Origin of the sequence: Paracoccus sp. (in: a-proteobacteria) (assembly GCF_047973135.1) — a bacterium.
Taxonomy (GTDB): domain Bacteria; phylum Pseudomonadota; class Alphaproteobacteria; order Rhodobacterales; family Rhodobacteraceae; genus Paracoccus.
In genome coordinates this window covers 1-56918 of record NZ_JBKEBL010000034.1, presented here as the reverse complement: position 1 = coordinate 56918, position 56918 = coordinate 1, and the positions used below count along the sequence as shown (strand labels likewise).

50 protein-coding genes and 2 pseudogenes (1 of these 52 running past the window's edge) are annotated in these 56918 nt (G+C 65.3%); 24 read left to right on the top strand and 28 right to left on the bottom strand.

Annotated features, from left to right (window positions below):
* On the bottom strand, positions 1-829 hold the 5' portion of the coding sequence (locus ACK5L9_RS03340; protein ID WP_416910031.1) for a D-amino-acid transaminase. The gene continues 32 nt to the left of window position 1, outside the view; 829 of the gene's 861 nt are visible here — the first part of the coding sequence; it begins with the start codon at positions 827-829; its stop codon lies beyond the left edge, outside the window.
* Positions 830-998: 169 nt separating this feature from the next.
* Between ACK5L9_RS03340 and ACK5L9_RS03335 the strand changes: the two genes are divergently transcribed.
* Positions 999-1958, top strand: coding sequence for an L-malyl-CoA/beta-methylmalyl-CoA lyase (locus ACK5L9_RS03335; RefSeq protein WP_416910030.1), 960 nt, complete (start codon positions 999-1001; stop codon positions 1956-1958).
* Between the two features lie 137 nt (positions 1959-2095).
* Here ACK5L9_RS03335 and ACK5L9_RS03330 read toward each other — a convergent pair whose 3' ends face one another.
* The 3 genes from ACK5L9_RS03330 to ACK5L9_RS03320 are packed head-to-tail and all read right to left on the bottom strand — an operon-like array spanning position 2096 to position 6829.
* A complete protein-coding gene (locus tag ACK5L9_RS03330) occupies positions 2096-2866 on the bottom strand; it encodes a glycerophosphodiester phosphodiesterase family protein (RefSeq protein ID WP_416910029.1) in 771 nt (256 codons plus the stop codon).
* Positions 2866-3321: a RidA family protein gene (locus tag ACK5L9_RS03325; RefSeq protein ID WP_416910028.1), complete on the bottom strand. Its 456-nt coding sequence runs from the start codon at positions 3319-3321 to the stop codon at positions 2866-2868. The genes ACK5L9_RS03330 and ACK5L9_RS03325 overlap by 1 nt, the downstream gene beginning before the upstream one ends.
* A gap of 55 nt (positions 3322-3376) precedes the next feature.
* On the bottom strand, positions 3377-6829 hold the full coding sequence (locus ACK5L9_RS03320) for an AAA family ATPase (protein WP_416910027.1): 3453 nt from the start codon (positions 6827-6829) through the stop codon (positions 3377-3379).
* Between the two features lie 237 nt (positions 6830-7066).
* Here ACK5L9_RS03320 and ACK5L9_RS03315 point away from each other — a divergent pair, with 237 nt between their 5' ends.
* Positions 7067-7903, top strand: coding sequence for an MBL fold metallo-hydrolase (locus tag ACK5L9_RS03315; protein WP_416910026.1), 837 nt, complete (start codon positions 7067-7069; stop codon positions 7901-7903).
* A gap of 83 nt (positions 7904-7986) precedes the next feature.
* Here the strand turns inward: ACK5L9_RS03315 and ACK5L9_RS03310 are convergent, their stop codons facing one another.
* The 6 genes from ACK5L9_RS03310 to ACK5L9_RS03285 all read right to left on the bottom strand — a co-directional run bounded on the left by ACK5L9_RS03310 (position 7987) and on the right by ACK5L9_RS03285 (position 13191).
* A complete protein-coding gene (locus ACK5L9_RS03310; RefSeq protein WP_416910025.1) occupies positions 7987-9564 on the bottom strand; it encodes a CopD family protein in 1578 nt (525 codons plus the stop codon).
* An 81-nt stretch (positions 9565-9645) separates the two neighbouring features.
* On the bottom strand, positions 9646-10176 hold the full coding sequence (locus ACK5L9_RS03305) for a YcnI family protein (protein ID WP_416910024.1): 531 nt from the start codon (positions 10174-10176) through the stop codon (positions 9646-9648).
* Positions 10177-10188: 12 nt separating this feature from the next.
* Positions 10189-11400, bottom strand: coding sequence for an MbnH family di-heme enzyme (locus tag ACK5L9_RS03300; protein WP_416910023.1), 1212 nt, complete (start codon positions 11398-11400; stop codon positions 10189-10191).
* Positions 11401-11409: 9 nt separating this feature from the next.
* Complete coding sequence (locus tag ACK5L9_RS03295; protein ID WP_416910022.1) at positions 11410-12249, bottom strand: MbnP family copper-binding protein; 840 nt, start codon at positions 12247-12249, stop codon at positions 11410-11412.
* Positions 12250-12321: 72 nt separating this feature from the next.
* A complete protein-coding gene (locus tag ACK5L9_RS03290; RefSeq protein WP_416910021.1) occupies positions 12322-12738 on the bottom strand; it encodes a hypothetical protein in 417 nt (138 codons plus the stop codon).
* Between the two features lie 99 nt (positions 12739-12837).
* The gene (locus ACK5L9_RS03285; RefSeq protein ID WP_416910020.1) at positions 12838-13191 is read right to left on the bottom strand and encodes a hypothetical protein; all 354 of its coding nucleotides are present in this window, start codon (positions 13189-13191) and stop codon (positions 12838-12840) included.
* A gap of 122 nt (positions 13192-13313) precedes the next feature.
* On the opposite strand from ACK5L9_RS03285, the gene ACK5L9_RS03280 reads away from it, so the two are divergent.
* On the top strand, positions 13314-13697 hold the full coding sequence (locus tag ACK5L9_RS03280) for a DUF6173 family protein (protein WP_416910019.1): 384 nt from the start codon (positions 13314-13316) through the stop codon (positions 13695-13697).
* Between the two features lie 2 nt (positions 13698-13699).
* Here ACK5L9_RS03280 and ACK5L9_RS03275 read toward each other — a convergent pair whose 3' ends face one another.
* The gene (locus tag ACK5L9_RS03275) at positions 13700-14020 is read right to left on the bottom strand and encodes a TM2 domain-containing protein (RefSeq protein WP_416910018.1); all 321 of its coding nucleotides are present in this window, start codon (positions 14018-14020) and stop codon (positions 13700-13702) included.
* 1117 nt (positions 14021-15137) lie between these two features.
* Here ACK5L9_RS03275 and pheT point away from each other — a divergent pair.
* From pheT to lexA, 6 genes and pseudogenes are all read left to right on the top strand, one after another.
* Positions 15138-17525 carry a phenylalanine--tRNA ligase subunit beta gene (gene pheT, locus ACK5L9_RS03270; RefSeq protein ID WP_416910017.1) on the top strand — a complete coding sequence of 796 codons (2388 nt, stop codon included), beginning with the start codon at positions 15138-15140 and terminating at the stop codon, positions 17523-17525.
* Positions 17526-17649: 124 nt separating this feature from the next.
* Complete coding sequence (locus ACK5L9_RS03265; protein WP_416910016.1) at positions 17650-18939, top strand: homoserine dehydrogenase; 1290 nt, start codon at positions 17650-17652, stop codon at positions 18937-18939.
* A gap of 35 nt (positions 18940-18974) precedes the next feature.
* The gene (gene trpC / locus ACK5L9_RS03260; RefSeq protein WP_416910015.1) at positions 18975-19772 is read left to right on the top strand and encodes an indole-3-glycerol phosphate synthase TrpC; all 798 of its coding nucleotides are present in this window, start codon (positions 18975-18977) and stop codon (positions 19770-19772) included.
* Positions 19769-20242, top strand: a complete 474-nt coding sequence (gene moaC / locus ACK5L9_RS03255; protein ID WP_416910014.1) for a cyclic pyranopterin monophosphate synthase MoaC — start codon at positions 19769-19771, stop codon at positions 20240-20242. The genes trpC and moaC overlap by 4 nt, the downstream gene beginning before the upstream one ends.
* Positions 20239-21459 carry a gephyrin-like molybdotransferase Glp gene (gene glp, locus ACK5L9_RS03250; protein WP_416910013.1) on the top strand — a complete coding sequence of 407 codons (1221 nt, stop codon included), beginning with the start codon at positions 20239-20241 and terminating at the stop codon, positions 21457-21459. The genes moaC and glp overlap by 4 nt, the downstream gene beginning before the upstream one ends.
* Before the next feature lie 60 nt (positions 21460-21519).
* Positions 21520-22227, top strand: a pseudogene (lexA, locus tag ACK5L9_RS03245) (transcriptional repressor LexA).
* A gap of 6 nt (positions 22228-22233) precedes the next feature.
* Here the strand turns inward: lexA and hemC are convergent.
* The gene (gene hemC / locus ACK5L9_RS03240; RefSeq protein ID WP_416910012.1) at positions 22234-23175 is read right to left on the bottom strand and encodes a hydroxymethylbilane synthase; all 942 of its coding nucleotides are present in this window, start codon (positions 23173-23175) and stop codon (positions 22234-22236) included.
* A 74-nt stretch (positions 23176-23249) separates the two neighbouring features.
* On the opposite strand from hemC, the gene hemE reads away from it, so the two are divergent.
* Positions 23250-24278 (top strand): uroporphyrinogen decarboxylase, encoded by a 1029-nt coding sequence (hemE, locus tag ACK5L9_RS03235; protein ID WP_416910011.1) that lies wholly within the window; start codon positions 23250-23252, stop codon positions 24276-24278.
* Entirely contained in the window at positions 24275-25150 is an 876-nt protein-coding gene (locus ACK5L9_RS03230; protein WP_416910010.1) for an EamA/RhaT family transporter, read from the top strand. Before hemE ends, ACK5L9_RS03230 begins: the two co-directional genes overlap by 4 nt.
* A 15-nt stretch (positions 25151-25165) precedes the next feature.
* Here the strand turns inward: ACK5L9_RS03230 and hemF are convergent, their stop codons facing one another.
* Positions 25166-26020: an oxygen-dependent coproporphyrinogen oxidase gene (gene hemF / locus ACK5L9_RS03225; protein WP_416910009.1), complete on the bottom strand. Its 855-nt coding sequence runs from the start codon at positions 26018-26020 to the stop codon at positions 25166-25168.
* Positions 26021-26096: 76 nt separating this feature from the next.
* Here hemF and ACK5L9_RS03220 point away from each other — a divergent pair, with 76 nt between their 5' ends.
* The gene (locus ACK5L9_RS03220; protein ID WP_416910008.1) at positions 26097-26528 is read left to right on the top strand and encodes a hypothetical protein; all 432 of its coding nucleotides are present in this window, start codon (positions 26097-26099) and stop codon (positions 26526-26528) included.
* Here ACK5L9_RS03220 and ACK5L9_RS03215 read toward each other — a convergent pair.
* From ACK5L9_RS03215 to clpS, 3 genes are read right to left on the bottom strand one after another with little or no spacing between them, the layout of a single operon-like run.
* Entirely contained in the window at positions 26525-27331 is an 807-nt protein-coding gene (locus ACK5L9_RS03215; RefSeq protein WP_416910007.1) for an SDR family NAD(P)-dependent oxidoreductase, read from the bottom strand. The two genes, ACK5L9_RS03220 and ACK5L9_RS03215, sit on opposite strands and share 4 nt — an antisense overlap.
* Positions 27328-28335, bottom strand: coding sequence for a methyltransferase (locus ACK5L9_RS03210; protein ID WP_416910006.1), 1008 nt, complete (start codon positions 28333-28335; stop codon positions 27328-27330). The genes ACK5L9_RS03215 and ACK5L9_RS03210 overlap by 4 nt, the downstream gene beginning before the upstream one ends.
* A 3-nt stretch (positions 28336-28338) precedes the next feature.
* A complete protein-coding gene (gene clpS / locus ACK5L9_RS03205; RefSeq protein WP_416910005.1) occupies positions 28339-28656 on the bottom strand; it encodes an ATP-dependent Clp protease adapter ClpS in 318 nt (105 codons plus the stop codon).
* 274 nt (positions 28657-28930) lie between these two features.
* Between clpS and ACK5L9_RS03200 the strand changes: the two genes are divergently transcribed.
* From ACK5L9_RS03200 to ACK5L9_RS03175, 6 genes are all read left to right on the top strand, one after another.
* A complete protein-coding gene (locus ACK5L9_RS03200; RefSeq protein ID WP_416910004.1) occupies positions 28931-30562 on the top strand; it encodes a D-alanyl-D-alanine carboxypeptidase family protein in 1632 nt (543 codons plus the stop codon).
* 147 nt (positions 30563-30709) lie between these two features.
* Positions 30710-32422, top strand: a complete 1713-nt coding sequence (locus ACK5L9_RS03195) for a sulfatase-like hydrolase/transferase (RefSeq protein ID WP_416910003.1) — start codon at positions 30710-30712, stop codon at positions 32420-32422.
* Positions 32419-32877, top strand: coding sequence for a cupin domain-containing protein (locus ACK5L9_RS03190; protein ID WP_416910002.1), 459 nt, complete (start codon positions 32419-32421; stop codon positions 32875-32877). Before ACK5L9_RS03195 ends, ACK5L9_RS03190 begins: the two co-directional genes overlap by 4 nt.
* A gap of 29 nt (positions 32878-32906) precedes the next feature.
* The gene (gene dctP / locus ACK5L9_RS03185; RefSeq protein ID WP_416910001.1) at positions 32907-33938 is read left to right on the top strand and encodes a TRAP transporter substrate-binding protein DctP; all 1032 of its coding nucleotides are present in this window, start codon (positions 32907-32909) and stop codon (positions 33936-33938) included.
* A complete protein-coding gene (locus tag ACK5L9_RS03180; RefSeq protein ID WP_416910000.1) occupies positions 33938-34411 on the top strand; it encodes a TRAP transporter small permease in 474 nt (157 codons plus the stop codon). Before dctP ends, ACK5L9_RS03180 begins: the two co-directional genes overlap by 1 nt.
* The gene (locus ACK5L9_RS03175) at positions 34408-35706 is read left to right on the top strand and encodes a TRAP transporter large permease (RefSeq protein WP_416909999.1); all 1299 of its coding nucleotides are present in this window, start codon (positions 34408-34410) and stop codon (positions 35704-35706) included. Before ACK5L9_RS03180 ends, ACK5L9_RS03175 begins: the two co-directional genes overlap by 4 nt.
* Before the next feature lie 39 nt (positions 35707-35745).
* Here the strand turns inward: ACK5L9_RS03175 and ACK5L9_RS03170 are convergent, their stop codons facing one another.
* The 6 genes from ACK5L9_RS03170 to ACK5L9_RS03145 all read right to left on the bottom strand — a co-directional run bounded on the left by ACK5L9_RS03170 (position 35746) and on the right by ACK5L9_RS03145 (position 40956).
* Positions 35746-36960: an ABC transporter substrate-binding protein gene (locus ACK5L9_RS03170; protein ID WP_416909998.1), complete on the bottom strand. Its 1215-nt coding sequence runs from the start codon at positions 36958-36960 to the stop codon at positions 35746-35748.
* A 34-nt stretch (positions 36961-36994) separates the two neighbouring features.
* A complete protein-coding gene (locus ACK5L9_RS03165; protein WP_416909997.1) occupies positions 36995-37702 on the bottom strand; it encodes an ABC transporter ATP-binding protein in 708 nt (235 codons plus the stop codon).
* The gene (locus ACK5L9_RS03160; protein WP_416909996.1) at positions 37692-38465 is read right to left on the bottom strand and encodes an ABC transporter ATP-binding protein; all 774 of its coding nucleotides are present in this window, start codon (positions 38463-38465) and stop codon (positions 37692-37694) included. The genes ACK5L9_RS03165 and ACK5L9_RS03160 overlap by 11 nt, the downstream gene beginning before the upstream one ends.
* Positions 38462-39388: a branched-chain amino acid ABC transporter permease gene (locus tag ACK5L9_RS03155; RefSeq protein WP_416909995.1), complete on the bottom strand. Its 927-nt coding sequence runs from the start codon at positions 39386-39388 to the stop codon at positions 38462-38464. Before ACK5L9_RS03155 ends, ACK5L9_RS03160 begins: the two co-directional genes overlap by 4 nt.
* Entirely contained in the window at positions 39385-40245 is an 861-nt protein-coding gene (locus tag ACK5L9_RS03150) for a branched-chain amino acid ABC transporter permease (RefSeq protein WP_416909994.1), read from the bottom strand. Before ACK5L9_RS03150 ends, ACK5L9_RS03155 begins: the two co-directional genes overlap by 4 nt.
* Positions 40246-40440: 195 nt before the next feature.
* Positions 40441-40956: a MarR family winged helix-turn-helix transcriptional regulator gene (locus tag ACK5L9_RS03145; RefSeq protein ID WP_416909993.1), complete on the bottom strand. Its 516-nt coding sequence runs from the start codon at positions 40954-40956 to the stop codon at positions 40441-40443.
* A gap of 223 nt (positions 40957-41179) precedes the next feature.
* Here ACK5L9_RS03145 and ACK5L9_RS03140 point away from each other — a divergent pair, with 223 nt between their 5' ends.
* Genes ACK5L9_RS03140 through ACK5L9_RS03130 form a run of 3 tightly spaced genes read left to right on the top strand, consistent with a single transcriptional unit; the run spans position 41180 to position 45442 of the window.
* Positions 41180-43522, top strand: coding sequence for a xanthine dehydrogenase family protein molybdopterin-binding subunit (locus ACK5L9_RS03140; RefSeq protein WP_416909992.1), 2343 nt, complete (start codon positions 41180-41182; stop codon positions 43520-43522).
* Positions 43519-44334: an FAD binding domain-containing protein gene (locus ACK5L9_RS03135; RefSeq protein WP_416909991.1), complete on the top strand. Its 816-nt coding sequence runs from the start codon at positions 43519-43521 to the stop codon at positions 44332-44334. Before ACK5L9_RS03140 ends, ACK5L9_RS03135 begins: the two co-directional genes overlap by 4 nt.
* Positions 44327-45442, top strand: coding sequence for a xanthine dehydrogenase family Fe-S subunit (locus ACK5L9_RS03130; protein WP_416909990.1), 1116 nt, complete (start codon positions 44327-44329; stop codon positions 45440-45442). The genes ACK5L9_RS03135 and ACK5L9_RS03130 overlap by 8 nt, the downstream gene beginning before the upstream one ends.
* Positions 45443-45519: 77 nt before the next feature.
* On the opposite strand, the gene der is transcribed toward ACK5L9_RS03130, so the two are convergent.
* The 5 genes from der to ACK5L9_RS03105 all read right to left on the bottom strand — a co-directional run bounded on the left by der (position 45520) and on the right by ACK5L9_RS03105 (position 50608).
* Positions 45520-47004: a ribosome biogenesis GTPase Der gene (der, locus tag ACK5L9_RS03125; protein ID WP_416909989.1), complete on the bottom strand. Its 1485-nt coding sequence runs from the start codon at positions 47002-47004 to the stop codon at positions 45520-45522.
* Entirely contained in the window at positions 47001-48350 is a 1350-nt protein-coding gene (locus tag ACK5L9_RS03120) for a PQQ-binding-like beta-propeller repeat protein (RefSeq protein ID WP_416909988.1), read from the bottom strand. The genes der and ACK5L9_RS03120 overlap by 4 nt, the downstream gene beginning before the upstream one ends.
* Positions 48351-48363: 13 nt before the next feature.
* A complete protein-coding gene (locus ACK5L9_RS03115) occupies positions 48364-49035 on the bottom strand; it encodes a hypothetical protein (RefSeq protein ID WP_416909987.1) in 672 nt (223 codons plus the stop codon).
* 85 nt (positions 49036-49120) lie between these two features.
* Complete coding sequence (locus ACK5L9_RS03110) at positions 49121-50008, bottom strand: metallophosphoesterase (RefSeq protein WP_416909986.1); 888 nt, start codon at positions 50006-50008, stop codon at positions 49121-49123.
* Positions 50009-50608, bottom strand: a complete 600-nt coding sequence (locus tag ACK5L9_RS03105) for a superoxide dismutase (protein WP_416909985.1) — start codon at positions 50606-50608, stop codon at positions 50009-50011.
* Positions 50609-50861: 253 nt separating this feature from the next.
* Between ACK5L9_RS03105 and ACK5L9_RS03100 the strand changes: the two genes are divergently transcribed.
* Positions 50862-53156, top strand: a complete 2295-nt coding sequence (locus tag ACK5L9_RS03100; RefSeq protein ID WP_416909984.1) for a glycosyl hydrolase family 28-related protein — start codon at positions 50862-50864, stop codon at positions 53154-53156.
* A gap of 14 nt (positions 53157-53170) precedes the next feature.
* On the opposite strand, the gene ACK5L9_RS03095 is transcribed toward ACK5L9_RS03100, so the two are convergent.
* Positions 53171-53683: a pyridoxamine 5-phosphate oxidase gene (locus ACK5L9_RS03095; RefSeq protein WP_416909983.1), complete on the bottom strand. Its 513-nt coding sequence runs from the start codon at positions 53681-53683 to the stop codon at positions 53171-53173.
* A gap of 72 nt (positions 53684-53755) precedes the next feature.
* On the opposite strand from ACK5L9_RS03095, the gene ACK5L9_RS03090 reads away from it, so the two are divergent.
* Both ACK5L9_RS03090 and ACK5L9_RS03085 read left to right on the top strand, forming a co-directional pair.
* Positions 53756-55309 carry a SulP family inorganic anion transporter gene (locus tag ACK5L9_RS03090; RefSeq protein ID WP_416909982.1) on the top strand — a complete coding sequence of 518 codons (1554 nt, stop codon included), beginning with the start codon at positions 53756-53758 and terminating at the stop codon, positions 55307-55309.
* Positions 55310-55488: 179 nt separating this feature from the next.
* Positions 55489-56918 (top strand): annotated as a pseudogene (locus tag ACK5L9_RS03085) (acetate--CoA ligase); the annotation flags it as partial.

Genomic DNA, 56918 nt, shown 5'->3' with positions numbered 1-56918 from the left:
AGATTTCGCGCAGCCGTGCCGCCACTTCGCCGACCTCGCCGGTGCCCACTGGCCTGCCATCAATCTCGACCACCGGCATGACAAAAGCCGAGGCCGAGGTGATGAACGCCTCGTCCGCCGCCTGCGCCTCTTCGATGCTGAAGGGGCGTTCCTCGACCGTCATCTGTGCCTCGCGGGCAAAGCGCAGCACTGCTGCGCGGGTAATGCCGTGCAGGATGTCATGGCTCAGGTCGCGGGTGATGATCACGCCGTTTCGCACGATATAGGCGTTGTTGGAACTGCCTTCCGTGACCATTCCTTCCTCGACCAGCCAGGCATCGTCGGCCCCGCGCGCCTTGGCCTCCATCTTGGCCATCGACGGATACAGCAACTGCACCGTCTTGATGTCGCGCCGCGCCCAACGCAGATCCTCGACGCTGGCGACCTTCCAGCCGGTTTTCGCCGCCGGCGCATCGGCCAGACCCGGCTTGGACTGCGTGAACATCACCACTGTCGGGCGCGTACCCTCGGGCGGATAGGCGAAATCACGGTCGCCCGGATTGCCGCGCGTGACCTGAAGGTAAATCAGCCCGTCGGTGATGCCGTTGCGCGCAACAAGCTGACGGAATGCCTCAAGATATTCGTCATCGGTCAGGGGGTTTTCCATGGCCAGCGCATCCAGCGACCGGGCCAGCCGGGCCAGATGGCCAGGGAAGTCCAGCAGCTTGCCATCCAGCACGCTTACCACCTCATAGACGGCATCGGCCATCAGAAAACCACGGTCGAAAACCGATACAGTTGCCTGATCCTCGGGCAGATAGTCACCGTTCACATAGACCGTCCGGGTCATCGCTTCGCCTCCGTTTGCGTCCTCAAGCCACGGTCCTGCGACGAAAGCGGGACTGCGTCAAGGCGAACAAGGCAGGTTGATGCCGCGCCGCAGAACAAACGCTTGAAGCCCGGCTGACCCTGCGCTAATTGAAACGCAATTAAATTTCGTCTGTGACCAAGGATACGCAATGAGCTTTCGCCTCCAGCCCCTGCCGCCTGCCCGACTGAACCGTTGCCAGTTGTTCGGGCCGGGTTCCCGCGCCGCCCTGTTCGAGAAGATGGCAAAATCGGATTCCGATGTCATCAATATCGACCTTGAGGATTCGGTCGCCCCCGATGACAAGGATCTGGCGCGGCGTCAGACCATTCAGGCGATCGGCGATGTCGATTGGGGCGACAAGACCCTGTCGGTGCGCATCAACGGGCTGGACACGCCGTTCTGGTATCGCGATGTGGTCGATCTGCTGGAACAGGCCTCGGAACGGCTGGATCTGATCATGATCCCAAAGGTGGGCAATGCCGCCGATATTTACGCCGTCGATGCGCTGGTCACGGCTGTCGAACGCGCAAAGGGACGCCAGAAAAGGCTGGGCTTCGAGGTGATCATCGAAAGCGCGGCGGGCATCACCCATGTCGAGGACATCGCCGCCGCCTCGCCCCGCCTTCAGGCCATGAGCCTTGGTGCCGCCGATTTTGCCGCCTCGATGGGCATGGCCACGACCGGAATCGGCGGAACGCAGGAAAATTACTACATGATCCGCGAGGGGCAGAAATACTGGCCCGATCCGTGGCACTGGGCGCAGACCGCCATCGTCGCCGCCTGCCGCACCCATGGCGTGCTGCCGGTTGATGGCCCGTTCGGCGATTTCAGCGACAAGGAAGGGTTCATGGCGCAGGCGCGGCGTTCTGCGACCTTGGGCATGGTCGGCAAATGGGCGATCCACCCCAGTCAGGTCGCACTGTCGAACGAGGTATTCTCGCCCTCGGATGCCGCCGTCACCGAGGCCCGCGAAATCCTTGCCGCCATGGAAGAGGCCAAGCGTTCCGGGGCCGGTGCGACGGTCTATAAGGGCCGTCTGGTCGATATTGCCTCAATCAAGCAAGCAGAAGTTATTGTGCGACAGGCCGAAATGATCAACAATAAGTGACCGCACACAAGCAGCCGCGGGCCAGTGGAGGGGGCCGCCGCTGCGATGTGGGAGGGGCAGGCCCCGTGGACCGCCGCGGGGCCTGTGATATTTTCAGGCCCTTGCGTCATGCGACCAGCATCAACGGCCTCAACCGCTTAGGCGATTTTCCTTGAATGCGCCGCCGCATATCCCTCGAAGGTGATATTGTCGGCAATGCGGCGTGCCTCGGCCTCTTGTTCCGGGCTTCGGACGGTCCAGCAGAGAATCGGAACCCCCTGCGATTTCAGCGCCGCGACACGGGGATTCGCCAGATCCGCCCGGTCATGCGAGATGAAACACGCCCCCGCCGCCTCGAAATCCGCGATACCGGCCATGCGGAGGCGGGTTTCCGCTTCCAGCCCCGGCCAGTCCCCGGCATCGAACCCGCAAGTGGTGATCCCCGCCGGAATCCGTGGCATCGCGCGATGAAACCCCCCAACCATATGCGGGTTGAAGGACATGACCGCCACCGGCCCGGCATAATGCGCCAAAGCCGTCGCGACCTTTTGGTGCAAATCGCCGATATTGCGGCCCAGACGGCCATCCTGATCCTTCAGTTCGATCAGCAGCGGCACCTTGCCGGCGACAAGGCGCAGCATCTCTGCCAGCGTCGGGATGCGCTGATCGCCGCCTGCAAGGCGCAGCTCTGCCAGATCGTCCCGGTCCAGATCGGCGATATACCCCTCGTCCCCGGTCATCCGCATCAGGTCGTAATCGTGAAACACCATCGGCACCCCGCCTGCTGCGGGCTGGATGTCGATCTCGATCCCGTAACCCGCATCAATCGCCGCCTGTGCGGCGGCAAGGCTGTTTTCGGGCACCACGCCGCCATGCAGCCCGCGATGTGCCAGCGGGATCCGGACAAAGCCGTCGGCCAGCGCGGCCATCACGCCACCTCGAAAACCGCCTCGATCTCGACCGCGACGCCAAGCGGCAGGGCCGGGGTCGAGACGGCGGCACGCGCATGCCGGCCTGCCTCGCCAAAGACCTGCACCATCAGGTCCGAGCAGCCGTTGATGACCTTGGGTTGATCGGTGAAATCAGGGGTCGAGGTTACAAAGCCGGTCAGCTTGACCACGCGCCGGACCCGGTCCAGCGATCCGGTCGCGGCGCGCAATTGTGCGATCAGGGCCAGCCCGCAGCGCCGCGCGGCGGCGGCGCCCTGTTCGACAGACATGTCTTCGCCCAGCCTGCCCCTGATCAGTCCGTTCTCATCGGCGCTGATCTGGCCCGAGACAAAGATCAGATTGCCACTTTGGACAAAGGGCACGTAATTCGCGGCGGGCGCGGGGGCGTCGGGAAGGGTGATGCCAAGTTCGGCAAGGGTCGCTTCGATGCTCATCTGGTCCTCGTGGCTGTCAGGCGGGGATTCGCCCGTCAGCCTAGCGCGGAGCGTGTCAGGCGACCAGCGCCTCGGCGCGTTTCAGATCGACGCTGACCAACTGGCTGACCCCCTGTTCCACCATGGTCACACCAAACAGCCGGTCCATCCGCGCCATCGTCACCGCGTGGTGAGTGATGATCAGAAAGCGCGTGTCGGTGCGGTTGGTCATCTCGTCCAGCAGATCGCAGAAACGGCTGACATTGGCATCGTCCAGCGGGGCGTCCACCTCGTCCAGAACGCAGATCGGCGCGGGATTGGCCAGAAACACCGCAAAGATCAGCGCCAGCGCCGTCAGCGTCTGTTCGCCCCCCGACAAAAGGCTGAGAGTGGACAGCTTCTTGCCCGGCGGCTGGCACATGATTTCCAGCCCCGCCTCCAGCGGATCATCGGATTCGACCAGCACCAGACGCGCCTCGCCGCCGCCGAACAGGCTGGTGAACAGGGTGGTGAAATTGGCGTTCACCGTGTCGAACGCGGCCAGCAACCTTTCGCGCCCCTCGCGGTTCAGGCTGTTGATCCCGGCGCGCAATTTGCGGATCGCCTCTTCCAGATCGGTCTTTTCGGCCTGAAGCCGGTCGCGTTCTTCCTCCAGTTCACGCTTGTCCTCGTCGGCGCGCAGGTTCACCGCCCCCAGCCCGTCGCGTTGGGTCCGCAGGCGGGCGATCTTGTCCTCCAGCGCGGCGGCGGGCGTGTCGGTGTCGGTGTCGCCCAGACTGTCCAGCAATGCCTCGGGCGAGCCTTCGGTTTCCTCGTGGATGCGGGCGCGGGCGACGGCTTCGCTGTCGCGGGCGGCCTCGGCGCGGGCCTCGCGGGCGGCGCGGGTCTCGCGCGCTTCGGATGCGGCGCGCTCGGCGTCGCGTTCGGCGTGGGCGGCGGCGCGGGCGGCATCGTCGGCGGCAGTCAGGGCGGCGCGGGCATCGGCCAGCCGGTCGCCCGCCTGCGCCTGGCGCCCGGCCAGATCGTCGCGCCGTTCCACCAGAAGCGCGGGCTGCGCCTCGGCCTGTTCCAGCTCATCCGCCGCCGCATCGCGCCGCGCCGCCAGCTCCGAGGCCCGCGCCCCGGCCTGCTGCAAGCGCAGTTTCCAGCCCGATTCCTCTTTGGTGATTTCCTGCAATCGCCTGACGCGGGCATTCCCCTCGCGGCGCAATTCGTCCAGCGCGGCACGGCGGGTCATGGTGGCGATACGTGCCGCCTCGACACCGGTGCGGGCATGTTCCACCGCCGCCGCCGCATCGCCGCGATCGGGCAGATCGGCCAGCGCGCGCGCGGCCTGCGTCAGCCTGCCCCGCGCATCGGCGGCATCGGCCTGATGGCGCGACAATTCGCTGCGGGCCGATTCGACGCGGCTGTTCGCCATCGCCAGATCGGATTCCGCCCGTGTTGCCGCCCGCGCCGCATCCGACAGCAGCCGTTCGGCCTCGCGCCGGGCATCGCGGGCAGATTTTTCCTGCCCCGAGGCATCTGCCAGCCGCGCCCGCGCCGCATCATGGCTGTCGATGGCGGCGGCGGCGCGGTCCTGCGCCTCGTGGGCCTGACCGGCAATCTCGTTCAACTGGTTGACCTTTTGCAGATGCAGCGCCGCCGATGACGACGCCTCGCCGGCCATGACCCGCATCCCGTCCCACCGGAACAGATCGCCCTCTGCCGTGACCAGCCGCTGACCGGGCTGCAGACCGGGCTGCATCGCCGCCCCCGCCGCCGCATCCGCCACCAGCCCGACCTGAGACAGCCGCCGCGACAGCGCATCGGGTGCCGTCACATGCGCCGCCAGCGGCGCGGCACCCGCAGGCAGCGGTTGCGGCGCGTCCCAGCCGGGCAGGTTGTGCCAGCCGCTTTCGCCATCCCCGGCCAGCCCGGCACGCAGATCGTCGCCAAGTGCCGCACCAAATGCGACCTCGAAACCCTTCGCGACCCGGACCTTGTCCAGGATCGCCCGGCCATCCGACTGGCCGCGTTCCACCAGCCGGCGCAGCGCCGCCATTTCGGCGGCCAAAGCCCCGGCCTCGCCCTCGGCCTCGGCGCGGGCGGCACGGGCGGCGGCTTCGGTGGTTTCGGCCTCGGCGCGCATGGCCTCGGTTCCGGCCAGAGCCTCCTCGGCGGCCTCTGCACGGTCGCGCGCGGCGTCCTGACCTGCTTCGGCGGCACGCAGCGCCGCCTCGGCGGCAGCGCCCGCGTCAGCCGCACGGGTGGCGTTGTCCTCTGCCTCGTGGCCTGCGCGTTCGGCCCGTTCCAGCATCGCACGCAGATCGCCGACCAGACGTTCCGCCGACTGGTGCCGTGCCGCCAGACGCGCCGATTCGTCGGTCAGTTCGGCCAGACGCGCCTCGACTTCGCGCAGCGCCTCGGCCGCCTCATGCGCGGTGTTTTCGGCAGTATCGACGCGGGCGTCATGACCCTTGCCCGCCTTTTCCAGTTCGGTCCTTTCCCAGTCCAGCCGCCCGACCACCTCGCCCGCGTCGCGGTTCAGCGCCTCTTCGCGTTCGATATCGCGGTCAAGCTGGGCGATCCGGGCGGCCAGCGCGCGCACCTGTTCCGCCGCCCGCGCCTCGGCTTCGTCCAGCGCCTCGCGCTCGACGACCAGCCGTGACAGGATCGCGGCGGCAACCTGTTCTTCCTCGCGCAGGGGCGGCAGGGCGGCATCTGCTGCCTCGCGCCGGTCGCTGGCCTGATGCGAGGCCGCACCAGCCTCGCCCGCCGCCTTCACCGCCTGCGCCAGCGCCCCGGCCGCCGCCAGCCGCGCCGCCTCGGCCTCGGACCAGCGGCGATACAGCAGCAACCCCTCGGCCAGCCGCAGGGCCGCGCCGATCTCGCGGTATTTCGCGGCTGCGCGGGCCTGACGGGCCAGACTGGCGGCCTGAGTAGACAACTGGTCCAGCGTGTCATCCACGCGGGTCAGGTTGCTTTCGGCCCCGTTCAGCTTCAGTTCGGCCTCGTGCCGCCGCTGATAGAGGCCCGAGATCCCCGCCGCCTCTTCCAGAATACGGCGGCGGCTTTTGGGTCTGGCATTGATCAGCTCGCTGATCTGTCCCTGCCGGACCAGCGCGGGCGAATGCGCCCCGGTCGAGGCGTCGGCGAACAACATCTGCACATCGCGCGCGCGCACATCCTTGGTGGCGATCTTGTAGGCGGACCCGGCGTCGCGGGTGATCCGGCGGACGATGTCGAAATGGTCGTCATCGTTGAACCCCGCAGGTGCCAGACGGTCGCGGTTATCGACGGTCAGCGTCACCTCGGCGTGGCCGCGCGCGGATCTGCGCGAGGTGCCTGCAAAGATAACATCCTCCATCCCGTCGCCGCGCATGGCGGTAGGGCGGTTTTCGCCCATGACCCAGCGCAGCGCCTCAAGCAGGTTGGACTTTCCGCAGCCATTCGGGCCGACCACACCGGTCAACCCCTCGCGGATTACCAGATCGGTGGGATCCACAAAGCTTTTAAAGCCATTCAGGCGAAGTCGGTCAAAACGCACAGGGGCCGTCCGTCATTGGGGCAATCTGCCCAAGTTTCAGCGCTGACGCCCCCCGAGTCAACCATAACCGCAACATCTGGGATGTTAAGGGCGGTTATCCACAAGATAAACGGGGCCACCACAAGGCTTTTGGTTGGAAAACGCCCGGCACCCTGCCCGCTTCACAGGGAAGTGACCAGCCCGGCGGCCCGCCATCGCGGTTTCACGCTATCATGGCCCAAAGCCGGAGACATGCCGATGAATATCAGGACCGCGCTCGCCGCCCTACTTCTCGCCTGCCTGCCGCTGCTGATCCCCGCCCCGTCCGAGGCGCAGGGCCGCAGGCTCAGCCATTGCATCGCCATCGCCGATGCCGGGCCGGGAATCGAATATCTGCACCGCGCTGCCTGGACCGACCCGGTTCCGGCCCGGTCGGTCAGGCTGCACTACATCGGGCATTCGATGTTCCTGATCCGCACCGAAAGCGACCTGACCATCGTGACCGATTACAACGGCAATCTGGGCGCGACGGCCTTCCGGCCCGATGTGGTGACGATGAATCACGCGCATTCAAGCCACTGGAGCGATGATGTCGAGGGAATCGACCATGTGCTGCGCGGCTGGTCCGCCGACCAGTTCGGTGTCGCCGCCGATCACCATGTGGAAATCGGCGATCTGCTGATCCGCAATGTTCCCACGATGATCCGCAGCTTTGGCGCGGTCGAGGAAAACGGAAACTCGATCTTCGTCTTCGAAACCGCCAATCTGTGTATCGCCCATCTGGGCCATCTGCATCACGAGCCAACAGATGCGCAATATGCCGCCCTTGGCCGGGTGGACGTGCTGATGGTTCCGGTGGATGGCCGCATGACCATGGATCTGGCCAGCATGGTCCGGGTGGTTGACCGGCTGAAAAGCTCGGTCGTGATCCCGATGCACTGGTTCTCGGCCCCTCGCCTCGACAGCTTTCTGTCCGCCATGTCCGACCATTTCCAGATCGCCCGGCCGGGCAGCAGCGAGGTTACGCTGACCCTGAACGACCTGCCCGACCGCCCCACCGTTCTGGTTCTTGACCCGCAGCCGCTGGTCGATTGAACCGGCCCCTGACGGGGAACGACCTGCCCGCCCCGAAAGCCGTTTGGCAGTTCCCGCCCGCGGTCGCTGCGCGCGCCCGGCGTTCATTTGCCGATGGTGACGGTGCCCTCCAGCAGGGCGCTTTCGAAATCGGTGATCAGCACCCGCAGCGCCAGGTTCCATTCTCCGGCCACGGGCAGCGTGACCGCTTCGACGTGCCACAGCCCGTCATCGCCGGGGCTTGCGGTCTTGCGGATCGGTTGCAGCAGGCCATCGGCGGGGGTCAGGGCGATCTCGACCGCGCGGGGGGTCAGCGTGCCGAAATCGCCATCCTGTATCGCGACGGAAATCGTCACCGGTCCGCTGCGCGCCGGGGTCACGGTGACATCGGCCATCGCCTTGCCGCTGTGGATATGCAGATGCGCGGGGGCGGCCATGGCGGTCAGCGCGCGGGGTGGCGGGGTCAGGCGGAAGGACGCGGCCAGCCCGAGGATCAACGCGGCCAAAACCATTTCAGCCATGATCGAGCGGGCAAGCGCGCCTCGGGCACCTGTCCGTCCGGCGGCAAGCACGGGGGTCAGCCACAGCCGGTTCAGCGCGGCCAGCATCAGCAGCCCCGCCACCAGCAGCAGTTTCGCCCCCAGAACCTTGCCGTAATCCGACGCGATCAGCGCCGCCGCATCGCCCGCCTGAAGCCAGACCAGCGCCGCCCCGCTGAGGATCAGCGCCGCGACCATGCCGATTGCCATGGCCGAGAACCGCCGCAACAGCAGCACGGCATCCGTGCGGCGCAGCGACAGCAGCAGCGGCGGCAGCGCGCCGGTCCAGAAGATCATCGCGGCGGCATGCAGCAGAACCGCCGCACCCGACAGCCAGCGCGGCGGGGCGGTAACGGCATGGCCCGAAGCGGCATAGGACAGCGCTGCCAGCAGCCATGCCAGCAGCGCCAGCCCGACATATGCGGGCGACCGCAGCGCCGTGAACGCCGCGATGGCCGCAAGCGCCGACAGCCCGGCGGTCCGCGCCGGGGGTGACACAGCCGCCGCCTGCCATGGCTGCGCCGTCAGTAACCCCGTCACCGGCAGACCTGTCAGGTCAAGCCCGTGGCATGCCAGAAACAGCGCGGAAAGCGGCAGGGCCGCAAGCGCGGCGGTCAGGCCCGCGCGGCGCATCTCGGGGGCGGGCCGTGTCCGGGCGATCAGCGCGGCATGAATCGCCACACCCACCGCCAGAACCAGCGACAGCGACAGCAGGAACCGGCTGGCCGCTGTCGCAAGGGCCGCCCCTGTTCCTGCCCCGGCCCCCGCCCCGACCGCCTGCGCCGAGGCCGCGCCCAGATGAAAGCCCTGCACGCCGCCGACCGGATGACCATCGCCCGAGACCACCCGCCATGACAACAGATAGGTTCCCTGTTCCACGCCGGCTGGCGGCTGAACGGTCAGCGTTTTGCCGCTGGCCTCGCCGACCGCATCCGCCGCACTGCCATCCGGGGCTATCCAGCGCAGGACCAGGGGCGAGATTTCCTCGGTGAAGGTCAGCACCACCGCCTTGGGCATGGTATCGACCACGGCTCCGTCGGCGGGATCGGCGGATTGCAATTGCGCATGGGCCAGCGCCTGAACCGGCAGCAGGGCAAGCAACAGAAGAGCAGCGATCAGGGCAAGGGGGCGCGAATGCGTCATGCTGGTTTCCCGGTTCGGCATATGGGACCGTGGCCCCGGTCAGGAACGGGCCGCCCCGGATCGCGGGGCGGCCCGGCGACGTCAGTTCCCTGCCGGTGCGGGGGCGACGACGGTGATCGAGGGCGCGGGCGATTCCAGGTCGCTGCGGGTCTGCCCCTCGGCCGGGATTTCGATCCAGCGCGCCGCGCCATTGGCGCATTCCTGAACCACGGGGATATAGACCGGTTCCCCCGCCGGAAGCTGGTCCGAAAAGACCGCGCGGAAGATGAATTCATCATACAGCCCGCTTGGCAACTCGCCCTCCCAGACGATTTCGCGGATGCCCTCGGTCAGGGTGGCGCCGCGATCCTCGTAGCTGTTTTCATAGGGGCCGGTGATTCCCTCGACCGTCCAGCCCGGATGCACGCCCGGCTGGACGCGGATCACGCCCTCGGGGATGGCGACGCGCAGGCGCAGCGTCGCCTCGTCTCCGCAGCCATGGCCGATGCGTACGGTCAGCTTGGTGCGCTGGCCCTGCACCGCCTCTTTCTGTTCGAATGTGGCATGGGCACTGGCCTGCGTGGCAAGCCCCAGACCAAGGGCGACTGCGGCAATCGTAACTGATTTCTTCATCTTCATGTCCTTTCAGGGATCGGGCATCATGCGTTGCGCCACAGCCGGGTGCCCGTCCGGCCATGGGTCTGCGAAAGCCGGATCGGCCAGAATGGCCTCATCCGTCAGGCTTTCGAGAAAGGCGATCAGATCGGCCCGCTGGTCGGGCGTGATCGTGAAACCGATGATCAGCGGATCACGATAGGGATTTCCGGACCCCTTGCCCGCATGGGGGCCATGGACGATCTCGCGCCCGCCAGCAGCGTAATGGTCAATGACCTCTGCCAGAGTCGCAATGGAACCGTCATGCATATAGGGCGCGGTCAGCGCCACGTTCCGCAGGCTGGGGGTGCGGAAACGGCCCATGTCGGCGGGCCTGCCCGAAAATTCGGCCAGCCCCTCGCCGCGCGGCGGATAGGCCCCGGTGCCGTCCAGATTGTAAAGCCCGGTATTATGCCAGGCGGTTTCGGCAAAGGGCATGCGCGCGGTTTGCAGATTGTCGGTGAACAGCGGCGCGGGGTGGCAGTGATAGCATTCCAGCCGGTGATCGAAGAACAGCGCCTGACCGCGCCGCGCCGCATCCGACATCGCCCCCCGGTCGCCACCATAGGTCGCGCGGTCATAGGCGCTGTCAAAGGCGGTCAGGCTGCGCTGAAAGGCTCCAAGCGCGCGGGTGACGGTGAACAGGTCGGGCGCGGGTCGGTCGGGAAATGCGGCCCGGAACGCGGTCTTGTAATACCGGTCCCCGGCCAGTTCGGCAAAGATCCGGTCCTCTTGCCCCGCCGCCCCCATTTCCAGCGGATCGGTGCCGAACATCGGGGTCAGAGCCTGAAATTCAAGCGAGGTGAAATGTGGATTGGCCCAGGTCAGCAGCGGCTGATAGCCGACATTGGTCAGGCCGGGCGAATTGCGGTGCCCGACCGTGCCCCCGATACCGATGCCCGTCTCGCGCCCGTCGGAAAAGGCCAGCGACTGCTGATGACACGAGGCACAGGCGACGGTGCCATCTGCGGACAGACGGGCATCATAGAACAGATGCCGGCCCAAATCGACCAGTTCGCGGGTCATCGGCGCATCCTCGGGCACGGGCGGCGGGGCCATCCATTCGGGAAGGGTCCAGACATGCGGTCGGGGCGCGGCAGACTGAAGAAGCCAGCGTCCCGCGATGATCAGCGCAACCGCTGCGGCAAGGATGGCGGCGACCGCCATCCCCCGCCCCGGCCGCGTCAGACGCAACATCGACATGCCGCTGCCTCAGCGCAGGGTCACAAGCTGCTGGTCCCCGGCCGGAAGGTCGTTGAACGGCAGCCCCAGTCGCGGCATGGCGGTGTCGCAATCGGAATCCTCGGGCGAGGACATGCAGCCCGCGCTGGTATCGGGCGCGTTCGTGGTCAGGTCGGCCCCGGCCACGACCGGCGCGGGGTCGATCACCACGCTGTTCGAGGCAGGATCAAAACCCGGCAGGCTGACGCTGACGACATTGGGATTGGCGCAGGCCTGCGCCGGGGCAACCGTCTTGTCGCTTGATGCGCAGCCGGTCGAGCCAAGATGCAGCGTCCAGCCCTTGCTGTCCGCCGCCATTCCGTCCGGCGCGAACTCGATCTTGATGAACTTGTAGCCCCCCTGCCAGTTCCAGAACATCCCCGTCAGGTTCAGCGGTGACGGCGCCAGCACCGGGTCCAGATGGTTCTGCGCGAAAGGCACGCCGATCCGGAACTCCAGCCCGGTATAGTCCCCCTCGGGCACTGTGCCGCGCAACGACTGGTTCATCTGCGGCGTGCCATTGACGCAAGAGGCGCTGCCGTCCTCGAAATCCAGCAGCGCGGTCTGCCCGACCTGCCAGACCCCATCCTGTTCCAGCGCCAGCGGAACCCGCGAACCGTCGCCGGCGATCAGCACCGGGTCCGAGACATACAGCCGATAGTCCAGCATCTGCGCGGTGGTCGCGGCGCTGCCAAGGTCGGGATAGGATTGCCCGCAGGCCAGCGGCTGGCCGGCGACTTCGGCGATAAAGGGGATTTCGACGCTGGTATCCGCAAAGGCGGGGGCAATCGTCGAGGCGGCGGCAATGGCCGCGATGGTCATGCGTTTCATGTGATCTCTCCAAATCCGGTCAGGTGCCCCGAAAGGGCAAATCCGTCCGCCCCTTGCGCGGGCGGGCCTGCATCAGATCAAAGAGGGCGGCCCCCGCGCCAGGGGCGCTTGCGCCAGAGCGGGGCCGAAATGCTGGCGCGGGGCACGATTCCAGACGATCCGCCGCTGATGCGTGGCACCGAACCACAGATCGGGCGCGGGCGGCAGCGCCATGGCCTTGACCAGATGGCAGGCGGGGCAATCGCGCCCCTGCCCCGGACCGCCGTTTTCCTGCCCCGGATCGCCGCAGAGGGCGGCGTCGGAAAATCCATAGACGAACATAGCCTGCTGCCGCGCCAGCGCGGTCGCCGAAACGGGGCGATGCGCCATCGGGATCAGCGCCACCGCAAGGGACAGCAGGGCCGACAGCAGCCATGCCGGTGCGGCGCGGCGCGCATTGGCGGGCGGCGTGGCAACGGTTTTCGGCTGTCTGTTCGAACGGACGCGCATGGAACCGGGACGGGCTGGCGGCATCCCGCAAAAGCGGAACGGGGTCTTGGGAAAGATAGTTCGGGGCCGGGCCGCCATGACCGGCGGCGCTGTGGCGGATCAGACGCGCGGAGGCCCGCGCAGCGGCGGCCTGCGATCCTCCGCCAGGGCCGCAACCACCTGCCCCGTTTCTGGCCACGCAGCCCTGTGCGGGGCAAGGACGGGCTGGCCGGGACCGGCAAAGGGCGCGGGCAGCACAAAGGCAACGACAAGCCGACACAGCGGACAGGCTGACCCCTGCCCGGTATCCTGCTCTGCCCCGCTGTCACACAGCGCAGAGCCATAAATCTGTTCGGCCTGCGCGCGCGCAAGTTCATCGCCCGAGGGCACCCGATGCCCGAACCCCGCCGCCACAAGAGCGAGGGTCAGAACAAGGACAAGCCCTTGCAGCAGGATATGCCGACGCTGTGCCATATCCGTGACCATGAGGTCAAACCACACAAATAGCAAGCGGCGCGGTGTCGCGCGGCCCGGACTTTACCCCGCCCGCCCCATGGCCTAAGCCGGATAAGGTAAAAAACCACGGAGGGCCCGTGATGGCCAATGACGCAAAACCCGCAGACCTGCCCATCATCGCACCGGGAACGGCGATTTGTGCCGATGGCGAACCGCCCGAGATCCTGCACGCCGCCGAACAGGTCTTTCACCACATCCTCGACCGCGTGAAACAGTTTCAGGCCGATCTGCCCGAAGATCACGAACTTGGGCTGTATCTGGCGGGCTTTGGCGGCGGACAGGCGCTGCATGTGCGGGGTATGGGCTACAAGAACCCGAATATCATCGAATTTTATGGCATGCTGGATGGCAACCGGCAGGTCGCGGTGATCCAGCACATCTCGCAGCTTAACTTCCTGCTGATCGCCGTGCCGCCCCCCGCCGACCAGCCGCCCTATCGCATCGGCTTTGGTGCCGAACTGTAGGATCAGCGCGGATTCACCGCCTCGACCGTCAGGCGCTGACGCAGGATCGCCTGATCCTCGCGGATCATGCCGGGGATCAGGAACAGGTCGATCACCATCCACACCGCCACAAGGCCAAGCGGCACCCAGCCAATCACGATCGGCGCTGTCAGCCAGCCAATGCCCCACAGCGCCAGCATGATCGCCCCGCTGAGATAGCGGCCCAGATAAAACCGATGCGCGCCACATCCCCACAGCAAAATCGCCAGCAGATAGGCGACAAAGGGCGATTTCGCCTCGTTCGTGACCCTTTGCTCGATCAAAAGCTGATGTCCGACATCCATCTGTCCGTGGCCCCCTGACCAATCCGGCGCGACATACGCCATCCCCTGAAGATAGGAACGCCGCGCTGCCTGACAAGAACAAGGCGACGCACGGCCCCTGCGATGATGGCGCGACCGGTTCCGCGGGGGTTAACCTTCGCCGTGGCTTTCGAGATCCGGCAGCCGGAGGGAAGGTTCAGCAAATGCTGGGGATAGTGCTGCACAGGGCGGGCACAGTGGCGGCACCGGATGTGCACAGGCTGTACACCGCCGGCCCGCGTTGCGCGACGTCGGCGGTGCGAATTTTGCGTCCCGCGGTGGCCGGGGGAGCTGCGCCCCCCGGACCCCCAGCCATGGCCTCCGGCGCGTGGGGTGTTTGTGGGCAGGTGGTGCTGCCACTCAGGTGTTGGTGCTTGGGGTGCTGGTACCGGTCTGCCGGGGGTCTGGCCTGCCATCCGCAGACCGCAGCGCGCGCCGAAGGCGCGCCTCCGGCCGGGCGGCAGCGCGCGGTTCGGGCTTTGCCCGGACCGCCCCCCCCTCTCCGCCTGTGCAACGCTTGCCCGGTCGGATGTTTGCGGCCCGGAAGGACCTGCGCCTTGTGGCAGAACCGGTTCAGGTCGCGCATTCCAGCGACTTGAACGATACGGCCAGGCTGTCTGGATTGCGGACGGATCGTCTGACGCTCTGGCTGAAGCTCTTGGTCGGGTGGATGATGCCCCAACCGGTTTTCGAGAATGTCGTTCGGCGGGCAGAGTGGCTGTCGGCGGGCAGAGTGGCTGTCGGCGGGCAGAGCCGGGCCATTCCGGCCTTGGTGCTTGGGTTGCAGGTTCCGGTCTGCCGGGTGTCTGACCCGCCATCCGCAGACCGAAGCGCGCGCCGAAGGCGCGCCCCCGGCCGGGCGGCAGCGCGCGGTTCGGGCTTTGCCCGGACCGCACCCCCCTTTCAGCCACAGCGGCGCCTGCCGTCATTGTTGCTGCGGGCTGATGCCGGCGTTTTGCCCGTTATGACCCAAGCTTCGGCCTGCACCCGTGATCGGAATCCGGGACTGACAAAAACCGCGGGTGTCTGGCGGATGATGCCCTACCAATCGCCGCCGCCATGGGTTAGGAACCCGGCAACACGACACGACGGGTGCGATATGAAATTCACGCTTTCCTGGCTCAAGGAGCATCTCGATACCTCGGCGACGCTGGCGCAGATCACCGAGGCACTGACCGATCTGGGGCTTGAGGTCGAAGAGGTTGCCGATCCGGCCTCGCGGCTCAAGGCCTTTACGCTGGCGCGCATCGCGCATGCCGAACAGCATCCCGATGCCGACCGGCTGCGGGTTTGCCGCGTGCTGACGGATGAGGGCGAAAAGCAGATCGTTTGCGGCGCGCCCAATGCCCGCGCCGGAATCACCGTCGTGCTGGCCAAGCCGGGCGATTACGTGCCGGGCATCGACGTGACATTGGGGGTCGGCAAGATTCGCGGTGTCGAAAGCCACGGCATGATGGCCTCGGAACGAGAGCTGGAGCTGTCTGACGAACATGACGGCATCATCGAACTGCCCTCGGGCGAGGTCGGGCAGACATTCGTGGACTGGCTGGCCGCGAATGCGCCCGAAAAGATCGACCCGATGATCCATATCAAGATCACCCCAAACCGCCCCGACGCCCTTGGCGTGCGCGGCATCGCCCGCGATCTTGCGGCGCGCGGGCTGGGGACGCTGAAACCCCTGCGCGACGCGACGATCGAGGCAAGCTTTCCCTGCCCGGTCAATGTGACCATCGACCCCGAGATCGCGCCGAAAGTGCCCTTCTTCAGCGGGCGCGTGGTGCGCGGCGTCAGGAACGGTCCCAGCCCCGCCTGGCTGCAAAAACGCCTGCGCGCCATCGGGCTGCGCCCCATCAATGCACTGGTCGATATCACCAACTTTTTCACCTATGACCTGAACAGACCGCTGCATGTCTTTGATGTTGCAAAGATTCATGGCAATCTGACCCTGCGTTCCGCCCGCGCCGGAGAAGAGATCGTCGCGCTGGACGACAAGACCTACGCCATGCCCGAAGGCGCGGCGGTGATCTGTGACGAGAACGGCCCGGAAAGCATTGCGGGTGTGATGGGGGGCGCGGCCTCGGGATCACAGGATGACACCACCGAAGTCTTTATCGAAGCCGCCTATTTCGACCCGATCAGCACAGCCGCGACCGGACGCGCGCTGAAGATCAATTCTGATGCGCGCTATCGTTTTGAACGTGGAATCGACCCGAATTTTACGCTTCATGGCCTTGATCTGGCGACACAAATGGTCGTTGATCTTTGCGGCGGACAGGCCTCTGGCGTCGTGACGGCGGGTGCCTTGCCCGACAACAGCCGTGCATATCGGCTGGACCCGGCCCGCACCGCCAGCCTTGTGGGTCTCGACATTCCCGCATCCACGCAGCGCGCCACGCTGGAGGCGTTGGGCTTTCGGATCGAGGGGGACATGGCGCATGTGCCCTCGTGGCGGCCCGATGTTCTGGGCGAGGCCGATCTGGTCGAGGAAATCGCCCGCATCGCCAGCCTGACGGGCTTGCAGGGCAAGCCCCTGCCGCGCCCGCATCCTGGCGTGCCGAAACCGATCCTGACGCCGCTGCAAATCCGCGAAAGCGCCGCCCGTCGGCAGGCGGCGGCGCTGGGTTACAATGAATGCGTGACCTACAGCTTTATCGACGAGGCTGCGGCCCGGCTGTTCGGCGGTGGCGGGGATGCCCTGCGCGTCGAGAACCCGATCAGCAGCGAAATGACCCATCTGCGCCCCGACCTGCTGCCCGGCCTTCTGGCGGCGGCGGCGCGGAATCAGGCGCGCGGGCAATCCGATCTGGCGCTGTTCGAGATCGGGCCGGTCTTTGCCGGGGCCGAGCCGGGCGAGCAGGCGACGCAACTGACCGCACTGCTGGTTGGCGCAACCGCGCCGCGCGACCCGTTCGGCAGCCGCCGCAAGGTCGATCTGTATGACGCCAGGGCCGATGCCGAGGCCGTGCTGGCCGCCATCGGTGCGCCCGCCCGCTCCCAGATCAACCGCAAGCTGGACGGCTGGTGGCATCCCGGCCGGGCGGGAAATATCGCGCTTGGGCCGAATGTGCTGGCCAGCTTTGGCGAAATTCACCCCCGCGTGCTGCGCGATCTGGACGTCAGGGGCCCCGCCGTCGGCTTTACCATCCGCATAGCGAATGTGCCTTTTCCAAAAGCCAAAACCTCGGCCCGTCCGACGCTGGAACTGGCCGGACTACAGGCTGTGGAACGCGATTTCGCCTTTGTCGTCGCCCCCGATATCGAGGCCATGACCCTGGTCAATGCCGCCGCAGGGGCCGACAAGGCGCTGATCGAGCGGGTGACGGTTTTTGACCAGTTCACCGGGCTGGAAGGCGGGCAGAAATCCATCGCCATCACCGCGCGCCTGCAACCGCGCGACAAGACCCTGACCGATGCCGAGATCGAGGCCGTCAGCCAGAAGATCATCGACAAGGTACAGAAGGCCACGGGCGGCACGCTGCGCGCCTGACCGGGGCCGCGGCGCTGCGGCAAGGCGGCTGTCACCGGCAGCCGGACTGCCGCCGCATTTTCGCGCGTTGCAACGCAGCGCCGGGCAGGCTAACAACTGCCCCAATCCAAGACGCGAGGCTTTCATGTCATCCCCCCTCCGCCTGGGCATTGCCGGGCTTGGCACCGTCGGCATCGGTGTTGTCAAGATCGTCCAGAAACATGCCGAACTGCTGGCCGCCCGGTCCGGCCGCTCTGTCGCGATCACCGCCGTCAGCGCGCGGGATCAACGCAAGAACCGCGATGCGGATCTGTCCGCCTATCGCTGGGAAGGCGATCCGATGGCACTGGCGACGGCCAGTGACGTGGATGTCTATGTCGAACTGATCGGCGGCGATAACGGCATTGCCCGAGACAGCATTGAGGCCGCGCTGCGCGCCGGCAAGGATGTCGTGACAGCCAACAAGGCGCTGCTGGCCGTGCATGGGCAGGAACTGGCTGAACTGGCCGAAGGGTTGGGCCGCGTGATCCGCTTTGAGGCGGCGGTGGCGGGCGGCATTCCGGTCATCAAGGCGATGACGGAATCGCTGGCCGGGAACGACATCACCCGCGTCATGGGCGTGATGAACGGCACCTGCAACTATATCCTGACCCGGATGGAAAGCGCCGGCCTGTCCTATGAGACGGTGTTCGAAGAGGCGCGGCAACTGGGCTATCTGGAGGCCGACCCGACGCTGGATGTGGGCGGCATCGATGCCAGTCACAAGCTGGCGATCCTGTCATCGATCGCCTTTGGCACGCGCGTCGATTTCGGCGCGGTCGAGATCGAGGGGATCGAGCGGATCGGCATCGACGACATCCGCCGCGCCTCGGACATGGGCTATCGCATCAAGCTGCTGGGCGTCGCGCAGATGACGCCGCGCGGGCTGGAACAGCGCATGTCGCCCTGCCTCGTACCCGCCGACAGCCCGCTGGGGCATCTGGTCGGCGGCACCCATATGGTCGTGATCGAGGGCGTCAGCGTCGGCCAGATCGTGCTGCGCGGCGCGGGCGCAGGCGAAGGCCCGACCGCAAGCGCCGTCATGTCCGACATTGTCGAGGTCGCGCGCGGCATCCGCTTGCCGGTATTCGGCCAGCCCGCTTCTGCGTTGCGTGCCGCTCAGCCTGCCCGCACCGCCGTGCCCGCCGCCTATTACATGAGGCTGGAATTGCAGGACAAGCCGGGCGCGCTGGCCAAGGTGGCCTCGGTTCTGGGCGATTCCGGCATTTCCATCGACCGGATGCGCCAATACGGCCACCCCAGCGACAGCAGCGTCCCGGTGCTGGTCGTCACCCACAAGACCACGCCCGACGCGATCGACTATGCCATCGAGGCGCTGCCGCGCACCGGCGTGCTGGTTGGCGCCCCTGTGGAATTGCGGATAGAAGAGGTCTGACCCCCTTTCCACCCGATACGAGGCAATGGCAACGAATGGATATTCTGGACAGGATCAGGGCCTATAAACTGGATGAGATCGCCTCCGCCAAGGCCGTGCGTCCCCTTGCCGATGTCGAGGCCGCCGCCCGCAGCGCCGCCGCTCCGCGCGGATTTGCCCGCGCGCTGGCGGACAAGGCCGCGCAAGGCCCGGCGCTGATCGCCGAAATCAAGAAAGCCAGCCCCTCCAAAGGGCTGATCCGCGCCGATTTCGACCCGCCCACGCTGGCCCGCGCCTATCAGGCGGGCGGAGCGGCCTGCCTGTCGGTTCTGACTGACGCGCCCAGCTTTCAGGGCGCCCCGGAGTTTCTGACCGCCGCGCGCGATGCTTGCGACCTGCCCGCGCTGCGCAAGGATTTTCTTTACGACACCTATCAGGTCGCCGAGGCCCGCGCCTGGGGGGCCGATTGCATCCTGATCATCATGGCCAGCGTCGATGACACGCTTGCATCCGAGCTTGAGGATGCCGCCCGGCATTGGGGCATGGATGCCCTGATCGAGGTGCATAACGCCACGGAACTGGACCGCGCGCTGCGCCTGAAATCATCCCTGATCGGAATAAATAACCGCAATCTCAAGACCTTTGAACTAAGTCTTGATGTAACGCGCGAACTTGCGCCCCACATCCCCGATGACCGCGATATCGTCTGCGAAAGCGGGCTGTTCACGCCTGCCGACCTTGCCGCGATGATGCAGGTCGGCGCGCGCCGGTTCCTGATCGGCGAAAGCCTGATGCGGCAGGCCGACGTGACCGCCGCCACCCGCACCATCCTGAACCTGCCGGAGGGGGCATGAGCCTGACGCATTTCGACAGCGCCGGTCAGGCGCATATGGTCGATGTGTCCGGCAAGCCGGAAACCATGCGCGAGGCGCGGGCCGAGGGCTGTGTCATCATGTCGCCCGCGACACTTGCTCTGGCGCAGGGCGGGGCGGCCAAGGGCGATGTGCTGGCGGTGGCGCGGCTGGCCGGAATCATGGGGGCAAAGCGCACCGGAGATCTGATCCCGCTGTGCCATCCACTGCCCATCGCCAAGGTCTCGCTGGACCTGGCGCCAGAGCCGGACCTGCCCGGCATTCGCGTGACCGCCACGGTTCGCACCACTGGCCGCACCGGTGTCGAGATGGAGGCTCTGACCGCCGTTTCGATCGCCTGTCTGACCATCTATGACATGCTGAAGGCGGCTGAAAAATCGATGCACATCGAGGGGATTCGACTGCTGCATAAAACCGGCGGAAAATCAGGAACCTATGAGGCAAATCCATGATTTCGGTTGAAGAAGCGCGGGCATTGGTTCTGGGGCTGGCAGGCCCGGCGCGGGGCGAGGCCGTCACGCTGGACACGGCGGCGGGGCGCGCCTTGCTGGAACCGGCGGTATCGCGCATGACCCAGCCGCCTTTCGCCTCGGCCGCAATGGACGGCTATGCCTGGCGCAGCGCCGATGCGGGCCAGCGGCTGCGGGTGATCGGCGAAGCCGCAGCCGGGCATCCCTGGCGGGGCGAGGCGGCCCCCGGCACCGCCATCCGTATTTTTACCGGAGCAGCCGTTCCCGATGGCTATGACCGCGTCGAGATGCAGGAAAATACCGAACGGCAAGGCGACTGGCTGGTGATGACCGCCCCGTCGGACGGCACGCATATCCGCCCGCGCGGAGGCGATTTCGCCGAAGGGGATCGGCTTGAGGCCCGGCGCATCCTGTCGCCCGCCGATATCGGCCTGCTGGCCGCGATGAATGTGCCGCAGGTGACGGTGGCCCTTCGGCCGCGTGTCGCCGTTCTGGCCAGCGGGGACGAGCTGGTCCTGCCCGGCGACACCCCCGCCGAAGGTCAGATCATCAGCTCGAACGATCTTGCCATCGCCGCCCTTGCCCGCGCCGCCGGGGCCGAGGCCACCATCCTGCCGATTGCCCGCGACACCACGGACAGCCTGCGCGACAGCTTTCGTCGCGCGCAAGATTTCGACATGCTTGTGACCATCGGCGGCGCCTCGGTCGGCGATCACGATCTGGTTGGCGGGGTGGCGCAGGCGATGGGCATGCAGCGCGCCTTTCACAAGATCGCCATGCGCCCCGGCAAGCCGCTGATGGCCGGACGGATCGGCACGGCCGCGATGATTGGCCTTCCTGGAAATCCAGTTTCTGCAATTACTTGTGCGATTTTATTTATGCAACCTCTGATCCGGCGGATGATGGGCCTTTCGGGCGATCTGCCGCAGCGTAGCGCCCGGCTGGCCACCCCGCTTGGCGTCGAGGGCAACCGCCAGCACTATCTGCGCGCAAGGCTGGCCAGGGGCGAGGATCTGCCGCTGATCACGCCTTTCGACAATCAGGATTCTTCGCTGCTGTCGGTGCTGTCGCAAGCCGATGCGCTGCTGATCCGCCCGCCCTTCGATCCGGCGCGCGAACCCGGCGGGATCGTCGAATACCTGCCGCTTGACCTGCTAACGGTTAACCCGATTTTTACCTCGATCTGTTCTGCTGATTGACGCGATTCTGGCGATGCGCTAGAACATTCAAAGAACACTGCGCAGGCAAGGGACGGACCAATGCTGACCAAAAAGCAGATTCAATTGCTGGAATTCATAAGGACGCGGATGGCACGCGACGGTGTCCCCCCGTCTTTCGACGAGATGAAAGATGCGCTTGATTTGCGCTCGAAATCCGGGATTCATCGGCTGGTCAAGGCGCTTGAGGAACGCGGCTTCATCCGCCGCCTGCCCCATCGCGCCCGCGCACTGGAAATCGTGCGCCTGCCCGAGGCGCTGACCCATACCACCGAAGAACCGCAGGCTTCCGGGTTTTCGCCCAGGGTCATATCGAACAATCGCCCCCCGCAGCCGCGTGGCGCGATGGGCGTGGTTGACAGCGGCTCGACCGAACTGCCGCTGATGGGCCGCATCGCCGCCGGCGTCCCGATCGAGGCGATTTCCGAGGTGTCCCATCACGTCGCGGTTCCCAGCAGTATGCTGTCGGGCCGTGAACGGCATTACGCGCTTGAGGTCAAGGGCGACTCCATGATCGAGGCCGGGATCAATGATGGCGATGTCGTGGTCATCCGCGAACAGGACAGCGCCGACAATGGCGACATCATCGTGGCGCTGGTCGAAGGGCATGAGGCGACGCTGTAGCGCTATCGTCGGCGCGGTGCAATGATCGCGCTTGAGGCCGCGAATCCCGCCTATGAAACCCGCATCCTGCCCGAGGCGTCGGTCAGGGTGCAGGGGCGTCTGGTCGGGTTGATCCGCAGCTATTGAACGCGGTCAGAGATGGTCGAAGAAACCGGGGCCTGCCTTGCCCAGCAATTCCTCGGCCAGATCGCGACCCATTGCTGCGCCGTCGCCCGCGCGGCCTTCGCGCTGTCCGGCATGCGATTGCGCACCATCTGGCCGCAGGATCTGGCCGCGCAGCACCAGTCGGTCGTCACGAAACTCGGCATGGCCTGCGATCGGCGTCTGGCAAGATCCGTCCAGCCGGGCCAGAAAGGCGCGCTCGGCCGCGATGCGCAGGCCGGTTTCGGGATGGCTGATCGCCGCCAGCAAGGCCGCGCAACGCCCGTCCGCAGCGCGCCGCTCGACCCCGATGGCACCTTGCGCGACGGCGGGCAGCATCTCGTCGGGATCAATGGGGTTGCGGGCAATCTGCGGCAGGTTCAGCCGCCGCAACCCCGCCATTGCCAGAAAGGTCGCCACCGCAACACCGGAGTCCAGCTTGTGCAGCCGCGTCTGAACATTGCCCCTGAACTCGACCAGCCGCAGATCGGGACGGCGATGGGCCAGTTGCGCCCGCCGTCGCAGGCTGGACGATCCGACCACCGCGCCCTGCGGCAATTCCGCGATGCCAGCATGATGCGGGCTGACAAAGGCGTCACGCGGATCCTCGCGCGGCAGCAGGCAATCGATGATCAGACCGTCGGGCTGCACGGTCGGCATGTCTTTCATCGAATGCACGGCGATGTCGATCTGCCCGCCCGCAAGCGCCTCTTCGATTTCTTTCGTGAACAGCCCTTTGCCGCCGATTTCCTTCAGCGGGCGGTCGGTCACGCGGTCGCCGGTCGTGCTGATGACGACGATCTCGAACGCATCGGGCGGCAGGTCATGAGCCGCCATCAGCCGGTCGCGCGTCTCATGCGCCTGCGCCAGCGCCAGGGCCGAGCCGCGCGTGCCGATCTTCAACGGAAAAGAGGGGTCTGGCATCTGTGTCATTCCCCTCGCATAGCGGCCCGGCCCACGCTTGACAACGCCCCCCTGCTTGTCCTTATGAGGCGCCAGGAGGCCATATGACCAAACTTCTGCTGCGTGCCCTGGCGGGCGAAACGCTGCCCGTGCCGCCGATCTGGATGATGCGTCAGGCCGGGCGCTATCTGCCCGAATATCGCGCCACCCGCGCGCAGGCCGGTGATTTCCTGGCGCTGTGCTATACGCCTGATCTGGCCGCAGAGGTGACGTTGCAGCCGATCCGCCGCTTTGGTTTCGACGCGGCAATCCTGTTCGCCGATATTCTGCTGGTGCCGCAGGCCCTTGGGGCCGATTTGTGGTTCGTCACCGGCGAGGGGCCGCGCCTTTCCACGATTACCGGCGCGGCGGGTGTCACGGCGCTGAAACCGGCGGACGATATTCACGACAGGCTTGCCCCGGTTTACGAAACGGTGCGCATCCTCGCCCGCGAATTGCCGCGCGAGACCGCGCTGATCGGCTTTGCCGGCGCGCCCTGGACGGTGGCGACCTATATGATCGCGGGGCGGGGCACGCCCGATCAGGGGCCGGCCCATGCCTTCAAGGCTGCGGACCGGGCGGCGTTCACCGCGCTGATCGACCGCATCACCGAGGCCACGATCCTGTATCTGTCGGCGCAGATCGAGGCCGGGGCCGAGGTCGTCAAGCTGTTCGACAGTTGGGCAGGCAGCCTGACGGGTGCGGATTTCGACGATTTCGCGATTACCCCCGTCCGCCGGATCATCGCCGCGCTGAAGGCCCGCCACCCCGGCATACCGGTCATCGCCTTCCCGCGCGAAGCCGGGCCGCGCTATATCCGCTTTGCCCGCGCGACGGGGGCCGATTGCGTGGCGCTGGATAATTCAGTCAGTGCGGAAAGGGCCGCGACGCATGTGCAGCCGGATGGCAGCGTGCAGGGCAACATGGCCCCGCGGCATATGGTCACGGGTGGCCCCGATCTGGCGGCCGAGGCGCAGCGGATCACCCGCGCCTTTCGCGGCGGGCCGCATATCTTCAACCTTGGCCACGGGATCACCCCGGACGCCGATCCCGACAATGTCGCCCGGATGATCGAGGCGGTGCGCAACGCATGATCTGGGTTCTGGCCACGCTGATCGCCGCGGCCGCCCAGACCGGGCGGAACGCTGCACAGGCCGGGCTGACCGGACGGATCGGCACCATCGGCGCGACTGCGGTGCGGTTCTTTTTCGGCCTTCCCTTCGCGCTGCTGCTGCTGATCGCGATGTCGTCCCTTGTGGCCCTTCCCATGCCCGACGCGCGGGTTCTGGGTTTTGCCATCGTGGGCGGCGGGGCGCAGATCGCGGCGACGGCCTTCATGCTGCTGACCATGCGCGGGCAGAATTTCGGCGTGGCCACGGCGCTGATGAAGACCGAACCCGTGACCATCGCCCTGATCAGCATGCTGGCCCTGTCGGAACCTCTGGGAACGGGTCGGCTGACCGCAATCGCGGTGGCGACGCTTGGCGTGGTCATCGCCTCGGGCGCAGAATGGACGCGGGCCAGCATGCGCCCGGTGATCACGGGAATCACGGCGGGCGGGCTGTTCGGCCTGTCGGCCATCGGCTTTCGCGGTGCGTTGCTGGCCCTGCCCGATGGCGGCTTCTTCATCCGCGCCCTGACCGTTCTGACCCTGTCGCTGGCGATGCAATCGCTGGTCATGTTGATCTGGCTGGCCGTGGCCGACCGCGCGGCGCTGCGCGGCATCCGGGCGGAATGGCGCGTTTCGGTGGGCGCAGGGGCGCTTGGGGCGCTGGCCTCGCTGTTCTGGTTCATCGGCTTTGCCGTCACCTCGGCCGCGAATGTCCGCACGCTGGCCCTGATCGAGGTGGTTTTTGCACAGATCGTATCCGGCAAGGTGTTTCGCGAAGCAACCGGGCGGCTGCAACTGGCCGGGATGGCCCTGATTGTGCTGGGTGTGGGCTGGCTGCTGGCGATTACCGTCTGACCGCGCGGGCCGCGATCAGACCCATTTCGCCAGCGGCGGCAGGCTCATCAGCACGGCATCCGCATCATGCCCGGTTTCCAGCCCGAATTTCGTGCCCCGGTCATAGACAAGGTTGTATTCGGCATAAAGCCCACGATGGATCAGTTGCGTGTCCTTGTCGGCCCCGGTCCAGTTCCGGGTCATGCGGCGTTCGGCCAGCGGCAGGAAGGCGGGCAGGAAGGCCTGCCCCACAGCCCTGGTAAACGCAAAATCGGCATCCCAGTTGCCAGTGTTCAGGTCGTCAAAGAAGATGCCGCCGACGCCGCGCGCCCGGCCCCGATGGGGAATGAAGAAATATTCATCCGCCCATGCCTTGAACCGGTCATAGTAATCGGCCCCGTGGGCTGCGCAGGCGCGGCGCAGCGTATCGTGGAAATGCGCGGTATCTTCTGCATATTCGATACAGGGATTCAGATCCGCACCGCCGCCGAACCACCATGCGCCGGGGGTCCAGAACATGCGCGTATTCATGTGGACGGCGGGCGCGTGGGGGTTCGGCATATGGGCGACAAGGCTGATGCCGCTGGCCCAAAAGCGCGGGTCACGGTCCAGCCCCGGCACGCCGCGGGCGGCCATCGCCGCTTGCGCCTTCGGGGATAGCTGGCCGTGAACCTCGGACCAGTTCACGCCGACCTTTTCGAACACCCGGCCCCCCCGCATGACGGACATCACTCCGCCGCCGCCATCCTGGGCGCGCGTGGTCGGCGTCACCTCGAACCGTCCGGCGGGGCCGGTGCCCGGCCCGCGATCCTCCAGCGCCTCGAAGGCGGCGGTGATGCGGTCGCGCAGATCGCGGAACCAGTCGGCGGCGGTGCGGCGTTGATCGTCCATCCTGACCTCAAACGTGAATTGCCAAGCTATCGCCCTGGCAGATAGCATCCCGACACATGCTGTAACGAGACTGGCCATGCCCCGCAACACTGCCCCCCGCAATACTGCCCTTGCCCTGCTTGCCCTGCCGTTGACCCTGGCCGCCTGCGCGACGCCGCTGGAACGCTGCATCAACCGGCAAACCCATGAATATCAGGTGGTCAGCCGCCTTCTGGCCGAAACCGAGGCCAGTCTGGCGCGGGGGTATCGCTGGCAAGAGAGGCTGGTCGAAAGCGACCGGCTGGTGCAATGCCGGGATTATGATCGCGACGACAAGGGGCGCGTCTATGTCCGCTATTACCCGTGCTGGGACGACTATGTCACGTCCGAGCGTTACCGCGAACCCATCGACCCCGAAGTCGAAACCCGCAAGCGCGACAATCTGATCACCCGCCGCGACGCCCTGGCCGCCAGCGCCGAAGCGTCGGTCAAGGCCTGCAAGGCCGCTTATCCCGAAACGGGAAGCTAAATCGCCAGCGCCGTCACCGGGTCGGCAAGGCCGCGACCGCCATCCACCGTCACGATCTCGCCGGTGATAAAGCGCGCGCCCTCGCTGGCCAGATAATGCACGGCCTCGGCCACCTCTTCGGGCGGGGCGATGCGGCCAAGCGGCGTGCCCGCGACGATCTGGCCGCGCAAAGCGCCATCCTCTTTCAGGGCTAGCTGCAATTCATGCGACATCACGCTGCTGAAGCGCACGCCATTAACCCTGATCCGGTGCGGTGCCAGTGCCAGTGCCAGTGCCCGCGTCGCCTGTTCCTGCGCGGCTGACGCAACGGAATAGCCCAGCAGCGACGGCACGGGCCGCAGCGCCGCCAGCGAGGACAAGTTGACGATGGCACCGGCCTGCACCGGATCGTCCTGTCCCTCGGCCTGCCGGATCATCCGCTTGGCGACCATCTGGGACAGGCGCAACACCGAGACAGTGTTCTGGCGCAGCATCTCGTCCAGAAGGCCGGGATCGGTATCCAGCGGGTCCGAGCTTTTCATCAGCCGGTGCGCATTCACCAGAATATCCACCCGCTCGAAGGAATCGACCGTGGCCGACAGCAGGTTCGCCATGGACAGCTTTTCGCAGATATCGCCGTGAAACAACCGCACCGGGCCGTTGACCGCGTCCAGATCGGACATCCGGTCCTCCAGCGCGCCATCATCGCAATCGACGCACATCACATTGGCGCCCTTGTCCAGAAAATGCCGGACGATGGCCTGCCCGATGCCATGCGCGGCACCGGTCACGATGGCGGTCCTGCCTTGAAGCGAAAATGTCATCTGCGTGCCTTCTGTCGCCTTGCCCCGCGCCCCGCGCCGCTGGCCTCGAATATCTTGTAGCGGGAATCGCCGCCGATTTCGACGACCTGTCCGAAATGTTCCCGCAGCGTGGTTTCATAGGGCAGGTGGCGGTTGGCGACCATCCACAGCCGCCCCGCCCCGGTCAGCAGCCGCGCGGCGGTGGCGATGAAACCGGCCCCCAGACGCGGATCGGCATCGCGCCCGTCGTGGAAAGGCGGGTTCATGATGACGCCGTTCACCGGCTCGGGCAGGCGAAAGTCCCGCGCATCGGCCCAGTAAAACCGGGCGCGCGGGTCGGAGATATTGTCGCGCGCCGATTGCAGCGCGGCGTGATTAGCCTCGACCAGATGCACGATCTCGACACCGGGACGGGTCAGCGCCTGCGCAGCCAGCCAGCCCCAGCCCGCGCCCGGATCAACCAGCCGCGCGGGCAACCGCTCGGGCAGATACCGCGCCAGCAGGGCCGAGCCGGGATCGATCCCGTCCGCCGAAAACACGCCGGGACGGGTGACGAAACCGGGCGCGACCGGGGTTGCGACAGCCGGCCAGTCCGCCGGCACCCAGTCACCCGCCGCCGGGATGACGCGAAAGATCTTGCCATGGGCCTTGGAATGAACCTCGTCCACCTGCGCAAGGCCGCGCAATTCCTTCAAAAGGGAATCGACGCCATCGTTTTTTTGCCCGTCGATCCACAGCGCCGCACCGGGCCGCAGCCGTGCAACGGCAGCGGCGATGCGGGCCCTTGCCTCGGATTTCGCGCGCGGCAGGATCACGATCACGGTGTCGAAATCGCCGTCCGTCACGGGCGCAACATTAAAACCGCGCGCAGACAGATTCGCGTAATCGGTGAAAAACCCTTGGGTGATTCGCGTCCTCGACGGATCGAGCGGCGACAAATCGTCGCCCCCCCGCGCCCCGATTACCAGCACATCACCTGCGGGATGGCCATCCGGAAAGGCCAGATTCAAGCGTGTTCCTGACACAGATTACTCTTTTTCCATGGTGCATTGCAGCGGATGCTGCTGACGGCGGGCCAGTTCCATGACCTGCGCGACCTTGGTTTCGGCCACCTCATGCGAAAAGACGCCCACCACCGCAACGCCCTTGCGATGCACGGTCAGCATGATCTCGATCGCCTGGGCATGGGTCATGCCAAACAGCCGTTCCAGCACATGCACGACAAATTCCATCGGCGTGAAATCATCATTTAGCATCAATACCTTGTACATGGGCGGCCGCTGCGATTTCGCGCGCGGCTTTACCGCCAGATCAGACTGGCCACCCGGTTTTTTCGTGTCGGTCATCCGGTGCGTCATTGTCGGTTGGCAGGCTTTCCCGCAAAGGTTTCTGGCAGCAAAGGAATGCCGGGACCGGCCCGGCGTCCCGCAAAATATAGTGGAATTGCGCAAGGATAAAAGCCCTTCGCAGGCACCCCGCGCAAGGCAGACCCTGCGGCAATGAGGGAAAATTAAAGAAAATGCATGGTTTCCTGCCGAATCCAGCCATGCTATTATCCCGACATTAACGATGGGCATGCAAATAAAGACATGTCCGCGCGAGGCAGAAGAGACCGAGACAGTGACCCATTTTCTTGTCGCCCGGCTATGGGCGCTGATCCTTTTGGCTATTTTGGCCCCCGCCGCCGTATTCGCAGCCCCGTTTGCAGCCTATGTCATCGACGCGCGAAGCGGTCAGCCGATATACAAGCAGAACGAGAACACGCGACTTCATCCCGCGTCCCTGACCAAGATGATGACGCTCTACATGGCCTTCACGGCGATCGAGCGAGGGCAGGTCAGGCTTGATTCGAAATTCCTGATCTCCAGTAATGCCGCAGCCGAGCCGCCGTCGCGGCTGGGGCTGCGCGCCGGGCAGCGGATCGAGTTGCGCTATCTCATCCGGGCCGCCGCGATCAAGTCGGCCAATGACGCCGCCACCGCCATTGGCGAGGGGCTGGCGGGATCCGAGGGTGCCTTTGCCCGGCAGATGACCCAGATGGCCCGCGCCATCGGCATGCAGAACAGCCAGTTCCGCAATGCCAACGGCCTGACGCAAGAAGGGCATTTTTCGACCGCGCGGGACATGACTATCCTGGGTCGGCGGCTGTTCTATGATTTCCCGCAATATTACAATATTTTCTCGCGGCGCAGCGCCGATGCCGGGATCGCCAAGGTGACATCGACCAACAAGCGTTTTCTGGATGCCTATCCCGGCGCGGACGGAATCAAGACCGGCTATACCCGCGCCGCCGGGTTCAACCTGACGGCATCGGCCCAACGCGGCAAGAAGCGGCTGGTGGCCACGGTCTTTGGCGGCACCTCGACGGCGCAGCGCAATCAGGTGATGGCGCAATTGCTGGATGCCGGGTTCAACCGCGTTCCAAGCCGTGTACGCGAGGTCAAACCCGAGCCGCCGCAGATGCTGGCCCAAAAAGTCGTGCGGCGCGCCAAGGTCGAACCCAAGCAGATCGCGATGAAGCCCCAGCCACAACGCCTTACCCTGTCATCGTCCCAGCCTCCGCAACGCAGCGCCGCCGCCGTTGCCGCCCCGGTCGCCATCGCCGAGGCTGTACGTCAGGCCACCCCGGCAGCAGGCGGGTTGACCCTGGCGTCAAGCGCCCCTCCTCGGGCGCGCCCATCCCGTCAGGCAAGCGCCGTGGATGAGGCCGTCGGCAGCGCGATCGCGGCGGCTGTGGCTTCGGACACGGCGGCTTCGGCCAGTCTGGCGGCAACCTCTGTGCTGAGCGCGTCGTCCCGCCCGGTCCGCGCCCCGCATTCACGCAATGCCAGCACGGCTGCGGTGGCCCCTGCCCCTGCCCCTGCCCCTGCGGCGGCATCCGGCACCCCCGGATCGCTGTCACTGCTGCAATCGCCCGCGCCCAAGCCGCGTTCGGAAACGGTGATCCTTGCCGCCATGGGCGAAGGCGACATTTCCGAACCCGCCGCGCTGGAAATTGTGTCTCGCCCCGCAAATAGCGGGCGTAGCTGGGGTGTCACGCTTGGCCGCTATAAATCGCGGGCCGAAGCGGAAAAGCTGCTGCTGAGTACGGCTCTGCAGGGCGGCGACGCGCTGTCGGGTGCCACCCGGCAGGTCCGCGACACGAAGCGCGGCTTTACCGCCGATTTCGTCAGCCTCAATAAATCCGATGCACAGCTAGCCTGCGAAAGGCTGCGCACCCGGCAGCAGGAATGTTCGGTCGTCGGACCTTGAATTTGGCGGGCATGCCGCGCAACCCTTGCGGCATGCCCTGGCCCTCCTCTGGCCGGGGTGATGCAAAACGGTTATGGTGATACGTTTTTTCAGCTACCCGATGCATCGGTGGCTCTGACATGATCGATCCCCGGAACGAGGTGGATCATGACGGTCAGGAATATTCTTTTCATTATGTGCGACCAGCTTCGCCAGGACTATCTGTCCTGCTATGGGCACCCGCATCTGCACACTCCGAATATCGACCGGCTGGCCGCGCACGGGCTGCGTTTCGACCGGGCCTATGTGCAGTCGCCAGTCTGCGGCCCCAGCCGGATGAGCGCCTATACCGGCCGTTATGTCCACGCCCATGGCGCAAGCTGGAACTTTGTGCCGCTGAAGGCTGGCGAAATGACCGTCGGCGATCATCTGCGGCCCCTGGGTGTGCGGTCGGTTCTGATTGGCAAGACGCATATGCGCGCCGACACGGCGGGGATGTGCCGGCTGGGCATCGATCCCGACAGCCGGATCGGCGTGCGGATTTCCGAATGCGGCTTTGACCCGTTCGAACGGGACGACGGCATTCATCCCTGGTCGGGCCATGACCCGAACCCGCCCTATAACGCGCATCTGCGCCAGCGCGGCCTTTCCGGCGACAACCCGTGGGAGGAATGGGCCAATTCTGCCGAGGACCGGGACGGCGCGTTGTTGTCGGGCTGGTTTCTGGACAATGCCAACCGTCCTGCCCGCGTGCCGGATGCCGAATCCGAGACGCCCTATATCACCAGCCGCGCCATCGATTTCATCGATCAGGCGGGCGACCAGCCCTGGGTCGCTCATGTCAGCTATATCAAGCCGCACTGGCCCTATATCGTCCCCGAACCCTATGCCAGCATGTACGGGCCGGAACATGTCCTGCCCGTCCGGCGCGACCTGCGGGAACGGGACGACCCGCATCCGGTCTTTGGCGCGATGCAGGCACATCGGGTGTCGCGGAACTTTGCGCTGGACGAGGTGCGCGAACGGGTGATCCCTGCCTATATGGGGCTGATCAGGCAGATCGACGACCAGATGGGGCGGCTGTTCGCACATCTTGAGGCAACGGGCATCGCTGACCGGACGATGATCGTCTTTACATCGGATCACGGCGATTATCTGGGCGATCACTGGATGGGAGACAAGGATCTGTTCCACGAACAGGCGATCCGGGTGCCGCTGATCATCCATGACCCCGATCCGCGCGCCGATGCGACGCGGGGTATGGTGAATGACGACCTGGTCGAGATGATCGACCTTGCCCCCACCTTTCTTGATGTTTACGGTGGTGCCCCGGTGCCGCATATCCTTGACGGCCAGTCGCTGCGCCCCGCGCTGTTCGGCCAGCCCGACCGTCCCCGCCGCCGCCATGTCATTTCGGAATACGACTATTCCTTTCAGGACGCGCGGATCACCCTGGGCACCCCGGCGCGCGAAAGCTGGCTGCGGATGATCTTTGACGGACGCTGGAAATATGTTCTGGCCGAGGGCTGCCGCCCGATGTTGTTCGATCTGGAAACGGACCCCGACGAATATCACGATCTTGGCGGCGATCCGGACCACGAGGCGATCAGGGCGCGGCTGCACGAGGCGCTGTTTCAATGGGCGCGTCAGCCCCGGCAGCGGACCACCATTGCCGACGGTGCCATCGAATCGACATTCGTGCAGGAAAAGATCGCCGAGGGCGGTATCCTGATCGGCTATCGCGACCGGGCAGAGCTGGAAAAGGCCATCCGCGAGGAATGGCACCCGCGCTTTGCCGCCGCCAATCCGGTCGTCGGGCCGACGCTGAACCGGCTGCTGGGCCGGACCCCGGCCACACAGCGCAAGGAGACCAACGAATGACCTTTTCCGCTGCGATCCTGAAAAAGGGCGAAGGCATCGACGATGTGCACTGGAACATCCTCGGTCAGGTCTATACGCCCAAGCAGATCACCAAAGAGTGCTTTTGCTGGCACGCCATCTTTCCGGTCGAAACCTTCGTTCCGCCGCATATTCACCCGACTCAGGATGAATATATTCTGCTGCTGGACGGCGCGCTGGATCTGGTACTGGGCGACCGGACGATGCAGGCTGCGACAGGCGATCTGGTCTGCATGCCGCGCGGGGTGCCGCATGGAATCTTCAACAACAGCGGTCGCGATGTGCGGTGCTTTTTCTGGGTGACGCCGACCGGCAAGCTGGTCGATCTGTTCCGCCGGATCCACAACATGTCGCGCCCCGATCAGATCGCTGCCGTGTCGCCGGAATACGAGGTCGAGTTTCTGCCGCCCGTCCGCGCGGCAGATCAGCTTGGCTGACCCCCTATAAAAATCAACAGGGAAAAATCATGAAAACCATTGCCGCGCTAACCCTTACCCTTGGTCTCGGCCTGCCTGCCTCCGGTCAGGCCGCCGAGACCATCCTGTTCAACTGTTTCTTTCCGCCGCGCCACTACGTCTGTTCCGATTTCCTTCCGGAAATGGCGCGCCGCATCGACGAGGCGACCGAGGGCCGCGTCAGGATGCGTATCCCGCCAAAGTCGCTGGCCGCGCCGCCCGAACAGTATCAGGGCGTGGTCAATGGCGTGATGGATGGTGCGGTGCAGTTCAACGGCTTTCTGGCTGCCGACATTCCGGCGGTCGCGATGGGGCTGCTGCCCTTCGTCGGCCATAAGGAATCGCTGCCCGCCGGGGTCGCATTGTGGGAAACCCATCGACAGCATTTCGGCGACCAGCCCTTTGGCGAGGCGATCTTGCTGAGCACGTTCGCGTTCAACGGGGCCGACATTTTTTCGGTCAACGCGACGCCAATCACCACGCCCGAAGACCTGTCCAGCCGCAAGATCTGGGCGGTGCCGGGCGGGCCCGCCGACATCATGGCGGCTGCGGGCGCCTCGGTCGTGTCCGGCCCCGCCGTGCAGATGCTGGAACTGGTATCGAAGGGCGTGGTCGATGGCTATGTCGGCCAGCCACTGACCGAGGTGACGCAGTACAAGCTGACCGATTACACCAAATCGGTAACGCTGTTCGACGACAAAATCCTGCAACCCGGCTTTTCCTTCTATGTCGGCAAGCAAAAATGGGACCGCATCGCGCCCGTGGATCAGGCCGCAATCCAGCAGGCCCTTGGGCTTGATTTCGTGCGCTACATGGGCCGCTATCAGGACGAGGTCTTTGAAAAATCCCGGCAAGAGCTGGCAGATGCCGGGGTCGTCTTTGTGGACGGCCCGCCCGAATTGCTGGCAAAGCTGAAGGGATACGGCGCCCTGAGTGTCGAGAACTGGGTCGCTGCGATGGCGGAACAGGGGGTGGATGGCCGCGCCGCCCTGGCAGATTTCGAGGCGCATTATCAGAAGGCGCGCGCCGAAGGGGGCCGGTGATGACCGCGCGCGGGCTGGCGCGCGGGCTGGCGCGGCTGATCGACCTGGCGGCGGGGACGGCCATGCTGGCGATGATCCTGCTGACCTTTGTCGATGTCGTCGGGCGCTATGGTTTTCACAAATCGGTCTTTGGTGCCTCCGAGATGATCGAGTGGCTGATGGTCCTTGTGGTCTTTGGCGGGCTGGCGCGGGTCACGGCGGCGGGCACGCATATCCGCATGTCGATGTTTGACAGATTCACGGGCCGGGCCGGGCCGGCCACTGCCGCATGGTTTTCGCTGCTGGCCAGCGCGCTGCTGGCAGTGGCGCTGTGGGTGCTGGCGGCGGACGCCTGGGTCAGCGGGCGCGGGACCGCCGTTCTGGGCCTGCCGGTCTGGATCTATACGGGTGGCGCGCTGGTCCTGACGCTGATCGGGCTTTTGCTGCTGATCGTGACGATGACCACCCCCGAACCCCCGGAGACAAATCCATGAGCGCTGCGCTGGCGGGCTTTGCCCTTGTGCTGATCCTCTGTTTCGCGGGCCTGCCGCTTGGCTTTGTCACGCTGGTCGTCGGCTTTGCCGGTTTCGCGTGGCTGCGCGACTGGAACTGGACCGGCGCGATCACCATGACAGGCCAGCAGACCATGGAAACGGCGGCGAATTACGGGCTGTCCGTGGTGCCCCTGTTCATCCTGATGGGCATTTTCATCCATCGCTCGAACGTGTCGGATGATCTGTTCCGCGCCGCCTATTCGGTCGTGGGCCACCGTCGCGGCGGGTTGGCGCAGGCGGCGGTTCTGGCCTCGGCGGCGTTTTCGGCGGTCTGCGGATCGTCGCTGGCCACCGCCGCGACGATGACCAGGGTGGCGATGCCGCAGATGCGGCGCTATGGCTATGATGACGGGCTGGCGGCGGGGGTGGTCGCGGCGGGCGGCACGCTTGGCATCATGATCCCGCCCTCGGTGCCGTTGGTCGTCTATGGTCTGGTCGCCGAACAGGATATCGGCAAGCTGTTCATCGCAGGGATGGTTCCCGGCCTCTTGCTGGTCGGGCTGTTCCTGCTGGCGGTGCGGATCGCGGTGGCGCTGCACCCCGGAATCGGTCCGGCGGGCGAAAAAATGCCCCGATCCGAACGGCGCGGCGCGATCCTGCGGGTCTGGCCGATGCTGGCGCTGTTCGCGCTGGTGCTGGGCGGCATCTATTTCGGCGTCTTTACCCCGACCGAGGCCGCCGGCGTCGGAGCCTTTGGTGCGGGCCTGTTCGCCATCGCCAGCGGTCGGCTGCGCAGTCTTTCGGCGCTGTTCGACATGCTGGTCGAGGCGACGCTGACCACCGCCTCACTGTTCGCCGTCATGATCGGCACCATCGCTTTCGCCAATTTCATCAACCTGACCGGCATGCCCTATGACCTGCTGGACATGGTCGAGGCGATGAACCTCGGTCCGGTCGGCGTGGTTCTGGCGATCTGTGCGATCTGCATTCTTCTTGGCATGGTGTTCGAGACCATCGGCCTGCTGCTGCTGATCGTGCCGATCTTTCTGCCGACTCTGGCCGCGATGGATGTCGATCTGATCTGGTTCGGCATCATCATGGTCGTGGTGATCGAGATGGGCCTGATCACGCCACCCATCGGGATGAACGTATTCACCGTGCGCTCGGTGATGCCTGAATTGCGGCTGGCGACCATTTTTCGCGGCGTGGTGCCCTTTGTGCTGGCCGACGGAGTCGCGCTGGTGCTGATCATCCTCGTTCCGGCGATTGCCGTGGGGCTGATCGGCTTCATGTAGGGTTGCCGCGCCGCATACCGGCGGCGCGGCAACTGACCGTCATTCAAAGGCCGAGGCGGGATAGAATTGGATGTTCTGCCATTTGCCGTCCCGGGCCTCCTGGATCGAATAGGAGCCGGCGGGCGTGCCGCTGTCGTCAAATGCCAGAGGACCGGATGCGCCCTCAAGGTCGATATCGGACCCCGCCGCGATGGCGGTCTTGCCATCGGCAAAGCTGCCAACCTTTTCGCCGCCATCGGCAATGCCCCGGATGACGGCGTTGATGCCCTCGCCCGTGCAGCTTTCGGCGGCCTCAAGCGACAGGCCGACCAGATTGGCCATGTCGAAGGAATTGGCGGCAAACGGCCCCGGCTCGGCACCCGTTTCCGCCTTGTACAATTCCTCGAAGGTCTGAAACTCTGGCAGCGAACTGTCGGCATCGGCAAATTCGACGAAGGCGCGGCCCTCGATATATTGCGCGCCGACCGCGTCGAACACCTCGGGAACGGCAAGATCGGCGGTGAACAGCCATTCGCCCTGAAACCCGCCCGAGATCGCCTCTTTCGCGACGGTGATGCCCGATTGCTGCCCGCCCGCCAGATAGATCGCGTCGGGTTCATGCGCCAGAACCGAGACCAGTTCCGCCTGATAGGAGGGCTGGCCGGGATTGTAGACGATGTAATCGGTCAGTTCGATCCCGGATTCCTCAAGCTTCTGGCGGGCGACCTGCGCGGGGGAAATCGTCGATTCCTCGTTCTGGACCAGAAAGGCCACCCGTTTGTAGCCGCGTTCCGTCAGCCACAGCCCCGAGGCCGCACCGTCGCCAAGGTCGGACGAAACGGTGCGATAGACGTAATCGCCACCCAGCTTGTTCAGCGTGATCGTCCCGGCATAGGGCGACATCAGCACGGTTTTCGTGCGCCTGGCCAGATCGACCAGCGCGACCATCTCGCCCGAAGTCGGGCCAAGGATGGCCACCGCGCCCTCGCTTTCGATCATCTTGGTCGCCTCGCGGATCGCGGTTTCGGGGCTGCCGCCGGTATCGGCCACGACAAAGCGCAGGTTTCCGCATTTCGTACCGCCCGCCGCGTTGATCTGACTGACGCCCAGTTCGACGGAACCGGCGACGATCTTGCCGAATTCGCCCAGTTCTCCGGTCAGCGGCACCAGAACGCCGACGGTGACATCCTGCGCCATCGCCGCCGGGGTGCCAAGCAGGATGGCAAGGATCGTGGATTTCAAAAGCTGCGTCCTGACTGCGAAGGTTGTTGTCATCACATTTCTCCCTGTTGTGGATTTATCGGCCGGATCACGCGTGGCTTTGCAAAAGCACCTCTTCCAGACGGCCCGGTCGCAGCAGGTCGGATGCCTTGACCGATTGCGCATTGCGCCCCGCGTCGATCACATGGGCCATGCCCGACACGGCCAGAATTTTCTCGGGATCCTGCTCGACGACCCAGATCACGCCCATCCCGTCCGCCGCCAGTTCGCGCACCCAAGCGACGATGCGATCAACAAAGATCGGCGCAAGCCCGGCGGTCGGCTCGTCCAGGATCAGCACCTGCGGACCGGCGACCAGCGCCATGGCGATGGCCAGCGTCTGCCTTTCCCCCCCCGACAGGGTCGAGGCGACCTGATCGGCGCGTTCGTCCAGAATGGGAAAGCGGTCAAAGACCTCGGCCACACGTGCATCCGCGCCGTCAAAGGCCACGGATGAGGCGCGCAGATTGTCGCGCACGCTAAGATCCGCAAAGACATTCCGTTCCTGCGGCACATAACCCAATCCCTGACGGCAGACCTGCAACGGCCCCTGATTGGCGATCGCTCGCCCCCCCAGCGTGATGTCGCCCGACATCACGGGCAGATGCCCCGCGATGGTTTTCATCAGCGTGCTTTTGCCCGCCCCGTTGGGGCCAAGCACGGCGGTGATCTGGGCCGGTGGAACCGACATGTCCAGCCCGTGCAGGATCTGGACCTTGCCGTAACCGGATTTCAGGGCCGTGATTTCAAGCTGCATGTTCTGCCCCCAGATAGGCGGCAATGACGCCGGGATCGGATTTGATCGCCCCCGGCGCGCCCCGTGCCAAAAGCTGACCACCTTGCAGAACCACGACGGAATCGGCAATGGACAGCAGGAAATGCAGGTTATGTTCGACCACGATCAGGGTGCGCCCCTCGGCATGCAGATCGACAAGGATCTGGCTCAGCTTGTCTTGCAGACCGGGATCGACCCCTGCGGTCGGTTCGTCCAGCAGCAGGATCTTCGGGTCACGGACAAGCTGGCGGGCAACCTCCAGCATGCGCAATTCGCCCCCCGACAGATTGCCGACAAGATCGCGCGCCCGGTCGGCCAGCCCAACCCGCGCCAGTACCTCTTTCGCCTTGTCTTTGGACAAGGCTTCGGTCGGATGCCAGCCGCCGAAAATCGCCGCACGGATGCTTTCGCCGGGGCTGTGCGCGCCGACGGTCACGTTCTCCAGCACCGAAAGCGAGGCAAAGGCGCGCGGCGTCTGGAAGGTGCGTCCAAGCCCCAGTTCGGTGATCCGCCAGCTTTCCAGCGCGGACAGATCCTGCCCGTCAAGCCGGACAGCACCGGTATCGGGCTTCAGCACACCCGAGATCAGGTTGAACGTGGTCGATTTGCCCGCGCCGTTCGGCCCGATCAGCCCCATCAGCGACCCGCGCCGGACATCAAAGCTTAGCCCGGCATCGCCACCCACGGCCTTGAGCCCGCCGAAACGCTTGGTGATGCGATCAACGACAAGGATATTGTCAGTCATACCTTTGCCCTCCGGTTGGCCCATGCCGCGAACGGTTGCAACCGCAGGACGAGAACGAACAGAATACCGGTCACGATGTCCTCGGCCGCCGCTGCGATTTCCGCCGCGCGGACCGTTCCAAAGGGCCAGGCCCGGATCAGTTCCTGAAACCCGACCAGCGCCATGGTCCCAAGGATCGCCCCAAGGATCGTACGTTCGCCACCAAGGACCAGCGCGATCCAGACAAAGAACGTCACCTCGGCCATGAAAAGCTGCGGGCTGACCAGCGTGGTGATCATCGCATACAGCGCGCCGGCAAAGCCGATGGGCAGGGCCGACAGCACAAAGACCTGAAAGCGCATGCGCCGGATGTCCTTACCCACCGCCTCGGCTGCCATTTCATCGTCGCGGATCGCGTCCATCGCGCGGCCATAGGGCGATTGCAGGATGCGGTTGATGAACAGCGCCGTCGCGATCAGCAATGCCAGTGCGGCGATGGCGAACACGGTGTTGTCGGACAGCCCGGCGATAGCGGCGTCGGGACGTTCGACATTCGACAGCCCCACCGTGCCATTGCCGATCCGCCGTTCATTGACCAACAGCGAATTAAGCATCTCGGCAAAGGCAAAGGTCGTCAGGGCCAGATATTCGCCCCGCAGCCGCAGCGTCGGCCACCCGGTCAGAACGGCAAAGGCGACCGAAGCGGCCCCGCCCGCAATGACGCCCATCCACCACGGCAAGCCAAAGCCGAACAAGTACTGGTCCAGCCCCTCGGGCGGGGCCTGCGTGCAGATCGCATAGGCATAGGCTCCGGCCGCGAAATAGGCGACCGTGCCGAAATTGATCATCCCGCCGCGTGCATATTGAAAATACAGCGACAGTGTCAGCACGCCATAGATGCTGCCAAAGATGATCACGGCCTGAAGCAGATGCGCGATGTTCATGACGATTTCCTTCCCGACAGGCCCTCGGGCCGGATCAGCAGCGCAAGGACGACCACCGCAAAGGCGATCAGCGGGCGATAACCGGCGGGGATCACAAAGACCGACACATCCATCGCCAGCCCGACGATCAGCCCCGCCGCGATCACGCTGTACAGCGAACCAAGGCCCGCAAGGATGGCGACCGCAAGGATTTGCAGGATCTGCTGAAAGGCGATGTCGGTGGACAGCGTCGCGATCAGCGCCAGCATCGACCCGGCAAGCCCCGCCAGCCCCGAGGCCAGCAGCCATGTCGCCCGCGACGTCCTGTGCACGTCCAGCCCGCGCGAGGCCGCCAGCTCGGGGTTGGCGGACATGGCGCGGATGGCAAGCCCGGTGCGGGTGCGGGTCATGAAAAGGGCCAGCGCGATCCCGGTCAGCGCGGCAAGCGCGACGACGATCATCTGGTAATCGGTGATCCTGAGGCCAAAGAACCGATAGGTCGTGGCCAACGGCATATCAAGCGTGCGGATACCGGTGCCAATCAGCAGATGCAGCACGCCCGCAATGACATAGGACACACCGACCGAGGTGATCAGCAGAACCGCAGGCCCGTGCCGCCGGATCGGATCATAGACCACGCGCCCGATGAACAGCCCGACAAAGGCCGTCAGGACGGTTGCTGCAAGCGCGGCCAGAACAAAGGGCCACCCGGCCAGCGCATTCAACCCCCAGGCGATGAATGCACCGACGCCCAGCAGCTCGGCATGCGCGATGTTCAGAAATCCTTCGACCTGTCGTGTCAGAGAAAAGCCGATGGTCGCAAGTATCAGAAAGCAACCCGTAACCACGCCGGTCAATGCGTATTGAGCCAGTAACATAGCTGATAGCCCCCTTGCCGAGGTTGTCATTTTTCGGCCGGAACCATGCCCCGCCGCCCTGTTGACGAGGGTTTAAAGAACCCTATTTAAGAAGTATGCCCCTCTTTTGTGAAAACGCAATAATTTTGTTTGGCGCGGGAAAGGCAGGGCTTTCCGCGGATGGGACGGCGCGCCGCCAATGGCGGGTATTGCGACCTAGACGCTGCCTCTGGGGGCGCGGCTTGCGTCGTTATTCGCGTCGATCATCTTGTTGACAAGACGATAAAATTCTTCACGCTCGGCCTCGGTCAAGGGGGCGACCAGCCGATCCTGCGCGCGCGCCATCAGGGGCCGCACCCGGCGGGCGAAAGCCTTGCCCTCATCTGTGACCTTGACGATGCGCGCGCGCCGGTCCAGCGTCGAGGGTTGCCGCGTCAGCAGGCCCCGACGCTCCAGCCGGCGGATGACATCGGCCCCGCTGGTCCGGTCGATTCCGACCGAGGTGGACAGGGTCAACTGGTCCATTTCCTCGCCGCTTTGCAGCACGGTCAGGATCGCGAATTGCACCGGCGTCAGATCCAGATCGCTGCACTGTTCGGCGAACAGGCCAAGGTGAATCTGATGCAGCCTGCGGATCAGATAACCCGGCCGGTTCCACAATTCCGCATATTTCCTGCTTTTGACTTTTCCCGGACGACGAGAGTTGGTCTTGGTGTTTTTTGCTTCGGTCATGACGCCATTTTGTCCTTCAAAACTTGCCATATCTGTACGACACGACGATTTTTCGCCGTTATGGCTATGCTGTCAAAGCCGGGAAAGGGCCAGCACTTTGCAAGTGGCGGCGGCGCCTTGCATTTCAAAAATTATACAGTACACTTCCTAATTATGGCCAGCGCAATTTCCATGTCCGGCATGGAGGATGCCGTCCGGGATCTGAACAAGGGGGGAATGTCAGATGTCGACAGGAATCGGTGCCCGCGTCACACGCAAGGAAGACCGCAGACTGCTGAACGGTCAGGCGAAATTCGTCGGCGACATCCGCCTGCCCCGCCAATGGGAGGCCGCCTTTGTCCGCAGCCCGGTCGCCCATGGCCGCATCCTGAACATCATCAAACCGGCAGGGCTTGAGGGCCGCGTTTTCACCATGGCCGATCTGGACGGGGTCAGCCCGATCCGTGCGGAATCGTCATTGCCGACTTACAAGATTTCCTCGCAATATCCTCTGGCGCGGGACAAGGTGCGTTTTGTCGGCGAATGCGTCGCCGTCTGCATCGCGCCCACCCGCGCCGAGGCCGAGGATATCGCCGAGGCGGTTCATCTCGATATCGCCCCACTGCCCGCACTGGTCGATGCCCATCAGGCGCGTGCGGATCGCGACAATCTGGTGCATGAGGAATGGGGCGACAACCTGTTCCTGACCACCCGCGCCGAGGCCGATCTTGACGCGCTGCGCAAGACGGCGGCGGTGGTGATCGAACGCGAATACGAGACCGCGCGCCAATGCATGAACCCGATGGAGGGCAAGGGCACGCTGGCCCATTGGGACGAAAAGGCGGGGCAGCTTGTCGTATACACATCGACGCAGGTGCCTCATCTGATCCGCACCGGGCTGTCCGAATCTCTGGGGCTGGATCAGGGGTTGATCCGCGTCATCGCCCCTGATGTGGGTGGCGGTTTCGGCTATAAATGCGTGCTGCAACCCGAAGAGATCGTGATTTCCTGGCTGGCCCACGCAACCGGCCGCCCGATCCGCTGGACCGAGGATCGCCGCGAACATCTGGTTGCCGGGGCCAATACGCGCCAGCACCATTACAGGATCACCGCATTCGCCGATGATCGTGGCATCCTGCTGGGGCTGGATGCCGAAATCACCGTCGATATAGGTGCCTATTCCGTCTGGCCCTTTACCGCCTGTCTTGAGGCCGCGCAGGCCGGTGGCAACCTGCCGGGGCCGTATGTCCTGCCCGCCTATCGCTGCACGACCTGGTCGGTCGCGACGAACAAGCCGGGCTTCACCCCCTATCGCGGCGTGGCCCGCCCCGGCGTCTGTTTCGCGATGGAGCTGACCATCGACGCCATCGCCCGCGCCGTGGGGCGCGAGGCGGCGGACGTGCGGCGCGACAATCTGGTTCCGGCGACGCGCATGCCCTATACGAATGTCACCGGCAAATTCTATGACAGCGGCGACTATCAGGGCAGTCTGGATGCCGCCGTCACGGCCATGGACCTGCCCGAATTTCGCAGGCGTCAGGCTGCCGCGCGCGAGGCGGGCCGTTATCTGGGCATCGGGTTTTCCACCTTTACCGAACAATCTGCGCATGGCACCAAGGTTTTCGCATCGTGGGGACTGCCGCTGGTGCCCGGATACGAACAGGCGATGGTCAAGATCACGCCCTCCGGCTCGGTCGAGGTCAGGTCGGGCAATCATTCCTTCGGTCAAGGGCTGGAAACCACCATCGCGCAGGTGGCAAGCGAATGGCTGGGCGTCGATATTTCGCGCATCAGCGTGACCATGGGTGATACCGGGCTGACGCCCTATTCCACCGGGGCCTATGCTTCGCGCGGGATGGTCATGGCGGGCGGGGCCGTGTCCAAGGCTGCGGAAACGCTTGCCGGGCGGGTCAAAATCCACGCCGCGCATCTGCTGCAATGCCGACCGCAGGATATACGGCTGGCAGATGGCCATGCCTGGGCGGGCGATGCCTCGGTCAGCTTTCAGGACATTGCGCGGGCCTGGTATCTGCGCCCCGACCAGCTTGCCGATGATGTCGATACCGCCGGGCTGGAAGTGACCGAGGGCTACAAGCCAAAGATCGACACCGGCGTCTTTACCTATGCCACCCATGCGGCGCTGGTCGAGGTCGATCCCGATACCGGAAAGGTCAGGATCGAGGATTATTTCATCTTCGAGGATTGCGGTCGCCGTGTGAACCCGCTGATCCTTGAGGGACAGGCTTATGGCGGCGCGGCGCAGGGCATCGGCACCGCCCTGTTCGAAGAGGTGATCTATGACGCCAATGGCCAGCCCCTGACATCGACCCTTGCCGATTACGTGCTGCCGGGGGCGGCGGAACTGCCAGCCTTTCGTCTGGGGCATGCGGAAACGCCCTCACCCTATACGCGCCATGGCATCAAGGGGGTCGGCGAAGGCGCAGCCATCGCGCCGGGCGGGGCCATCGTGAACGCCATCAACGATGCGCTTGCCCCGATGGGCATCGCGCTGAACAGCCTGCCCGCCACGCCGCACCGCGTGCTGGCCGCGCTGCTGGCGGCGCATGCAGCGGAGGATGCGGCATGAAACCGGCCCCTTTCGACATGCTGCGCCCCGCCACGCTGCCCGATGCCGTCGCGGCCATGGCCCGCGACGAGGCAAAGATCATCGCGGGCGGGCAGTCGCTTGGCCCGATGATGAACCTGCGGCTGGCGCGTCCGGCGCTGGTTGTGGATGTGACCGCCCTGCCCGGCCTGACCGACATCCGCGACACCCCGCAGGGCATCGAGATCGGTGCCGCCGTTACCCATGCCCGGATCGAGGATGGCGAGGTGCCCGAGCCGGTCCCCGGCCTGCTGGCGTCGGTCGCGGGGGGCATCGCCTATCGTGCGGTGCGCAACCGCGGCACCATCGGCGGCAGCCTGTGTCATGCCGACCCCGCAGCGGACTGGGTGACGGTGCTGACCGCCCTTGGCGCAACTGCCATCGTGGCGCGTGGCGATGGCGCAAACCGCGAGATCGCGATGCGCGATTTCATCCTTGGAGCCTATCTGACCGCGCTTCAGCCCGACGAGATGCTGCGCCTGATCCGCATCCCGCGCTATTCGGCGCAGGTCCGTTGGGGCTATGACAAGCTGTGCCGCAAGGTTGGCGAATTTGCCGATGCGATGGCGGCGGTTCTGATCGACCCTGACCGGCGCATCTGCCGCGTGGTTCTTGGCGCGCTTGGGGGGGCGCCTCATGTCAGCGCCAGCCTTGCGCGGCACATCGCCACCACCGGCACGCCTCCGGCCATCGCTGAAATCAAAGCCGCCCTTCCCGATGCCTGCGCTGTCAAATCGCACCAACTGGCCGTCGCCCTGAACCGGGCAGCAACGAAGGCGCTTGCCCATGACTGACGCGCTGACCCTGACCGTCAATGGTGAAACCTGCCGCGTGGCCGTGACGCCGCGCACGCAACTGGCCGAAATTCTGCGCGATCATCTGGACCTGACCGGCACGCATCTGGCCTGCGAACAAGGCGTCTGCGGGGCCTGCACGGTCATGATGAACGGCCACCCCGTCCGCAGTTGCATCACCTATGCCCAAAGCTGTGGCGGTGCCGTCGTCGAAACCGTCGAGGGGTATCGCGGCGATCCGGTCATGCAGGATCTGCGCGACGCCTTTTCCCGCCACCACGCATTGCAATGCGGGTTCTGCACGCCCGGCATGCTGGCCACCGCACGCGACATCCTGGCCCGCTTCGATACCCCGGACGAGGCAGTGATTCGCCGCGAACTCAGCGGTAATCTGTGCAGATGCACCGGCTATATGGGGATCGTCGCCGCGATTCACGAGGTGGCGGGCAGGCACCGCCCCGCCAATGCCCCCCGCATCGCTGAAAGCCCCCGGCTGGCAGCGGTTCAACCCTTCGATCCCGTCGAGGATGCCGCCCCCGCCGACGCCACGCAGGGCGGTACCGTCGCCGTCGAAAGCGGCGAAACCGTTCTGCGCCGCGATTTCACCCTTGCCCATGATGCCAGCGATGTCTGGGCGCTGTTCCGCGACCCGCAACGCGTCGTCACCTGCCTGCCCGGCGCAAGCATCGACAGCCTTGACGGCGACCGTTTCGAGGGCGGGGTCGAAATCCGCTTTGGCCCGATCCGTGCGCGCTTTGGCGGTCAGGGCAGCTTTGCCAATGACGATCAGACCAGAACGGGCCATATCGGGGGCGAGGGCAGCGACCGCAACGGCAAATCCCGCGTTCAGGGCGGGTTGGCCTACAGCCTTGTCCCGGCGCAGGACGGTACCGCAATCCGGGTCGAATTGCGCTATCGGCTTGAGGGGATGCTGGCCCAGTTCAACCGCCCCGAGCTTGTGACCGGCTTTGTCGATCAGATCATCCGTCAGTTCGTCGCGAATTGCGATGCCCTGCTGTCGGGGAAAGAGCCGCCAACCGCTGGCGGGTTGGGGTTTCTGGCGATCGTGACGATGTTCCTGCGCGGGTTGTTCCGCCGCCGCAGCTAGCCAGATATTCGCGGCTTCACCCGCGAATATCTGCCTGCGCCTGTTTGATTTTGCGGGATTTCAATTCGAAATCCTGCTTAGCTGCCCTTGGGTTTCTGCCGGTTCCGGTGCTTGGACAGCGCGCCCGACTGGCTGATCTTGCTGGCCTTGTGGCGATAGGGGTTGTCGCCGCCCTGATCGCGAAAGAACAGGCGGATGGGCGTGCCCGGCATATCAAAATCCTCGCGTAGCCCGTTGATCAGGTACCGCTGATAGCTGTCGGGCAGCTTGTCGGTATGGGTGGCCTTGACGATGAAGGCGGGGGGGCGGGTTTTCACCTGCGTCATATAGCGCAGCCGGATCCGCCGACCACCCGGCGCGGGGGGCGGATGGCTTTCGGTCATCGCCTCAAGCCAGCGGTTCAGCCTCGCGGTCGAGACGCGGCGGTTCCACACCTCATGCGCCTTCAGCACGGCGGCGTGCAGCCGATCCAGCCCCTTGCCGGTATGCGCCGAAACCGTGACCAGAGGTGCGCCCTTCAATTGCGGCAGCAGCTTTTCGAAACTGTGGCGCAATTCGTTCAGCTTGTGGGGTTTGTCCTCTTCCAGATCCCATTTGTTCGCGGCGACGACGACCGCCCGGCCCTCGGTCTCGGCGAAATCGGCAATGCGCAGATCTTGCTGCTCAAAGGGGATCGCGACGTCAAGCAGCACCACCACCACCTCGGCAAAGCGCACGGCGCGCAACCCGTCGGCGACCGACAGCTTTTCAACCTTGTCCGTGACCTTGGCACGCTTGCGCATGCCCGCCGTATCGAAAATGCGCATGGGCGTGCCCATGAACTCGGTCGTCACGCTGATCGAATCGCGGGTGATGCCGGCCTCGGGGCCGGTCAGCAGCCGGTCCTCGCCGATGATCTTGTTGATCAGCGTCGATTTTCCGGCATTCGGACGTCCGATCACCGCCAGTTGCAGCGGGCGCGCGGCGGACGGGCGCCAATCTTCGGCCCCCTCGCCCGCCTCGGCCTCGGCCTCGGTCAGGTCCACATCGGTCAGCGCGGCAACGGGCGCGGGGCGCGCGGCCTCGACCTCGCCCGCCAGAGGGACCAGAACGCGATAAAGATCGTCCATCCCCTCGCCATGTTCCGCCGAGATGCGCAGAGGCTCGCCCAGGCCCAGAGAAAATGCCTCAAGCGCGCCCGCCTCGCCCGCCCGACCCTCGGCCTTGTTGGCGGCAAGGATCACATGCCGGGCGCGGCGGCGCAGGATATCGGCAAAATATTCGTCCGCCGCCGTGATCCCCGCCCGCGCGTCGATCACGAACAGGCAGATATCGGCCTCGTCCACGGCGCGTTCAGTCAGGCGGCGCATGCGGCCCTGAAGGCTGTCGTCATCGGCCATTTCCAGACCGGCGCTGTCGATCACCACAAAGCGCAGATCGCCCAGACGTCCCGCGCCCTCGCGCAGGTCGCGGGTCACGCCGGGCTGGTCATCGACCAGCGCCAGACGCTTGCCGACCAGCCGGTTGAACAGGGTCGATTTGCCGACATTGGGTCGGCCGACAATGGCAAGGGTAAAGCTCATCTGAAGGCGTGCAACTGGCCCGAGCCGGAAACGACATACAGCGTCTGGCCCGCCACGGCGGGGGCGGTCGCCGCGCCGCCGGGGATCTGCGCCTGCCCGACCAGATTTCCGGAACCGGGGTCAAAGGCGCGCAAAATCCCGTCGGACGAGGCCACGAACAGCCGCCCACCCGCCAGAACCGGGCCGTAATGGGCAAAGATGCGATCCTGCCGCTTGACCTTGTCGTCGGTATAATAAGGCAGTTCAATCCGCCAGATCACGCCGCCTGTCGCGGCATCCAGCCGCACAAGCTGCGCCTCGTCATTCACCGCAAAGACGGAACCGCCCGCGACCACGACCGGGCTGTTCGCCCCGTCCTTCGCGGACCATTCCCGGATGCCCGTCGCCAGATCGAAGGCGTCGATCCGCCCCGACGAAGAGCCGCTGTAAATCCGGTCGCCCGCGATCACCGGATCGCCGGTCATGTCACGGATCACGGCAATCGCACGCCCGACGCGGGTTCCGGCCACCTGGCCCTGCCAGAGGATGTCACCGCTTTCGGTATCGGCGGCCAGCAACTCGCCCGAGGCAAAGGGGAAGATCACGGTATTGCCGCTCAGGGCCGGGGCCGAGGCACCCATGACCCCCGCATTAGACGGGGAACCCGAGGCCTCCCACAAAAGCTTGCCATCCGAGGCGCGCACCGCCCGGCCCACGAAATCGCGCGAGGCGACATAGACAACACCATTTCCGGCGACCGGAGCGCCGCTGACGGGCGCATCAAGCCGCTGCCGCCACAGGATATTGCCCGAGGCCGCATCCAGCGCGACCAGTTGTCCATAGCCGGTCGTGACAAAAACCAGCCCGCCATCATAGGCCAGCCCGCCACCCGAAACGCTGTCTCCGCGTTCGCCGGCCGGGGTCACATCGGCGGTCCAGGCGGTGCCGCCCGACAAGGCGGTTGCCGTCACCCGCGCGCGGCTGTCCAGCGTGAACACGCGGCCACCGGCGACGACGGGCTCGGCGGTGATGCGGTGCCGGCGGTCATCGCCCTGACCGATCGCCGCGCTCCAGATCCGGCTGGTCCCGGCCCCAAGCGCGACATGGCCCGGATGATGCGCGGCATTGCCCGCACGGTCGGTCCATTCGGCGTTGGCGCGCGGCCCGGCCAGCGACAGCGCGGTCGAGGCGACCGGCGCCGCCCCTTCGGGCTGCGGACCATCGGGCGACGTCACAGCCAGCGGGTCCAGCCTTTCGCCGGGCAGGATAACCTCGCGATTGCAGGCCGTTACCGTCAAGGCGGCCAGCGCGGCCATGGCAAATCGCAGCTTGGCGGTCATCATCGCGTTTCCCTCGTTCCTTGTCATCGGCCCTTTGGCCTTATTCCGCCATCAGGCTGTCGGTCGGTTCGGGTTCGACCCCGAGCGCGATCATCATCTCGGACAGGCGGCGGCGCAAGGCCTCGCTGACCCCGGCCTTGGCCTGAATCTGGCGGATCAGCGTCACAGCGTCATCCTTGCGCCCCGCCCCGATCAGCGCCACGGCCTTCTGTTCCAGCGCCAGCAATTCGAAGGGCGCGCCCGCGCGCGACAGTTCCGTCAGCATCTGGTCGCGCATGGCCGGTTCCATGGTCGCGCCTTGAAGGATCACCAGCTTGAGCTGCGCCAGATCGTGCAGCACGGGATCGATGCCATCCACGGCGGTAGCGGCATCCTGCAACGCCGCAGCCGCGCCGGCCGCATCACCTGCCGCGGCCATTTCACCCGCCGCGATCATGCCCAGAATCGCCTTGCGGCCCGCGACGCCATGCGTCTCGACCCCGGACAGCGCGGCCGGATCGCCGCCCGTCTCGGCCGCCAGAACCGCATCGCCAAAGGCCTGCGCCTCGGACAGCGCGCGCGAGATCGAGACCTCGCGCCAGATCGCCCCGCCGACGATCCCCAGAATCACCAGCGCCGCAATCCAGCCATAGCGCCGGAAGGTCGCGAACAGCCGGTCGCGGCGCAACTCGTCGGTGACTTCGTCGATGAAGCTGTCGTTCTGGTTGGCCATGGCGTGCCTTTGTCTGAAATGCCTTGTGGGCCGTCTTATACTGCCGCGCCGGAAATTGCCAATGCCGCCGCGCATGGTGGCGGCTTCATTCCTGCCCGGAAATCTCGATCAGGGTGATTTCGGGCGGCACGCCAAAACGGATGGGCGCAATAGAGCAGCCGATTCCCCCCGACACGACCAGATCGCGCGTGCCCTCGCGGACATGCCCATAGGCATAGCGATTCCCGTAACGCGAAGGCACCATCGGCGACCAGCCCAGCAACCGCACCTGCCCGCCATGGGTATGGCCCGACAGGGTCAGCCCGATCCTGTCCGGCACCAGCGGAAAGATGTCGGGCTCATGCGCCAACAGGATCGCGGGCGCGCCGTCATCGGCGATCTGTGCCAGCGTTCCGGGCAGATCGTCCAGCCCGGAAAACCCCCGGCCCCGGCGGATCAGCGCCAACTGATCCTCAAGCCCTGCCAGCCAGTAGCCGTCCTTGCGGATCGCACGGTTCGACAGGACAGGGATGCCGTTTTCCTCAAGTGCCGTCGCATAGAGGTTCGGCCCGCCCCCCCGGCGCTGCGCCGTCAGGTCGTCCCACCAGTCATGATTTCCAAGGATCGCGTAAACCCCCTGCGGTGCGGCAAGCTGCGCCAGAGCCGGCGCGGCCTCGGCGATCAGCACATGCCGGGTGATATAGCGATGCCCGGCCGCGAAATCGCCCAGCAGCACGATCAGATCGGGGCGCAGCGCATTGGCGCGCGCGACGATCCGGCGCAGACGCCGCAGTCCGACCCAGGGCTCGCCCAGATGCAGATCCGAGATGACCGCGATCCGCAGCGGGGCGGCAGTCCAACCGGCACGCGCGATGCGATGGCGCCGCACCCGAAGCCGGAACATCGGGTTCACGACGACCGCGTAAAAGGTCAGCAAAAAGCCTGCCAGGACGGTTCCCAGCAGGCCTTTCAGAAATCCGCGCCGGGACAGCATTTACATGCGCGAGGCGACATTTTCCCAGTTGACCAGCTTGTCGAGGAAGTTGGTCAGATAGGCCGGGCGCTTGTTGCGGAAATCGATATAGTAGGAATGTTCCCACACATCGCAGCCCAGCAACGCGGTCTGGCCAAAGCACAGCGGGTTCACGCCGTTCTCGGTCTTGGTGACCTTGAGGCTGCCATCCTTGTCCTTGACCAGCCAGCACCAGCCCGACCCGAACTGCCCCGCACCGGCGGCGGCGAATTCTTCCTTGAACTTGTCCGCCGAGCCGAAAGCCTCGGTCAGCGCCTTTTCCAGGTTGCCGGGCATGGCACCGCCATTCGGACCCATCATTTCCCAAAACTGGGTGTGGTTCCAGTGCTGGCTGGCATTGTTGAAAATGCCGTTCTGCGCCACGGCACCGGCCTGATAGGTGCCCCGGACGATGTCTTCCAGCGACTTGCCTTCCCACTCGGTCCCGGCGATCAGCTTGTTGCCGTTATCGACATAGGCCTTGTGGTGAATATCGTGATGAAATTCCAGCGTCTCTTTCGACATGCCCGCGCCCGCCAGCGCATCATGGGCATAGGGAAGATCGGGAAGCGTGAAAGCCATGGTCCTGTCCTTTCTGAAAGCGTCGGTCCTTTTTACGTCGCGGGCACAGTCCCCTATTCGGCGGACCAACGCAAGGGCGGTGACGGGGTTACGGCTCAACCGGCCACGCCAAAGGCCTGACCGTTGCGCGGCGGACCGTTGCGGCGCGCGCGCGATTCAGCGTCCGTTAACCCTTTGTCAACTATCTGTTCATCCATCGGACCGCGTCGCCCCGAAGGCTGCGGGTCATATTTGCGGATCGGAGAGACAGGACATGAATATCGCCATCACCAACGGAATTTCGCTGATGCCGCCAGCCTTTCGCGCCGGTCTGAACGCCTGGTCGCAGACCGACGGCAGTTCGGGCAGTCCGACATGGGCCGGCGCAGGCAATGCGGCGCTGGTTCCGGCTGATCAGGATTTCGGTTCCTGCCTTGAGATCGTGAAACAACAGACCACGACCCGGTTGCGGTTCATGGGCGAGACCCCGATCTATCCCGGCGTCTACCTGCGGGTCTCGGCGCGGGTCAAGATGGTCGCGGGCGCGAAATGCGGGGTGCGGATCGCGGGTTGGGCCGGGGACGGGGCGCGCAACCATGTCGGCGGGCTGACCGAGACCGGGCCGACCTGGCCGCTGGAAACCTATGGCGAGGTGGTCGAGATCAGCGCCATTGTCGGCGTCGGCTCGCGGTCCGGCGTGGACATGGGCTGGGGTACAAGGCCGGTCTTCGGGCGTTTCGGGCTGGATCTGGTGGGAGCGAATGGCGGTGCGGTGCGCATCGAATCGATCCGGATCGAGGATGTCACCGCAGCCTTCATTCCCTCGCTGATCGACTGGGTGGATGTACGCGATTTCGGCGCGGCGGGCGATGGCGTCACCAATGACCGGGCGGCCTTTGTCGCGGCGGATCAGGCGGCGAATGGAGGCTGGATCCTTGTGCCCGAGGGAACCTTTTTCATCAGCGGCGATCTTGGTATCGCGGCTCCGATCCGGTTCAAGGGCAAGCTCAGGACGCCGGATTCAACCCGCATCGCCCTGATGGCCAGCTTTGACTTTCCGACCTATGCGGATGCCTTCGGAGATGAGACCCTGGGCTTTCGCAAGGCGTTGCAGGCGCTGTTCGGCTATACCGATCATGTCACGCTGGATCTGCGCGGCCGCCGCGTCGATCTGACCGCGCCGCTGCTGATCGACGAGCTGGCCCCGGCGCTGAGCGATTTCTCGAACCGCCGGGTGATCACGAATGGCAGCATTCTGGCCAGGCCGGGCAGCGCGTGGAACAACGGCATGGCAAGCAGCACCGCCAGCTATGACCCCGCCAATCCGCTGAAGCTGACCAATGTCGCGAACGTGGCCGCCATCGAGATCGGCAGCCATGTCAACGGCAACGGCGTCGGGCGCGAGGTCTATGTCAATGGCCGCGACATTGCCGGGCGCACGCTGAGCCTGTCACAGCCGCTTTATGGCGGGGCCGGAACGCGCAGCTATGGGTTCACCCGCTTTCGTTACCTGTTCGACTTTGCCGGCGTCGGCAAGGTGGACCGGCTGAACCTTGTCGATCTGGATCTGAACTGCGAGGGGATCGCCAGCGGCATCATGCTGCCGACCGAGGGGCAGATGAATGTGATCCGCGATTGCTATCTGACCAAACCGAAGGACCGCGGGATCACCTCGATCGGGCGCGGCTGTCAGGGGCTGACGGTCGATCGCTGCGAATTTCTGTCCAACGAGATGGACATCGCCGCCCAGAACCGCAGCACCATCGCCATCAATACCAACGCCAATGACGTCAAGGTCCGCGACAACCGCTTTGTCCGCTTTGCGCATTTCATGGTCGCGGGTGGCGGTGGCCATATCGTCAGCGGCAATCACTGGTTTCAGGGCGATGGCGAGGCCGGCGGGCTGCGCTATGCCGGGCTGGTGCTGACACTGGAAAATGTGCAGGCCACGATCACCGGGAATTACGTGGATAACGCCTCGGTCGAGTGGACGAACGAACACAGCGCAAGGCCAGATTTCACCGGCGGGCAATACAGCTTTGGCGGGCTGACGATCACCGGCAACACCTTCCTGTGCAGCAACACGGTCTCATGGTTCACCTGGCTGACAGTCAAGCCACATGGCAGCGGGCATTTCATCCACGGGCTGACCGTGTCGGGCAATGTGTTCAAGGCGCTGGATGGCACTGTACAGCGGATCGACCGCGTGGACAGTTCCATCGCCGACCTGGATTTCAGCCGGATGCGCAACCTGTCGTTCGACGGCAACACCTTCAACGGCATCCAGACCTATGTGGCCAATCCGCTGCTGGTCACGCATACGCAGACCAGCGCTGACAAGAACTGGACCTTTCCCGTGATCGACGGACTGCCGTTTCAGGGCTGGACGAAATCGGTGCAGTCGCTGGTGGCCGAGGCGGCGGTAACGGATGCGGGCGGCAGCCGGGTATCCGAAATGCCCTGGGCACAGACCGGCATCGGCACCAGCAACCGCCAGATTCGCCTGAACTGGAACACGCCGGTCAAGGGCAGGATCTCGGCCTGGGTGCGGATGGACCGCCCGCAATAGGCGGGTGGACGGGTTCAGGGCGCCGCCGCAGGGTTTCCCTGCGGCGGCGCCGTCATGTCGGCGGGCGTCAGACGGAAAGCCGCGCCGAATCCGGCGTTCAGGAAACCGGACAGGGGCGTCAGACGCCAGAACCGGAAATCGGGCAGATCGACATAGATCCGCGCCTTGGGATCGCCGGCCAGCCAGCGGTCGCGGCGGGCGGGATCGGCAGACAGAGGCTGCGCCACGATCCGCAGGGACAGGCGCGGCCATGTCATCGGGTCGCCCTTGGGTGCGGCGGGGTCGATCAGCAGGCCCGCACGCGGATCGGCCGCCAGCGCGCGGCTGTGGGCGGCCAGCCCCGACAGCAGCGCCACGGGCAGGCCCTGATCGTCGGGCTGGCAGGCGATGCGCGACAGATGCGGATGGCCGGAATCGGGATCCAGCACCGCCAGCGTCGCGTGACGCATCGCAGCCAGCATCATCCGCGCCATGGCGCGCGCCTCGTCACTGTCCGTCCGGATCGGATTCTGTCCCATGATTGCCATGCTGCATCCGCTTGAGGGCGTTGACAAGCCGGGGGTCTGGGCGGAATGCTGCGGGTCAAATCGAGGCCCCACATGCTCTATCGTCCTGCTTTTCGTGATTTTTCCTTCTCTCGCTCTGACATCCAGGCGGGCGTCACCGTCGCCATTGTCGCGCTTCCCCTGTCGATGGCCATCGCCATTGCCAGCGGCGTCGGCCCGGAAAAGGGGCTGATCACCGCCATCGTCGGCGGCTTTCTGGTCAGCGCCATGGGTGGCACGCGCCACCAGATCGGAGGCCCGGCAGGCGCGTTCATCGTACTGGTCTCGGCCTGCGTCGGCAGCATCGGGGTCGAGGGGCTGATTCTGGCCACCCTGCTGTCGGGTCTGATGCTGGCGGCGATGGGGTTGCTGCGGATGGGCGGGACGATCCGCTATGTGCCCTATCCGGTGATTCTGGGTTTTACCGCCGCAATCGCGGTGATCATCGCCGCCAGCCAGTTGCACGACCTGCTGGGACTGACCCTGCCGGGGCACGAACCCGGCCCGCTGCTGCCCAAGCTTGAGGCGCTGTGGGCCGCGCGCGACACGTTCAGCCCCTTCAGCCTTGCCATCGCGATCCTGACAGGGGCGGTGATCCTGGGCTGTCAGCGTTTTGCCCCGCGCCTGCCCTCGATGCTGGTCGGGGTGGCGGCCGCGACCGTGGCGGCGCAGTTTTTGCCCGCGCAGACCGTGTTCGACCGCTTTGGCGCGCTGCCGCCGGGTTTGCCCGTGCCTTCGCTGCCATCGCTTGACCCGTCGCTGATCGTGGCGGCCCTGCCCTATGCGGTCAGCTTCACATTGCTGGGGGCGATCGAGTCGCTGCTGTCGGCGATGGTGGCCGACCAGATGGCAGGCACGCGGATGCGTGCCGATGACGAACTGATCGGACAGGGCGCCGCCAATATCGGCGCGGCGCTGTTCGGCGGGTTCTGCACCACAGGCACCATCGCGCGGACGGCAACCAATGTCCGCGCGGGCAGCAGCGGCCCGGCCTCGGGGATGATTCACTCGGGGATCCTGCTGGTCTTTCTGATCGTGGCGGCACCTCTGGCCGGGGCGATCCCGCTGGCGGGGCTGTCGGCCTTGCTGATGATCGTCGCCTGGAAAATGATCGAGTGGCACGCAATCCGGTCGCTGGCCCGGATCAGCCGGGGCGACGCGCTGACCATGGCCGTGACATTTCTGGCTGTGATCCTGCGCGATCTGACCGAGGGTATCATCATGGGCATGGCACTGGCCGGGGTGATCTTCATCGCCCGCATGGCCGGGCAAAGCGGGGCGGAACCCGGCGATGGCTGGGACCATGACGAACCGGACGAGCTGGTCTGTCATCTGCGCGGGCCGGTGTTCTTTGGTTCGGTCGCGCGGATCGAATCGCTGCTGGACCGGATCGTGGCGCGGCCGCGTCTGCTGTTGCTGGACATGTCCGCCGTGCCCTTTGTCGATACCACGGGCGGCCAGATGATTGCCGAGCTGTCGCGCCGCATGGCGCAGCGCGGCATCGGGGTCGTGGTCCTGGGCGCAAAGCCCGCGCTACGCAGGACGCTGAATGGCGGCATCGTCCATGCCGCCACCCATGCCGAGGCGAGGGCGATCTCGGGCTTGTGAATAATTTACAAAACAGGTGGCCTTTCGGTCAATTAATTTACAATATTTTCCTTTATTAAAAAACACTTAACAACCATGTCGTTTTGTGATTAACATTTCCCTGGGGCCTGGGATCGGCCCGTTCTGTCACAGGGTGACAGCCAAGAAGATGGCCGCAGCAGCCGCGAGGAGGGGACGTCATGAGTTCTGAAAACACTGGCAAATACGCAATTCCAAAGGGCTTTGAAGATGCCCATGTCACGGCGGCGGATTACACCCGCCTCTATGCCGAATCAGTGATCGACCCGGATGCCTTCTGGGGTCGGGAAGGAAAGCGGCTGGACTGGATCACGCCCTATTCCAAGGTCAAGAACACCGATTTCACCTTTGGCAATGTCAGCATCAAGTGGTTCGAGGATGGCGTGCTGAACGCCTGCGTGAACTGCGTGGACCGCCACCTGCCCAAGCGTGCCAACCAGACCGCGATCATTTTCGAACCCGACGATCCCAAGGATCCCGCGCGCCATATCACCTATGCGGAACTGTCCGAGAACGTGAACCGGATGGCCAATGTCCTGCTGAGCCAGGGCGTCATGCGCGGCGACCGTGTCGTCATCTATCTGCCGATGATCCCCGAGGCCGCCTATGCAATGCTGGCCTGCGCGCGGATCGGTGCGATCCATTCCATCGTATTCGCCGGCTTCTCGCCCGATGCGCTGGCCAACCGCATCAACGATTCGGGGGCCAAGGTGGTGATCACCGCCGATACCGCCCCTCGCGGCGGACGCCGGACCGGGCTGAAGGCCAATACCGACGCCGCCTTGCTGCATTGTTCCGACCGGGTCCGCTGCCTTGTCGTCAAGCATACAGGCGACCAGACCACCTGGGTCGAGGGTCGCGATGTGGACGTCAAGGAGGTGATGAAACATGTCAGCCCCGACTGCCCGCCACGCCCGATGAATGCAGAGGATCCGCTGTTCATCCTGTATACATCGGGGTCCACCGGCAAGCCCAAGGGCGTCGTGCACACGACCGGCGGCTATCTGCTGTTCGCGGCGATCACGCATCAATACACCTTCGACTACAAGGAAGGCGACATCTACTGGTGCACCGCCGATGTCGGCTGGGTCACGGGCCACAGCTATATCGTCTATGGCCCGCTGGCCAATGGCGCCACCACGCTGATGTTCGAGGGCGTGCCGACCTTCCCCGATGCCGGCCGCTTCTGGGAGGTCTGCGCCAAGCACAAGGTCAACCAGTTCTACACCGCGCCCACCGACATCCGCGCGCTGATGGGCTAGGGGCCGGAATTTGTCGAAAAGCACGACCTGTCCAGCCTGCGTCTGCTGGGCACCGTGGGCGAGCCGATCAACCCCGAGGCATGGAACTGGTACAACGACCATGTCGGCAAGGGCAACTGCCCCATCGTCGATACCTGGTGGCAGACCGAAACCGGTGGGGCGTTGATCTCGCCGTGTTCGGGAGCGACGGACCTGAAGCCCGGCTCAGCGACCAAGCCTTTGCCGGGGGTGTTCCCGGCCATTGTCACCAACGAAGGCGAACCGCTGGACGGCCCGGCGGAGGGACCACTGACCCTGACGGATTCGTGGCCCGGCCAGATGAGGACGGT

Bases quoted from the DNA above. Each gene is read 5' to 3' on its own strand.
- ACK5L9_RS03335 (WP_416910030.1), top strand. From the start codon at position 999: ATGAGCTTTCGCCTCCAGCCCCTGCCGCCTGCCCGACTGAACCGTTGC.
- ACK5L9_RS03330 (WP_416910029.1), bottom strand. From the start codon at position 2,866: ATGGCCGCGCTGGCCGACGGCTTTGTCCGGATCCCGCTGGCACATCGC.
- ACK5L9_RS03325 (WP_416910028.1), bottom strand. From the start codon at position 3,321: ATGAGCATCGAAGCGACCCTTGCCGAACTTGGCATCACCCTTCCCGAC.
- ACK5L9_RS03315 (WP_416910026.1), top strand. From the start codon at position 7,067: ATGAATATCAGGACCGCGCTCGCCGCCCTACTTCTCGCCTGCCTGCCG.
- ACK5L9_RS03310 (WP_416910025.1), bottom strand. From the start codon at position 9,564: ATGACGCATTCGCGCCCCCTTGCCCTGATCGCTGCTCTTCTGTTGCTT.
- ACK5L9_RS03305 (WP_416910024.1), bottom strand. From the start codon at position 10,176: ATGAAGAAATCAGTTACGATTGCCGCAGTCGCCCTTGGTCTGGGGCTT.
- ACK5L9_RS03300 (WP_416910023.1), bottom strand. From the start codon at position 11,400: ATGTCGATGTTGCGTCTGACGCGGCCGGGGCGGGGGATGGCGGTCGCC.
- ACK5L9_RS03295 (WP_416910022.1), bottom strand. From the start codon at position 12,249: ATGAAACGCATGACCATCGCGGCCATTGCCGCCGCCTCGACGATTGCC.
- ACK5L9_RS03290 (WP_416910021.1), bottom strand. From the start codon at position 12,738: ATGCGCGTCCGTTCGAACAGACAGCCGAAAACCGTTGCCACGCCGCCC.
- ACK5L9_RS03285 (WP_416910020.1), bottom strand. From the start codon at position 13,191: ATGGCACAGCGTCGGCATATCCTGCTGCAAGGGCTTGTCCTTGTTCTG.
- ACK5L9_RS03280 (WP_416910019.1), top strand. From the start codon at position 13,314: ATGGCCAATGACGCAAAACCCGCAGACCTGCCCATCATCGCACCGGGA.
- ACK5L9_RS03275 (WP_416910018.1), bottom strand. From the start codon at position 14,020: ATGGATGTCGGACATCAGCTTTTGATCGAGCAAAGGGTCACGAACGAG.
- pheT (WP_416910017.1), top strand. From the start codon at position 15,138: ATGAAATTCACGCTTTCCTGGCTCAAGGAGCATCTCGATACCTCGGCG.
- ACK5L9_RS03265 (WP_416910016.1), top strand. From the start codon at position 17,650: ATGTCATCCCCCCTCCGCCTGGGCATTGCCGGGCTTGGCACCGTCGGC.
- trpC (WP_416910015.1), top strand. From the start codon at position 18,975: ATGGATATTCTGGACAGGATCAGGGCCTATAAACTGGATGAGATCGCC.
- moaC (WP_416910014.1), top strand. From the start codon at position 19,769: ATGAGCCTGACGCATTTCGACAGCGCCGGTCAGGCGCATATGGTCGAT.
- glp (WP_416910013.1), top strand. From the start codon at position 20,239: ATGATTTCGGTTGAAGAAGCGCGGGCATTGGTTCTGGGGCTGGCAGGC.
- hemC (WP_416910012.1), bottom strand. From the start codon at position 23,175: ATGACACAGATGCCAGACCCCTCTTTTCCGTTGAAGATCGGCACGCGC.
- hemE (WP_416910011.1), top strand. From the start codon at position 23,250: ATGACCAAACTTCTGCTGCGTGCCCTGGCGGGCGAAACGCTGCCCGTG.
- ACK5L9_RS03230 (WP_416910010.1), top strand. From the start codon at position 24,275: ATGATCTGGGTTCTGGCCACGCTGATCGCCGCGGCCGCCCAGACCGGG.
- hemF (WP_416910009.1), bottom strand. From the start codon at position 26,020: ATGGACGATCAACGCCGCACCGCCGCCGACTGGTTCCGCGATCTGCGC.
- ACK5L9_RS03220 (WP_416910008.1), top strand. From the start codon at position 26,097: ATGCCCCGCAACACTGCCCCCCGCAATACTGCCCTTGCCCTGCTTGCC.
- ACK5L9_RS03215 (WP_416910007.1), bottom strand. From the start codon at position 27,331: ATGACATTTTCGCTTCAAGGCAGGACCGCCATCGTGACCGGTGCCGCG.
- clpS (WP_416910005.1), bottom strand. From the start codon at position 28,656: ATGACCGACACGAAAAAACCGGGTGGCCAGTCTGATCTGGCGGTAAAG.
- ACK5L9_RS03195 (WP_416910003.1), top strand. From the start codon at position 30,710: ATGACGGTCAGGAATATTCTTTTCATTATGTGCGACCAGCTTCGCCAG.
- ACK5L9_RS03190 (WP_416910002.1), top strand. From the start codon at position 32,419: ATGACCTTTTCCGCTGCGATCCTGAAAAAGGGCGAAGGCATCGACGAT.
- dctP (WP_416910001.1), top strand. From the start codon at position 32,907: ATGAAAACCATTGCCGCGCTAACCCTTACCCTTGGTCTCGGCCTGCCT.
- ACK5L9_RS03180 (WP_416910000.1), top strand. From the start codon at position 33,938: ATGACCGCGCGCGGGCTGGCGCGCGGGCTGGCGCGGCTGATCGACCTG.
- ACK5L9_RS03175 (WP_416909999.1), top strand. From the start codon at position 34,408: ATGAGCGCTGCGCTGGCGGGCTTTGCCCTTGTGCTGATCCTCTGTTTC.
- ACK5L9_RS03170 (WP_416909998.1), bottom strand. From the start codon at position 36,960: ATGACAACAACCTTCGCAGTCAGGACGCAGCTTTTGAAATCCACGATC.
- ACK5L9_RS03165 (WP_416909997.1), bottom strand. From the start codon at position 37,702: ATGCAGCTTGAAATCACGGCCCTGAAATCCGGTTACGGCAAGGTCCAG.
- ACK5L9_RS03160 (WP_416909996.1), bottom strand. From the start codon at position 38,465: ATGACTGACAATATCCTTGTCGTTGATCGCATCACCAAGCGTTTCGGC.
- ACK5L9_RS03155 (WP_416909995.1), bottom strand. From the start codon at position 39,388: ATGAACATCGCGCATCTGCTTCAGGCCGTGATCATCTTTGGCAGCATC.
- ACK5L9_RS03150 (WP_416909994.1), bottom strand. From the start codon at position 40,245: ATGTTACTGGCTCAATACGCATTGACCGGCGTGGTTACGGGTTGCTTT.
- ACK5L9_RS03145 (WP_416909993.1), bottom strand. From the start codon at position 40,956: ATGACCGAAGCAAAAAACACCAAGACCAACTCTCGTCGTCCGGGAAAA.
- ACK5L9_RS03140 (WP_416909992.1), top strand. From the start codon at position 41,180: ATGTCGACAGGAATCGGTGCCCGCGTCACACGCAAGGAAGACCGCAGA.
- ACK5L9_RS03135 (WP_416909991.1), top strand. From the start codon at position 43,519: ATGAAACCGGCCCCTTTCGACATGCTGCGCCCCGCCACGCTGCCCGAT.
- ACK5L9_RS03130 (WP_416909990.1), top strand. From the start codon at position 44,327: ATGACTGACGCGCTGACCCTGACCGTCAATGGTGAAACCTGCCGCGTG.
- der (WP_416909989.1), bottom strand. From the start codon at position 47,004: ATGAGCTTTACCCTTGCCATTGTCGGCCGACCCAATGTCGGCAAATCG.
- ACK5L9_RS03120 (WP_416909988.1), bottom strand. From the start codon at position 48,350: ATGACAAGGAACGAGGGAAACGCGATGATGACCGCCAAGCTGCGATTT.
- ACK5L9_RS03115 (WP_416909987.1), bottom strand. From the start codon at position 49,035: ATGGCCAACCAGAACGACAGCTTCATCGACGAAGTCACCGACGAGTTG.
- ACK5L9_RS03110 (WP_416909986.1), bottom strand. From the start codon at position 50,008: ATGCTGTCCCGGCGCGGATTTCTGAAAGGCCTGCTGGGAACCGTCCTG.
- ACK5L9_RS03105 (WP_416909985.1), bottom strand. From the start codon at position 50,608: ATGGCTTTCACGCTTCCCGATCTTCCCTATGCCCATGATGCGCTGGCG.
- ACK5L9_RS03100 (WP_416909984.1), top strand. From the start codon at position 50,862: ATGAATATCGCCATCACCAACGGAATTTCGCTGATGCCGCCAGCCTTT.
- ACK5L9_RS03095 (WP_416909983.1), bottom strand. From the start codon at position 53,683: ATGGCAATCATGGGACAGAATCCGATCCGGACGGACAGTGACGAGGCG.
- ACK5L9_RS03090 (WP_416909982.1), top strand. From the start codon at position 53,756: ATGCTCTATCGTCCTGCTTTTCGTGATTTTTCCTTCTCTCGCTCTGAC.